Source organism: Kribbella steppae (assembly GCF_004342025.1).
Classification (GTDB): domain Bacteria; phylum Actinomycetota; class Actinomycetes; order Propionibacteriales; family Kribbellaceae; genus Kribbella; species Kribbella steppae.
Window position 1 is genome coordinate 169427 of record NZ_SLWN01000010.1, and the last position, 55661, is coordinate 225087.

Here is a 55661-nt window from a genome sequence, read left to right on the forward strand (position 1 = left end):
CGCTCCAGGTGGTCGACCTCGGCTGCGGCAACGCGTACCTCACCCTCGCCGCCTACCACCTCCTGACTGCGGCCGGGCACGACGTACGCATGACCGGTATCGACCAGAACCCCGGGGCACGCAAGCGCAACACGAGGGTGGTGACGGCGCTCGGCTGGCAGGACCACCTGCGGTTCGTCGACGCGACCATCCAGGCGGCGGAGCTCGACGTACGCCCGGACGTCGTACTCGCGCTGCACGCCTGCGACACCGCGACCGACGACGCGCTCGCCCGGGCGGTCGGCTGGGAGGCTCCGCTGGTCCTCGCCGCGCCGTGCTGTCATCACGACATCCAAAAGCAGCTCAAGAGCGTCACACCACCGGCGCCTTATGCGCTGATGACGAGATATGGCATCGTTCGTGAGCGATTCGCCGACGTCCTGACCGATACTCTCCGGGCGGCGGTACTGCGACAGGTCGGATACCGGGTGGAGGTTGTGCAGTTCGTGGACAGTCAGCACACTCCGCGTAACCTCCTCCTTCGTGCCGCCCGCACCGGCGCCCAGCCCACTCCCGACCTCCAGACCGAGTACCGAACCCTGATCAACGACTGGCACGTCACTCCACGCCTCGCCCAGCTGCTCCTGACGGACAGCCACGAGGTGGTGTCGTGATGCGTCTCCGGGCTGGTCTTGCCCTGGTGGCGGCCGGATTCTTCAGCTTGGCCGGTACGGCGCTCCCGGCCGGAGCGTCGGCCTCCGCGCCACAGTCCGCCGATGCCTCCTCGGCCGCTTTATCGCAGGCTTCTGCCGGGTCCGCGTCATCGCGAGCCGGCGTGCAGGTGCCGGTGGCCGATCCATCGCCGGCGGCGAAGAAGCTGTTCACGATCCGCGACGACCGGGTGACCGAGTCGTCGGGGCTCGCGAAGTCCCAGAAGTACGACGGCATCTACTGGACGGTGAACGACTCCGGCGACAGCGCGCGCGTGCTCGGCGTCGACACCACCGGCAAGGTCAAGATGGTGATCAGCTTCAAGGCGGAGGTCCGCGACGTCGAGGCGGTCGCCGTGGACCGCGATGGAACGATCTACATCGCCGACATCGGTGACAACAAGGCCAATCGGGACATGATCGAGATCTACACGATCCCGGAGCCCGAGCAACTCGGCGACGCCGAGAACGTGAGCTACCACCGGTACGACTTCACCTACCCCGACGGCGCCCACGATGCCGAGACCCTGCTGGTAGAGCCCGGTACCAACCAGCTGTACATCGTGACGAAGTCCGCGAAGGGCGGCGGGATCTACGCGGCACCACCGGCCCCGTCCCGCGCGGGCACGAACGAGCTGACCAAGCTCGCGCCGGCTCCGGCCGGCCTCTTCACCGACGGCACGTTCCTCCCCGACGGCCAGCGAGTGGTACTGCGGACGACCACCGGCGTCTCCACGGTCGCCTGGGGCGAGGCCCCGGCCCTGGTCGCGAGCGCCAAGGTGCCAGCCGCGCAATGCACCTCGGTCGCCCTGTGCGAATCGGTCGCCGTCGGCCAGGCGTCCGACACGGTCGTGATTGGCAGCGAGGGTGAGAACTCGGCCGTCTACCAGGTCCCGGTCCCGGCCAAGCAGGCCGCCGCCACCCCACCCGCCGCCTCCGCGACCCCCAAGCCGGCCAACGGCAACGAGTCGAGCACCGAACCCGCGAAGAGCCACAACCTCCGCTGGATCCTCATCGGCGCCGCCGCCTTCGCCTTCATCATCACCATCATCACCTTCCCCCCAGGCCGCCGCGAGCGCCTCGACCGCATGGCCGAAAACGCCCGCCTCACCGGCCAATCCCCACGGACCCCCCACCGCCGCACCCACTCCTAACCAGACACCGCCTCCACCCCAGCGCCCCACCCGCCCTGGCCACCACTCCCCAGCGCCTTGCCTGCTCCGGGCCACGGCTGCGGCAGCGGCCCCGGCGGCCGGTGCCAGGGGATGAACGCCGAGCAGCCGCCGGCCCGGGACTCGGATCGGCGGCTGTTCGGCGTACCAGCAGACTCTTGAAGACCTACTTCTGCTGCTCGACCACGTAGTCGATGGCGTGCGTGAGCTTCTCGACGTCGTCCGGGTCGACCGACGGGAACATGGCAACGCGCAGCTGGTTGCGACCCAGCTTGCGGTACGGCTCCGTGTCGACGATTCCATTGGCACGGAGCGTCTTCGCGACCGCGGCCGCGTCGATCGAGTCGTCCAGGTCGATGGTGCCGATGACGAGCGAGCGAGCATCCGGGTCCTCGACGTACGGCGTCGCGTACTCGGACTTCTCGGCCCACGTGTACAGCCGGCTGCTCGAGTCGGTCGTCCGCCCGACGCTCCACTCCAGCCCGCCCTGGTTGTTGATCCAGTCGGTCTGCTCCGCCATCAGGAACAGCGTGGCCAGCGACGGCGTGTTGTACGTCTGGTGCTTGGTCGAGTTGTCGACCGCGGTGGCCAGATCCAGGAACGCCGGGATCCACCGGCCGGACGCGGTGATCTCCTCGACCCGCGCCAGCGCGGCCGGGCTCATCACGGCGATCCACAGGCCACCGTCGGAGGCGAAGCACTTCTGCGGCGCGAAGTAGTAGACGTCGGCCTCGTTGATGTCGACCGGCAGGCCGCCGGCGCCCGAGGTGGCGTCGATCGCGACCAGCGCGCCCTCATCGGCTCCCTCGACCCGCTTGATCGGCGCCATCACACCGGTGGAGGTCTCGTTGTGCGGCCAGGCGTACAGGTCGACACCCGCCTCGACGACGGCAACCGGCCGCGTGCCCGGGTCGGACTTGACGACGCTCGGCTCAGCGAGGTGCGGCGCCAACTGCGCGGCCTTGGCGAACTTCGAGGAGAACTCACCGAAGCTCAGGTGCTGGCTCTTCTCGCGGATCAGCCCGAACGTCGCGACGTCCCAGAACGCGGTCGACCCACCGTTGCCGAGCACCACCTGGTACCCGTCGGGCAGCTGGAAGAGGTCGGACACGCCCTGCTGCACCCGCGCCACGAGGTTCTTGACCGGCGCCTGGCGGTGCGACGTGCCGAGCAGCTTGGCGCCTTCAGAGGCGAGCGCGGCGACGGCTTCCGGACGCACCTTGGACGGCCCAGCCCCGAAGCGGCCGTCAACGGGCTTGAGCTCTGCAGGAATCTGAATGTCGCTGGTCACCAGCGGTTTCCCTTCGTCGTCTGGCAATCCCTAGGCCGACGACGCTGTCAGCGCCACCCATCTTCCCACACCCCTCTCAACCCATCCCCACGGGTCTCACCCACCCACACAGGCCGCCCAACCGCCCCCGCCGCCCGCAGCCACCACCACGGCTCCACGCGCTCGATCCCGCTATCCGCACCGCTCCCAACCCACCTGCGGGTCTCATCCGCCCGCGTGCGCCGATCAACCGGACCCCGCGCCGGACCGTCGCCGCCCGCCACCGCAACCACGGCTGCTCGGGCTCGGTCCGGCTGGCAGCTCGTGCTTGCGCGTGGCGACCGCAGCCCGGCAGAGCGGCCTGATCGGCGTCGACACCACCGGTGTCGTACGGCCGCCAGCCGCCAGCCGCCAACCGCGACTATGGCTCTACGCGCGGGTCGGCTACTCGTGCTTGCGGGTGATGGTTTGGGTGCCGGTCATCAGGGCGACTGGGCCGTCTGGGGTGTCGGTCCATTCGCCGCAGGCACCGCCGCCCTCGGCGACCTCCAGTTCCAGCGGGTTGCCGTCCATCCGGAGTGCGGGGTGGTAGTACTGGGCGACTCGCTCCGCCTCGCCCTCGATGTAGTGACCGATCAGCGCCCGGCGGAACCGGTCGGTGGTCACGTTCGGCGCGCTGCCGTGGACGAGAGCACCGTGGAAGAACAGCACGTCCCCAGGCTCCATCTCGATCGGTACGGCGGCGTCCGGCTCCGGCAGCGGGACGGTGACGTCGGTGAAGCTGACCTTGGTATCCGCCTTCTCGGTGCACAGGATCGGCCAGCGGTGGCTACCGGGGACGACCTCCAAGCACCCGTTCGCCTGGTCGACGCGGTCGAGCGCCATCCACGCCGCCACACAGGTACCGGGCTCGGCCTTCAGGTAGAAGTTGTCCTGGTGCAGCGCCTGGCCGCGGGAGCCCGGCGGCTTGAAGTAGATCATCGTCTGGACCGCGTACGGCGACCTGCCGAGCAACGCCGTCATCACCTGGTCGAGGCGTGCGTCGATCATCCAGCGCAGCGAGGCGTCGTCCCAGCGGTGCATCTGGGCCATCCGCGGGTACCGGCGCAGGGGATCCCGGCTGTCCCCTTGCAGGCCGGCGAAATCGCCCGGGTGTGCTCCACGATGCCGCAGCTCCATGTAGTGGTCCCGCAGCCGATCGACCTCGTCCGCGCCGAACAGCCCGCGCACCAGTGTGTACCCGGCGCTGTCGAACTCTTCCTTGTACGCCGCGGCCGTCTGCTCCTCGACCTTGTACGAAACGCTCATCCACCACTCCCGCGGTAGTTCCGGCAACCACTCCCGGATAGCCCTACTCTGTCCCTGACACAGCAATTCTCCGATCCACTACCACCACCGGACCACAGACGATCGACGCAAGGACTTGAACTATTGACGCACGGACTGGTCACCAACGAGCCGCTGCAGCGTGGACCGGCTGCCGGTGAGCCAGTGGCGCACGGACTGGCGGCCGACGAGTCACCGAACGGGTGGAGTACCTGGCGGCGAGCCGGTGACGCCTTGTCGGGTGGGGTGCAGTCGGTCAGCTGGTGTCGGTGGGTGGCCGCCGCCGACGAGTCGCAGACGGGTGGACTGGCGGGTCGTGAGGCGGTGAGGCGGGGAGTGGCGGGCGGTGAGGCGGTGGGGCACGGAGTGGCGGGTGTCGAGGCGGGGAGTGGCGGGCGGTGAGGCGGTGGGGCACGGAGTGGCGGGTGTTGAGGAGTGGTGAGGCGGTGGGGCACGGAGTGGGTGTTGAGGTGGGGAGTGGCGGGTGGTGAGGCGGTGGGGCGGTGGGGCGCGGAGTGGGTGGGGGTGAGGTGTTGAGGTTGCGGTTGTTGTCGGGGCCGACGTTTTGGCGGTGTGAGCCGAGTTGGTCGTGGGTGTCCCGGCCGCTGCCGGACTATCTGCTGTGGTGCGTGCTGGATGGGCGCGGGCGGTTGGAGTTGGACGGGGCTGAGCGGGAGTTGCATCCGGGAGTCTGCGCAGTGTTTGCGCCGGGTGACGCGCCGACTGCGGGTCACGATCCGAAGCGCCGGCTGTTGGTGTTCGGTATGCATTTCGACGTCGAAGGTTCTGACGTCAAAGCATCCGAATCGTCAGGCGTCGAATTGTCAGGCGTCGAAGGTTCTGATGTTGAAAGAGCGGGTGGGGTGGTGTCGGAGCCTCGGTGGGGGGAGGTGCGGGATCGGGAGTTGTTGGGCGTGCTGGCGCGGACGAGTGATGCGGCGTACCGGCGGCGGGATCCGGTGGGGAGGCGTCAGGCTGAGCTGTGTCTGGAGCAGCTTCTCGGGATGATCTGGGACGCCGTACACAATCCCGGCCGCAGTGCGACCGACACTGCTGTCGACGAGGTGGCTCGGCAGCTTCGGCAGGATCCGGGGCATGACTGGACCGTCGCGGAGATGGCCGGGCGAGCCGCATTGTCCAGAGCGCAGTTCACCCGGCGCTTCGTCGCGCAGCTCGGCATGTCGCCGGCGCAGTACCTGATCCAGGCCAGGATCGACCGCGCGCACCAGTTGCTCACCGAGACCGGTATGACCGTCACCCAGGTCGCCGCCGCCCTCGGCTACACCGACGTGCCGTACTTCAGCCGCCAGTACAAACAACGCACCGGCAAGTCCCCCAGCACAGCCCGCCCCTGACCTGCAAACGCGCACGCCCAGGCGGCACTACTACAGCCGACTCGAGGGCGGGCGCGGGCAGCGGTGCGTTCAAGCGTGGGCGCCGCCTAGGCCCAGTTGGGGTTCCAGCCGTCGATGGAGGTGGCTGCGCGGGAGGACGGGCCTGAGTAGATGGCAGAGGGCCGGATCAGACGGCCGGTGCGTTTCTGCTCGAGGACGTGCGCGCTCCAGCCTGCTGTGCGGGCGCAGGTGAACATCGAGGTGAACATCGGCGGCGGTACCTCGGCGAAGTCCAGCACGATGGCCGCCCAGAACTCGACGTTCGTCTCCAGCACTCGGTCGGGTCGGCGTTCCCGGAGCTCGGTGAGTGCGGCCTTCTCCAGCGCCTCGGCTACTTCGTAACGCGGTGCGGCGAGCTCTTGCGCCGTACGACGGAGCACGCGGGCGCGGGGGTCCTCGGCCCGGTACACGCGGTGTCCGAAGCCCATCAGCCGTTCGCCCGCGTCCAGCAGGCCTTTGACGTAGGCACGGGCGTCGCCACTGCGCTCTACGCCCTCGATCATCGTCAGTACGCGTGCGGGCGCTCCGCCGTGCAGCGGGCCGGACATCGCGCCGACCGCACCGGACAACGCTGCTGCGACGTCGGCGCCGGTGGAGGCGATCACCCGCGCGGTGAAGGTGGATGCGTTCATGCCGTGCTCCGCTGCGGACGTCCAGTACGCGTCGACGGCCTTCACGTGCTTCGGGTCGGGTTCGCCGCGCCAGCGGATCATGAACCGCTCGGTGATCGTCTTCGCCTTGTCCACCTCGCGTTGCGGCACCATCGGTTGCCCGATGCCACGAGCGGCCTGGGCGACGTACGACAGCGCCATCACCGCGGCGCGGGAGAGGTCCTCACGGGCCTGTACGTCATCGATGTCGTAGAGCGGTCGCAGACCCCAGGCGGGTGCGAGCATCGCCAGCGCGGACTGTACGTCGACCCGCACGTCACCGGTGTGGACCGGCAGCGGGAACGGCTCGGCCGGCGGCAGACCGGGGGTGAAGGCACCGTCGACCAGAAGGCCCCAGACGTTCTCGAACGGCACCCGGCCGACCAGGTCCTCGATGTCCACGCCGCGATAGCGCAGCGCCGAACCTTCTTTGTCCGGCTCGGCGATCTGCGTGTCGAACGCGACCACGCCTTCCAGGCCGTGCTGCACCTCGGTCCTCGGATCTGACATGCGACTCCCTCGTCCTCGTAGTCAGCACCCCCGCCCACCAGTGGCCGGCGCACTGCTAGGCGCCCAGGCAGCATAGTTCTCGCCGGTGACCCCCGGACAGATCTGTGACGCGCTCGGCACGTCGTCACCCCGGCGTACGGAGGTCTAGCTCGGAACGGCGGAGTGTCTGCAGCTGCACGGGCGACCGGCTAGGTGTGGGCATGAGCTGCCGGCTGGGGAGTGAGCGGAGGGGCAGACCGCCTGGCAAGACAGCGGGATGGAAGCGCGGGCGGCTGACCGGTTAGAGGTCTAGGCTCGTCGGCATGCCCGCTAAGCCTGTTCCCGGCCTCGGACTAGTTCTTGGGGTCATTGTCGGATACGCCGCAATCGTCGGCGGCTCGTACGCGACCACGCGGCTCGCGATGGCACGGGCCGTCCGGTTCGAGAGCGACCTCGGTCGGAGTCTGCCGTGGCTGGCCCTGTTGATCGCTGTCGCGGTGGTGCTGGGTGTGCTGATGGCGATCCCGGCGATCGGGGCCGGCGCGATGGTCGGCGCGGGCGGTCTGATGACGCTGGTCGGCCTGGCGTTCCTGGTCATGCCGTTGCGGCAGGTGTTCGATCTGAGCAAGGCGTTCAAGGTCCCGGGGTCGCGGTTCCCCCCGTCGTACATGCTGTTCGACGGGTCGTTGCTGCTCCTCGGGCTCGTTCTGCTGCTGGTCGGCGTACGGCGTTGGGCCTCGGACGCGAAGGTCTATCGGTTGCTGACGGCCCAGGGGCAGGCGCACGACCGGGCCTACACCCCGACGTTCCCGGCGCAGCCCGGCCAGCAAGCACAGCAGGCACAGCAGTGGGGCGGCTACCCCGGCCAGCAGCCCCAGGCACCACAACACGGCCAGCACGTCCAGCCGCCGCAGCCCGGCCAGCAGCCCCAGTACGGCGGCTACCCGGGCCAGCAACAACAGAGTGGTCACCCCAGCCAGCAGCAAGGCGGATATCCGGGCCACCAGCAACCACAGGACTACGGCCAGCAACCACCCGGCGGGCAGCAGCCGCCGCGATAACTTTCCGCGCAGGGCCTGCATCTGGCTCTGCATGGAAACACTGGTCGCCTACACCTTCCACGCCGACAGCGTGGCCAGGGCCGCCGCGGGCACGGCACGAGTTGAGGCGTACTACAGCGGCCTGTGGGACCACAAGGCCAAACACAAAGGCTACGACGGCAGCACGATCGGCCTGCACGTGTGGGACCGAGACGACACCAGTTGCTTCTGGCCGTCGTGGCACGACAGCGGTGACCTGCGGGTGGCGAGTCTCCATACCCCACTCGGCTACCAGCGTGTCATCGGCGACGTGCCGCCGTACGACGCTCCTGGTCGGTTGGCACACGCAGTACGGCGTACTCCGGCCGACTTCCTGGAGTTGGCGCCACCCTTCACGATGGCGGTGCTCGAGCCACAACAGGAACGTCTAGACCTCTTCACCGACTCCATCGGTGTGGGCAGGCTCTTCCAACTGCGACTCGCCGATGGCTGGGTGTGGAGCAATCGTCCGGTCGCAGCGCTGCTGTTCGCGGGGGTAGCAGCCGCAGCCGCTCCACGCGGCTGGAGCTTTGCCGCGGCGTGCGGGTGGTTCATGGACGACAGCACGCCGTACGACGGTGTGCTCGCCGTACCGGGGGCGACGCACATCGTCTCTGATGGCCGGAGTCGGCGACTGACGGTGTCTCGCATCGAGACCACCAGCGTCTGGTCGACCGACAGTCTTGACACGGTCGAGGAGACTGCCGAAGCACTGCAGGATGTCGCGAAGTCGGTGGCCAGTTTGTGGCCTGGCAGGCCTACTGTCGACCTCAGCGGCGGCCGCGACTCCAGAGTGGTTGCGGCCGCGTTTCTCAAAGCCGGTGTGGACCTGAAGCTCAACAGCTACGACGCAGTGCCGGGCGAACTGCAGGTGGCCGAGTCACTCGTCCAGGCGCTGCCCTTCGAGGTCGAACACGCCACCACCAGCCGCAAGACGATCGGAATCAAACCTGCGACCAACCCCCAGCCGCCCAAGCCACCCGCACTGGCAGATCGTGCGCTCCGCTGGCACAGGTACGCCGAGGGACTCCGCCCGGCCAGCTATCTCTTCCACGCTCCGCCGGGGACGCTGGCGAACGTCGCCCACCTGGCCATCGGTGGGGCCGGCGGAGAAGTTGCCCACGGCCACTTCTATCCCGTCGACGTTCTGCAGCTCGACGCGCTTCCCCTGCACGACAAGCTGAATGCCTTCGGCAACCGCCTGCAGGCCAGGCTGACACCGACCGCGGGACCGGCGGCGCCGGCTCGCGCCGCGGTCGCCGAGCAGATCGAGCGCGTGCTGCGGACGGCGGTGCATGGCGGCATCGAGAACGCGACCATGATCGACTACTTCTACGTCGTCGAACGCCTCCGCCGGTGGGGTACGACGGGTGAGCGCAGCGGTGTCGTGTCGCCTCTGCTCGTCCCGTCCTTCGTCCGGTCCGCGTTCGCACTCAGCCCGGCGCAGCGCGTCGACAACACCCTCCACCGCGAACTTGTCCGCCGCCTGATCCCCGAGTGGGCCGACATCCCGTTCTTCAAACCGGACCGGCCCGCACCACGCACGACCCCCGCCAGACTTCGCTGCCTGGCCGACGCGCCGGACCGCGATCTCATTCAGGAACTGTTGCGCGACGTCGATGGCTTCGACCAGCAAGCACTCAACACCCTCTGGGCGGCCTCCACCGCCGGCGCCAGCTCAGCCGCCGCCGAAGCCACCCTCAACCAGGCTCTATGGCGCGCGACCTTCAACCAGCACTTGGACGAGATCAACCGCCACCTGCCGTCGAGCGCCACCGCAGCCCGCGCCGAGCAGCAAGCGACGCCGAGGCAGCCCGATAAGCCGAGCAGCGCAGGACCGCCAGCACTCAAAGTCACGCCGGTACGACGCCTCGTCCGAAACCCAGCCGTACGGCGCCTGGCAGCCAACCCCCTCTGGAAGACGTTCCGCCGTACCCGCCTCGGTCGCTCGTGGAGAAGCCTGAGTAAGTAGGCTCGGACCGTGGATCTTGCGGAGATGCGGCGTATCTATGGACTCGGCGAACTGCTCGAGAGCCAGGTCGACCCGGACCCGATCGTCCAGTTCGGCACCTGGCTCGAGCAGGCGACCGAAGCCGGCCTCGCGGAGCCGAACGCGATGGTGCTCGCCACCGCGGACAGCGACGGCCGCCCGTCCGCGCGGACCGTCCTCCTCAAAGGCCTGGACGCCCGCGGATTCGTGTTCTACACCAATCAGCAGTCCCGCAAGGCCGAAGACCTCGCCGCGAACCCACACTGCGCCCTCGTCTTCCCCTGGCACGCGATGGAGCGGCAGGTCCGGGTCGAAGGCACCGTGACCAAGCTCCCGACGGACGAGGTCGACGCGTACTTCGCCAGCCGTCCGCGCGAGTCACAACTCGGCGCCTGGGCCTCGCAGCAGAGCCAGCCAGTCGAGTCCCGGGAGGAACTCGACCTGCAGTACGGCTCGTACGAGCGGCAATGGCCGGAGGGCACCGAGATCGCCACGCCGTACTTCTGGGGTGGCTACCTGGTCCGCCCGGACACGATCGAGTTCTGGCAGGGCCGCACCGGCCGCCTGCACGACCGCCTGGCCTACCGCCGCACCAAGCCGTCGTCCGAAGCGTCCGAATGGGAGCTCTCCCGGCTCCAGCCTTGAGAGCCCTGGGGACCCTCAGCGCTCTCCCGGAAGCCGTTACGCTCCCACCACCGCACCAGCGGACCCGGCGCCCACCAGTTCGCCCGGCCGAGCAGTCGCATCGTGGCCGGCACCAGCAGCGCCCGCACGATCGTCGCGTCCAAGGCGATCGCGATCACCAGCCCGACGCCGATCATCTTCACGAACACGATGCCCGAGGTGGAGAACGCGGCCACCACGATGATCAGCAGCAACGCCGCGCTGGTGATGATCCCGCCGGTCCGTTGGAGCCCGAGCGCGACCGCCTGGGTGTTGTCGCCGGTCCGGTCGTACTCCTCCCGGATCCGGCTGAGCAGGAACACCTCGTAGTCCATCGACAGTCCGAACAGTACGGCGAACAGCAGTACCGGGTTGGTGGCGTCGAGGAACCCGGCCGGGGTGAAGTCGAGCAGCCCGGACAGGTTCCCGTCCTGGAAGATCCACACCATCGCGCCGAACGCAGCCGACAGTGACAGCACGTTCATCACGAGCGCCTTCGCCGGCAGCACGAAGGAGCCGAAGGCAACGAACAGCAGGACGAACGTCACCAGCACGATGAACCCGGCCATCCAAGGCGCCCGCTCGGCCAGTACGTCGAGCAGATCGATAACAGCAGCCGTCTCACCACCGACCTCGACCTGCGTCCCGGCCGGCGGCGACACCGCCCGTACGTCGTGCACGACGTCACGCGCGGGCAACTCCTGTCCGGTGAAGTGTGTGTGCACGACGACCGAGGCGACCCCGTCCGAGTAACCGCCGAGCCGCACGTTGTCGACATCCTTGATCTGCCCAAGCGTTCCCACGTACGACGCCAATGCGGTAGCAGGATCAGCAGGCGGTGAGGAGAACCGCACCGCCACGAAGATGTCCGACCCACCAGCCCCGGCGAAGTCCTGCTGCAGCGTCTCCGTCACCGTGCGAGACGTCGCACCCGCAGGCAGCGCCCGATGGTCCACCCCACCCAACTGCGCCTGCAGGAAAGGAATCCCGAGCACCAGCAGCAGTGGAATCAGCACCACCACATACCGCACCGGCCGCTTCATCACACTGTGCGCGAGCCGGTACCACGCGCCATGCTCCGCCACCCCAGACTTACGCCGCCGCAGGAAAGGCAGCCGCAGATTGTTCACCCGATGCCCCAGTACGGCGAGCAAGGCGGGCAGCGCCGTCAACGCCGCCACCATGGCGACCGCCACCGCAGCCGCACCGCCGTACGCCATCGAACGCAGGAACATCACCGGGAACAGCGCCAGACTGCTGATCGCGACGCCGACGGTGATTCCGGAGAACGCGACCGTCCGGCCGGCCGTCGACATCGTCACCGCCAGCGCCGTCTCCACGTCATTGCCCTTGGCAAGCTCCTCGCGGAACCGGGTGACGATGAACAGCGCGTAGTCGATCGCCAGGCCGAGCCCGATCATGGTGACGATGTTGATCGAGAAGATCGACACGTCGGTCACCGCGGACAAGCCTCTGAGCAGCACGAACGCGCCCAGGATCGCCAGCGCGCCGACGAACAGCGGCAGGCTGGCCGCGACCAGACCACCGAACACCACGACCAGCAGCACCAGCACGATCGGCATCGAGATGGTCTCCGCCCGCACGATGTCGTGCTCGGTCTGCGTGTTCACCTCGTCGAAGACCGCGACCTCACCGCCCACCTTCGCGTCCAGCCCGGCCGGCGAGGTTCGCAACTGATCGGCGATCTTGTGGAACGTCTCCAGCCGGGCCTCCGGATCCGCGCCGGCCAATGTCAGTACGGCGTACGTGCTGTGCTGATCCTTGGAGACGAAGGCGGGGGACCGGGTCGTCCAGTACGTCGCGGTGCTCGTCACCTCGGCGGACGGCAACTCGGCCAGGTGACGCTCCACCGATTGGCGGAAGGCGGGATCGGCCACCGTCTTCGACCCACCGTCGTACAGCACGATGACGTCGGTGCCGGTCCGGCCGACGGTCTGCTCGATGGTCGCGACCGCGTTGGCCGCCTCGGTGTCCGGTGCGTCGAAACCGCCGTTGGCCAGCGAGCCGAAGACGCCGGTGCCCCAGGCGAGGCCGACGGCTACGAAGATTCCGGTCAGGGCGAGCACCAGGCGGCGGCGCCGATAGCTGAAGCGGCCGAGCGTCTCGAACACGAAACTGTCCCCCCAAAAGGGCGTAGATTTGAGCGGCAGGTGCACAGTGAACAGCGTTAACTGTTAACGGTGTTAACTCTAAGACCAGGGTCGTCGTCGTTGTCAAGGGAGAAAACCGACAGATGGAACCGACTCCGAGCCGGCGCGATCGCCAGCGGGCCGCCACGGTCGCCGAGATCAAGGCGGCCGCCCGGAGGTTGCTGGTCGGCGGCGGCGTGGGCGCAGTCGGCCTGCGCGCCGTCGCGCGCGAGCTCGGTCTCACCCCGCCGGCGCTCTATCGATACTTCCCGAGCCACGAGGCCCTCATCACCGCGTTGATCGCGGATCTGTACGACGAACTGACCGCAGCGCTGATGGCGTTGCAGGACAACGACGCCGACCCGGATCTGGGGGCGCGGCTCTACCTGCTCGCGAACGGCCTCCGCGACTGGGCCCTGGCGCACCCGGCCGAGTTCGGGCTGCTGTTCGGCACCGCGATCCCGGATCCCGACGCCGAGGGACACGTGGACACCCCCGGCCATCAGGCGGCGATGCGGTTCGCGGCGGTTTTCAAGGCGCTGGTCGCCCAGGTCTGGCACCAGAAGCCGTTCCCGCATCCGTCCGACGAGGACCTCGGCCCGGTCCTGGTGGCGCAGCTGTCCCGGAAGGCCGAGCACTTCGACGGGATGCCGCCGGGTGCGATCTACCTGTCGCTGAACTACTGGACCAGGCTCTACGGCCTCATCTGCATGGAGGTGTTCGGCCAGTTGCACTGGGCGCTGGAGGACGCCGGCGCCTATTTCGAGGCCCAGCTCTTCGAGATCGGCCAGGCACTGGGGCTCGACTGCCCGCTGCCGGAATGAGGGCATGAAAAAAGCCCGCGGGCGCTTCCAGACACACGGCCGGGTGGCCGAACTCTGGGTCAGGCGGACTGACCTGACTGCCCGCGGGCCCGGTGGCTGGCGTTGAATTGGCCGACCACTGCCCACTAACTAGTGGTTGGCGGTTAACCCGCCGCCACCTCACGAGTCCGATAGCAATTCATGCGTTGGACCACCTCCCTTCGCGTGTACTGCGAACTTACTGGCCGACAGTCCCCTGTTCAACCGCTTTTCGCCCTCATCCCAGCCCGTAGACGTGATCCCATAAGGGACATGTTCAGAGTCGGACTGCCGCTGATCGTCATCCTGCTGGTCGGAACCGCCTGGTTCGCGTGGGCGTCGTACCGCCGGGCCGCCCAGGCTGAGCGGGCGCTGGCCGAGCTGCACGCCGAGAACCGGGCGTTGCTGCACGAGGCCAGGGCGCTGGAACGGGCGGTCGCGGCTGCCGAGCAGGGCTTGCGTACGCTCAGCTCGCATCCGTCGGTGCCGCGCGACGTAGCGCTCACCGCAGACCTGACGATCGCCGACGTACGGCGACTGGTAGAACGCAAGGAGCTCGACGACTGATGGCAAAGCTGGGGAACGCCGCGGCGGCGGTGAAGGCCACCGGGGGCGGCGGCGTCAAGGCGAAGGTGATCGGCGGGATCGTCCTGGCCGTGATCGCGCTGATCGTGCTGTTCAACATCTTCAACTTCGCCGACACCGACGCGAACAAGATCGGTCTGCACTACGGCGGAGGTGTGGTCGAGGACAAGAAGTTCAAGTCGATCATCCCGCCGGGTTCGACGAACAAGCTGATCGGCCCGGGCGACACCGTCTACGCCTACCCGACCGACCAGCGGTCCTACATCATCGGCGGCGCCGGCGCGGACACCGACGGCGGTGACGAGGTCACCGTCGTCAGCAAGGACAACGTCCGCCTCGGCGTCCGCGTACAGGTCTACTTCACCCTGAACCGCACCGAGGAGACGCTGAAGTCCTTCCACGAGCGGATCGGCCTGAAGACCGACGCCTACGAGGAGCGGGGCTGGAACGACATGCTGCAGTCCTACTTCCGGCCGCAGATCGACCGGGCGCTGGCCGCCGTCGCGACCAACTACACCTGGGCCGAGCTCTACAACAACGAGGCGAAGAAGTCCGCCTTCCAGACCGCCGCGTCCGCAGAGTTCACCCGGCTGCTGCCGGCCGCGGTCGGCGGTGACTACTTCTGCGGCCCGTCGTACACCGGTAACAACGCGTGCGGCGAGCTGTCCTTCACCATCCAGAAGCCGACGCCGCTGGACAAGGGCATCATCGACGGCCTGGAGGCCAAGCAGCGCGCCGAGCTGGCCAAGGCGACGCAGGAGCAGAAGAACCAGCAGGTCAACGTCGAGCTGCAGTCGGTCAAGCAGCAGGTGGCGATGCTGGGGGCGCAGGGCTACCTGCTGAAGACGGCGATCGAGTCGGGCAAGATCCAGTTCATGGTGATCCCGCAGAACGGCAACGTCAGCATCCCGGTGCCGACCACCGCCCAGACCACCCAGCCGAACCAGCAGGCTCAACCGACCCGCTGAACCGCTGAACCAGGAGCATCCGTGTCCGTGTTGAATGCCGCGCCTCCGGCGCGGGGGTCATGGGGCTTTGACTCTCGGCCTTCCCTCGTCACTCCGGTCGCTGCGCTCCCTACACTCCTCAGTCCAGGCCGAGAGGCCCCATGACCGGGCTGCCGTCGCACCTAGAGCTCGTGCAGGGCGTCGTCCTGCCCAAGCCGGTCGGCGCGGATCCGGTGCTCGACTTCGTCAACACCCGGTCCGACTGGACCACCCGTGGCCCGGCCCGGACCGAGTGGCTGACGTCGTACGAGGCATTCCTGATCTGGAACTCGTACGTCGGCCTGTTGCCGCCGGCGACGGTGTTCCGCCTGATCGAACAGGCCAGCGGCAAGCCGACCGAGGCGGCCCGCAGGTTGCACACGGCACTGGAGTTCAGAGCCGATCTGTACGACGTCCTGACCGGCCAGGCGACCGGTGGGTCGTTCGCTGATGGATCGTTCGATGGCGCGGCCCGGGTGATCGAGAAGGCATCCGGGCGACGGCAGCTCGTGCGTGCGGACGAGGGCGCGTCGTGGGAGCTGCCGGAGGACTTGGCTCAGCCGCTCGACCAGGTGGCACTGCTCGCGGCTGAGCTGCTGACCGGGCCGTCCCGGGCGCATGTCCGGGTCTGCCCGGGGGAGTCGTGCGGCTGGCTGTTCCTCGATCAGCGCGGGCGCCGACGCTGGTGCTCGATGGCGACCTGCGGCAACCGCGCCAAGGTCCGGGCTCACGCGGCCCGATTGCGTTAGTTGAACAGGGCCGGGTCGACGGTGATCCACGTGTGGCGGGCGCGGGCGAGCACTCGACCGTCGGCGTCGTACAGGGTGCTGGCGGTGAACGTCTTCCTGCCGTCCTCACCGAGGTAGCGGCCGAGCACTACGCAGGGCTCCCCGACCTGCGGTCGCGCATCGATGCACGCCGTGAGCTGACCGAGCACCGACGGCCGGCCCTCCAGATCGATCGCCCACCCGCCCGGGCAGTCGAGGGCCGCCCAGAGGTACACCGCGTCGACCAGCCCGTCGTCGCCGGTCGCGAGGTCGGCGGCCGGTTTCCAGGTGCACGCCGTACGCCCGTCACCCAACGGTCCGGGCTTGAGGTGCAGCCCGCCCGCGTTGGCCGGCCCGCACGCGAAGCACGTCGGGAACGGGTGGTTCTTCAGCCCTCGGTACGACGCCTCGGCGACGCGAGCCTCCTCGGGCAACACCGGATCGACAGCCGCGCTGGCCAGGAAGTCAGACGCCACCGGTACGGCGCTCGCAACCAAGGACTCACCGTCGAACAGCTGGGCGCCGTCGGAGTTGGCGACGAGCTCCAGATCCCGCTCCAACGGCGGCGGCATCCGCAAAGTCACCTGCGGCACCAGCCCGCCGCCGATCACTCCGGCCAGGGCGGTCCCCAGCCGGCCGGCGACGTACCCACCGTTCCCAGATCTCTCCGGTCCCTGGAACCGCCTGGCGATCCACACCGCTTCCCGGTCACTCATGGATCTCGACCCTAGTCGTTCACGGTCGGTGCCTCGCATTGCCACACACAGTGATCAAATCTGGGTGCTCGGACCATCCCGGAGTACCTGATCCTTGGACTGGGCCATGAAGCGAACTACAAAGGTGTGAGTTGCGATCCTGGTGGGAAAGAAGGAGTTTCAGAGAAATCTGAGGAATTCTCGGAGATAACTGAGCTGAGTACTCCTGTTCAAACGACCGTTTGAACTATGCTGACTGCAGGCTACGGCGAGTGAGCAGGTGGGGTGCCTGAGCAAGCAGTGGCCGGGGGGAAGGAGAACTCTGTGGAAACGCCGGTCGAATCGACCCGGGAGAGATTGCTCAACGTCGCGGAGCAACGGTTTGGCGAAGGGGGTTACGAGGGAACATCGCTGCGGGCCATCACGGTCGCGGCAGCCGCGAACATCGCGGCGGTCAACTATCACTTCGGCTCGAAGGAAGCGTTGCTGCGGGCGGCGGTGGCGCGTGCCATGGCGCCGGTCAACACCGAGCGCAGGCGTCGGCTGGACCAGTTGGAGGCCAATGGTCAGCCGGAGGCGGATCAGCTGATCCGCGCCTTCATCGAGCCTGGACTGGACCTGGTCACGCGCCGCGGTGAACGCGGTGCCGTGGTCGCACGGTTCATCGGCCGGATCGCCTTCGATCCGAGTCAGCGGATCCGCGATCTGTATGCGGCCGAGTCCGATCCGATCGAGGCGCGGTACCTGACCGCGCTGAAGGCCGCACTGCCGCACGCGACGCCGGATGCGGTCGCGTTCGGGTATGTGAACATGCTCGGTCTGCTCGCCCTGCATCAGTCGCAGGCGCTGTCCCGCACACCAGGTCTGGAGGACGCAGAGGACCCCGGCAAACTGGCCGAGAACCTGATCGCGTTCCTGGTGGCGGCGTTCGACCGGGGCCTGCGGGCCTGATCCGGTGGCGGCCGAATACCCGTGGCGCCCTGCCCGCGGATCTTCGGACGCAACTGGACCAGCATCGCAGGTGGTCTGATGGGGGATGTCCAAAGACTGCTCACGGATGTTCGGACTGCCGGGTAACGCTGCATAATGGCGCTCCGTGGACCCCTGTGAAGTCGTGGTTGCCGTCGATCTCGGTGGAACCCGGATGAAGTGCGGCCTGGTCGCCGCCGACGGTGCCGTGCTGCACCGCGAGACCAGGCCGACTCCCCGGGCTGTGTCTGGTTCACGGGGCGGGGGCCGCGCCGTGCTCGACGCCCTGCTGGAAACCGTCGTCGAACTCGGCCAGAAGGCGACCGCGGACGGCCACCGGGTGCGCGCCATCGGCGTCGTCGTCCCCGGCGTCATCGACGCCGCGACCGGCACCGTCAGCGCCGAGAACCTGGACTGGGTCGGTACACCGGTCCTCGCCGAGCTGACCGCCGCGGTCGGCGAGGACGTACCGGTCGTGCTCGCCCACGACGTCCGGGCCGGCGGGTACGCCGAGCTCCGCCAGGGCGCTCTGGCCGGCACCACGAACTCGATGTTCCTTCCGCTCGGCACCGGGATCGCCGCCGCGATGGTGGTCGACGGCTCGCTGGTCAGCGGCGACGGGTACGCCGGTGAACTCGGTCACACCCGCTTCGTCCACGGCGACGCCGCCGAGCTGTGCGCCTGCGGTCAGTGGGGCTGCCTCGAGACCGTCGCCTCCGCCGCGGCCCTGGCCCGGAGGTACGGCGCTCGCACCGGACGGACCGTGGACGGCGCCCGCGAGGTGCTCGAGCTGCTCGCTGCCGGTGACCCGGATGCCGCACAGGTCTGGGACGACGCGCTGACCGTCCTGGTCGACGCGCTCGTCCTCTACACGACCCTGGTCGCGCCCACGCGGATCGCGATCGGTGGTGGACTGGTGGGAGCGGGCGAGACGCTGCTGCAGCCGCTCCGTGACGGTCTGCACGCGCGGCTGACGTTCCAGCGCGAGCCGGAGATCGTCGCCGCCGTCCTGGGCGAGGAGGCCGGCTGTCTGGGCGCCGCCCGGATGGCCTGGGACCGGGTAGCTGCAGACGAGGGTGAAGGGACGGCATGACGACTTATCGCGTGGGCCGGATTGTCACGCCGGACGACGTCCTGGAGAACGCCTGGATCCAGGTGGTCGACGAGGACATCCTCGCCTTCGGCCGCCGGTCCGAGGGGATGCCGGCCGACGGCAAGCGGCCGGAGGAGCTCGGCAACGTCACGGTCGTCCCGGGCTTCGTCGACATCCACACCCACGGTGGCGGCGGGTCGACGTACTCGACGACCGATCCGGAGGAGGCGCGCAAGGTCGCGGCCTTCCATGCCAAGCACGGTACGACGACCACGCTGGCCAGCCTGGTCACGTCGCCGCTCGACGACCTGGTCTCGCAGACCGCGTGCCTCGCGGATCTCGTCGCTGACGGTGTGATCGCGGGCGTCCACCTCGAAGGACCGTTCCTGTCCGAGGCACGGTGTGGTGCGCACGAGCCGACGCAGCTGCGTGACCCGGTCTCGGACGATGTGTCCAAGGTGCTGAGTGACGTCGTGCGGATGGTGACGATCGCGCCGGAGCTCGAGCACGGGCTGGACGCGATCCGGCAGGTGGTCGACGCCGGCGCTGTCGCCGCGCTCGGGCACACCGACGCGACGTACGAGCAGATGATCGCCGGTGCCGACGCCGGGGCGACCGTGGCGACGCACCTGTTCAACGGGATGCGGCCGTTCCACCACCGCGACCCCGGTCCGGTCGGTGCCGCGATCAACGACGAGCGGTTGCTGCTCGAAGTGATCAACGACGGCCTGCACGTGGATCCGCAGGTCGTCCGGGTCGCACTGGCCGCCGCGGGGGTGAACCGGATCGCGCTGATCACCGACGCGATGGAGGCGACCGGGATGCCGGAGGGACGGTACAAGCTCGGCAACCTCGAGGTGGACGTGAAGGACGGGCTGGTGACGCTCGCGCACGGCACACACTCGATCGCCGGCAGCACCCTGACGATGGACGTCGCCTACGCCAACGCGGTCAAGGCCGGGGTGTCCCTGGTCGACGCGTCCCGGATGGCGTCGACCACGCCGGCCCAGACCTTCGGCTGGTACGACGTCGGCGCGATCGAGACCGGTAAGCGGGCCGACCTGGTGCTTCTGGACGAGGAGTACGCCGTCCAGAAGGTGATGCGGGCCGGGTCGTGGCTGGACTGATCGGCCCATGATCGGCACCGTCACTCTCAACCTCGCGCTGGACGTCACCTACGAGGTGGACCAGGTCGTCCTCGGCGGCAGTCATCGGGTCGACGCGATCCGGCAACGGGCCGGCGGCAAGGGTGTGAACGTCGCGCGGGTGGCGTCGACGCTCGGCCACCAGGTGCTCGTGCTCGGGTTCGTCGGCGGTGTCACCGGTGAGCTGGTCGCCGAGGAGCTCTTCGACGCCGGGCTGACCGCGCTGCTCACCCCGATCGCCGGGGAGACCCGCCGTACCGTTGCCATCGTCAACGGCGCCGACGGGGACGCGACGATCTTCAACGAGGCCGGCCCGTCGGTCACCAGCGACGAGTGGCGAGCGTTCCTCGACCGGATGCCGTGGGGTCGGCTGGGTGTCCTGGCATGCTCCGGCAGCCTTCCGCCGGGTCTGCCGGCCGATGCGTACGCCGAACTCGCGGTCCGGGCCCGGCATCACGACGTACTGACGGTGATCGACACCGGTGGCGACGCGCTGACCGCGGCGGCGAAGGCCGGTGCGGTCGTGCGCTCCAACGCGGCCGAGTTGCGCGACGCGCTCGGCGACACCACGGTCGAAGAGGGCGCTCGGCAACTGGTTCAGCTCGGCGCGACCGCGGCCGTGATCACCGACGGGTCGCGCGGAATGGTTGCCGCCAGCCACAAAGGTGTCTGGCGGGCGTTGCCGGTCGAGAAGGTGTCCGGGAATCCGACCGGGGCGGGAGATGCCTGTACGGCGGTGGTCGCCGCGGCCGTCGCGGAGGCGCCCGAGCCGGACTGGACCGTCGTACTGAAGTCTGCCGTCGCAGCATCCGCCGCCGCTGTCCTGACACCGGTTGCCGGGGACATCGATCTGGGCGCGTACCGGCGTTGGCAACCTCAGGTTGCCGTCAACTAGAAGGAGTTCTCATGCCGTTGGTTTCCGGGGCCGAGGTCGTGCTGGCCGCTGCCAAGGCCGGTCGCGGGGTCGGCGCGTTCAACGTCATCCAGCTGGAGCACGCGATCGCGCTGATCGCCGGTGCCGAGCAGGCCGGCGCGCCGGTCATCCTGCAGATCAGTGAGAACGCGGTGAAGTACCACGGCGCGCTCAAACCGATCGGTGTCGCCACCTTGGCTGCTGCGGCCGCCGCATCGGTCCCGGTCGTCGTACACCTCGATCACGCGATGGACCGCGACCTGGTCACCGAGGCGGTCTCACTCGGCTTCACCTCGGTCATGTACGACGCGTCGAAGCTCGAGTACGCCGACAACGTCGCCGCCACCAGCGAGGTGACGACGTTCTGCCACGACCACGGTGTCTTCGTCGAGGCCGAGATCGGTGAGGTCGGCGGTAAGGACGGCGTCCACGCGCCCGGCGCCCGCACCCGCCCCGACGAAGCCGTCGCCTTCGCCGAAGCCACCGGCGTCGACGCCCTCGCAGTAGCTGTCGGCTCGTCCCACGCGATGACCGAGCGCACCGCGACCCTCGACTTCGATCTGATCACCGAGCTTCACGCCGCGGTCGCCGTACCGCTCGTCCTGCACGGCTCCTCCGGTGTGGCCGACCCCGATCTCACCCGCGCCGTCGAGGCCGGCATGACAAAGGTCAACATCGCCACCCACCTCAACAACGTCTTCACCGAGTCGGTTCGCCAGACGCTCGCCGACAACCCGACGCTGGTGGACACCCGCAAGTACCTGGGCCCGGCCCGCGATGCGGTCGCCGCCGAGGTGGCTCGGCTGCTCGGAGTTCTGAAAGCGGTCTAGAGCGAGCTGAAAGCGGTCTAGAGCGAGGCGCTGCCGCGGACCCAGTGAGCGCGCAACTCGTCACGCGCGAACTGCACCTGCTCGCGCGCCTTCGGATCGGGTACTTCGAAGTCCTCGATCAACCGGGTCAGTGCCAACTCCAGCGCCGCGACCACGGCGTCCTCCTCGGACAGGTCGGACTCGGCCACCTCGCGGAGTCCGGCGGCGAGTGCGGTCAGTCCCGCCCGCTCGTGGTCGGTGAGCCGGACCGTGAGCTCGGTTCTGCTGTCCACGTCTGTCCTCCTGCGCTTGGTACAGTCATGGTGCCGTGCAACGACCGTGTTGCACAATACTCAAGGATGAGGCTCCGATCAGGATGACCGTGACGGTGGACGAGACGCTGCGTGAGGCGACCATCGCGGTGCTCGCCGAGCACGGCTGGTCCGGTGTGACGCTGGAACGGGTGGCCGAGCAGGTCGGCCGCTCGCGGGTCACCCTGTGGCGCCAGGGTCTGACCGTCGAGATGCTGCTGAACTCATTGCTCGACGCGCTCGCCGAGGACTACCGGAACACGATGTGGCCGGTCCTGGCCGGCTCCGGCACCGGCCGGGAGGGCCTGATCAGAACGCTGGAAGCGCTGTTCGACGTGATCGACCGGCATCTGCCGCTGATGCTGTCGTCGGATCTGGTCTTCCACCAGGAGCAGGCGCGCAACGGTCCGGTCTCGTTCATCGATCCGTTCGAGCGGTTCCTGCGCGAGGGGGAGGCGGACGGCACGCTGCATCCGCACGGCCGGATCAGCGACGTGGCCGAGGTGCTGATGGTCTCCGCGGCCTTCACCTACGTGCACATGCGCGGCCGCCACCACTGGTCCCGCGCCCGCGTCCGCCGGCTGACGCTCGACCTGGTGCTACGCGGCGTCGCCTTCTGATGAAACATGACTGTTGCAATTTCCGCAACGGCCATGTTTCACTGGCGGAAACCACGTTCCTGGAGGACCGCCATGACTCTTCCCTATGCCGAACCGCTGACCCGGCTGGCGCCACAGCCCCGGGTGATCCCCGAGCCGCCGCGCGTCGGTGAGCCCGGTGGTGACCCGTGCGGCCTGTGCGACTGGCTGGCCGATTACGAGCACTCCGAGCATCAGCCGCCGCTCTGGGTGAACGAGGACTGGGCGCTGATCCGGGCGACCGGTGTCACCATCCCCGGGGTGGTCTGGCTGGCCAGCCGGGGCCATCACGACACGTTCGCCGATCTGCCGGACCGGGTCGCCGCGAGCTACGGGCCCGTCGTCGCTCGGGTCGAGCGCGCGATTCTCGGACTGGGCGACATCGCGCGGGTGCATGTCTATCGTTGGGGCGACGGTTCGGCCCACTTCCACGTGTGGTTCTTCCCCCGGCCGCTCGGCATGCTCGAGGCACGGCGGGAGATGCTGCCGTTGTGGGCGGACCTACTGCCCGAAGCACCCAAGGAGGTCGTGGCCGATGCCGAGCGGAAGATCGCTGCGGCGATGGCGGCGGGCGACTGACGTGACCCCGACCGGCTCACACCCCGGACAGGCGCCTCTCCCCGGACCTCAGCCGGCGTTGGCGCGCAGGCTGGGAGTCGCGGACGCGGTGGTGATCGGCCTGGGGTCGATGGTGGGTGCTGGTGTGTTCGCGGTGTGGACCCCGGCCGCGCAGGCGGCCGGTGCAGGTCTCCTGATCGGGTTGGTGATTGCGGCGGTTGTTGCCTACTGCAATGCGGCGTCGTCGGCTCAGCTGGCGGCTGTCTATCCGGTGTCGGGCGGGACGTACGTGTACGGCCGGGAGCGGCTGGGGGAGTGGTGGGGTTTCGCCGCGGGCTGGTGCTTCGTCATCGGCAAGACCGCGTCGTGTGCGGCAATGGCGCTGACGTTCGCCACCTATGCGGTGCCCGGTGCCGAATGGCTCCAGCGACTGATCGCACTGCTCGCAGTTGCCGGGCTGGCGGCCGTCAACTACCGCGGGGTGACCAGGACCGCCCGGCTGACCAGAATCCTGGTCACGTGCACCTTGGTGGTCCTTGCTCTCGTGCTGGTTCTGCTCTTCACCGGTGAGCCACATCGCGAACTGCCGGCCCTCACCGGCACCTCACCGTACGGAGTCCTGCAGGCGGCGGGGCTGTTGTTCTTCGCCTTCGCCGGCTACGCGCGGATCGCCACGATGGGCGAGGAGGTGCGGGACCCCGCGAAGACCATCCCCCGCGCCATCAGCATCGCCGTGATACTTGCCATCGGCATCTACTTCGTGGTCGGCCTCGCGCTGTTGCGGGTGCTCGACCCCGCGACGACCGCCGCGCCGCTGGCCGCCGCGGTCGACGCGGTCGGTGCGGCCTGGGCGGTGCCGGTGGTGAGGATCGGAGCTGCGCTCGCCAGCCTCGGTGCGCTTCTCGCCCTGATCGCCGGCATCGGGCGGACCTCCCTGGCGATGGCGCGCAACCACGACCTCCCCGCGTGGTTGGCCGCCGTACATCCGCGCTACCAAGTGCCCCACCACGCCGAGATCGCGCTCGCCGTGGTCGTCGGCATCCTCGTCCTCACCACCGACCTCAGAGGCGTGATCGGCTTCTCGTCCTTCGGTGTCCTGCTGTACTACGCGATCGCCCACGCCTCCGCGTTCACGCAACCGGCCGATCAACGTCGTTGGCCTCGCGCCGTCAACGTGATCGGCCTGGTCGGTTGCGTTGTCCTCGCCGTCACCCTGCCGTGGACCTCAGCAGTGGTCGCTGCCGCACTACTTGGTCTTGCCCTGCTTGTACGGCGGTTGCGAGCACCTAGGACAGGTCCCGGCGAATCCGCCAGAAGCTGAACCCGGTCAGCCCCAGCGCGAGCAGCATGAACAACCCGAACTCACGCCACTGCAGAGCCCAGAAGGTGTCGGCCGTGAAGTACCGAACGTGCTGCCGATAGCCCTCGTCGGCCAGCCGCTGGAAGCACGCGTCCCGCTTCGGGTTGGGGCTCGTCTCCCTGGCCTGGCCCGGCGGCCCACCTGGTTCGCAGTCGATGGTCCACGAGGGCAGCACGCTCAGCGCCTTACCGGACTTGTCGACGGTCTCGTCGGTCAGCTTCCACGCGCCGACGACCCCGGTCGCGACTTCGATCTGCTTCACCTCCGGATTGGGCCCTGGCCCGGAGAGCATGAAGCCACGGATGTTCTCCGCGGAAGCGACGATGGTCAGGTCGGTCGGCGCCATCAGGTGCGGCCGGATGAACGTCGGCGTCAGGATCTGCACCAGGATCACCACGGCCAGGGTGACCGCGAGTGCGACGAGAGTACGTCGTACGACGAGTCCGACCGCGACACCCAGCGCGAACGCGAAGGCGGCGTACCCGACCGGGACCAGACCGCGGGCGGAGAAGACCGGAGGGAACATTCTGGGCAGGTAGGTGTTCGACTCCTGTCCGGCGTTGATCGCGTCGTCGATCGGGTCGGCCCACCAGGTGACGGCGAGGCTGAGCAGTCCGGTGATCGCGATCGCGCTCAGGCCGGTCATCCCGACCTTGGTCGCGAGCCAGCGCCGCCGGCCGATGCTCTGGCTCCACACCAGCCGGTGTGTCCCGGTCTCCAGTTCACGCGCGATCAGCGGTGCGCCCCAGAACGCCCCGATCACCGGCGGTACGGCGTACAGGAGCGCCTGTCCGATGTAGTACAGCTGCGGATTGAGCCGTTGGAATCCGAGGTTCCTGATGAACTCGGTGGTCAGCCGCTGATAGTCGTCCGCGAGGCCCGGCCCGGTGACGGCAAGGGTGATGATCGCCGCGGCGATCACCGAGCCGACCACCAGGAACTGGACGCGGAACTGCCGCCAGGTCAGCCAGATCATCGGTGTACCTCCAGCAGCGGGCGTTCGGGTTGGGCGGGGGCGGTGCGGCCCATGTAGGCCAGCACCAGGTCTTCGAGAGTGAGCTGACTGACGTTCCAGGCCGGGTCGAGGATCGGCTTGTCGGTCCGGATCAGGAACGTCGACTGCCGGTCCGTGTGGCTCTCGGTCACCACGTGCTGGTCCCGGGGCAGGTCCTTGGCGGCGCGCCGCGGCCCGGTCAGCCGGAAGTGCGTCGCGAGCAGGCTGTCGATCTCTCCATTCACCTGGACCCGCGAGTCCACCAGCACGATCAGGTAGTCACAGGCGCGCTCCACGTCGGAGACGAGGTGCGAGGACAGGACGACGCTCAACTCCTGCTCGGCGACCGCCTGCATCAGATCCTGCAGGAACTCGCGCCGGGCCAGCGGATCGAGCGCGGCGACCGGTTCGTCGAGGATCAGCAGGTCGGGACGCTTGGCCAGGCCGAGGGTCAGCGCGAGTTGCGCCCGCTGGCCGCCGGACAGCTTGCCGGCGCGCTGCTTCGGATCGAGGCCGAGGTGCTGGATCCGTTGCTGGGCCAGAGAATCGTCCCACCCGGGGTTGAGCCGGGCACCGAGTTTCAGATGATCGGTGATGCTCAGGCGGCTGTAGGTGGGCGTGTCCTGAGCGACGTACCCGACCTTCGCCTGCTGTGCTCCGGCCGCCGCACCGAGCACCTCGACGGTCCCGGTGGTCGGGCTGAGCATCCCGACCGCCAGGTTCAGCAGCGTGCTCTTACCCGCCCCGTTCGGCCCGACCAGCCCGACCACGTGCCCGGCCGGAACCTCCAGGTCGCAGTCGGTCAGCGCCCAGCGCCGCCCGTATCTCTTGCCCAATCCATGGGCCTGCAGAACCGCGGTCATGCTAAGTCCTCCAGAGCGGCGGTCCGAAAGGTTGTCAGGAACAACGCCTCGATGCTCTCGTCGTCGAGGCCGGCCTTGCGCGCCTTCGCCAGCCAGCGGCGCAGGTCCTGCCGGAGCGGGCCGTGGGCGGCGAGCGTGTTGTCGGTGAGCGTCCGGGTCACGAACGTGCCGCGCCCGGGCCGGGCCTGGACCAGGCCTTCGTGCTCGAGTTCGCGGTAGGCCTTGAGCACCGTGTTCGGGTTGATCGCCAGCGCCGCGACCACGTCCTTGACGGTCGGCAGCTGGTCCCCCTCCCGCAGCAGTCCGAGCCGCAGCGCGTTGCGGACCTGCTGAACGATCTGCTGGTACGGCGAGACCCCCGACCGGCCGTCCAGATGGAACTCGATCATCTTCAACCCCATTCAACTAGGTAACTAGCACTATAGGGGCATGACTCAAATAGCCGTCAAGACACAGTGGTGTCAGCGGATCGCGTCGTACCTTCTGAGCGCCTCGCGGCGGGCCTCGGCGTGGTCGACGATCGGGGCCGGGTAGCCGTCGGCGCCGCCGTGTTTCAACGGCTCGTGGGCGGCCTTGCCGTCGAGGTGGCGCAGCTCAGGGATCCAGCGCCGTACGTACTCGCCGTCGGGGTCGAACTTGAGCCCTTGCCCGATCGGGTTGAAGATCCGGAAGTACGGCGCCGCGTCCGCACCGCAGCCGGCGACCCACTGCCAGTTCAGCGAGTTCGACGCGAGATCGCCGTCGCGCAACGACCGCATGAACCAGCGGGCACCCAACCTCCAGTGCACGTGAAGATCCTTGACCAGGAACGACGCGACGACCATCCGCACCCGGTTGTGCAGGAAGCCGGACTCCGCGAGTTGCCGCATCCCGGCGTCGACGAACGGGAACCCGGTCCGGCCCTCGCACCAAGCCTCGAATGCGTCCCCGGGCTCGTCGTACTCCATCCGCTCGAACTCCGGCCGCAACGGTTTCCAGGCCGCCTCGGGATGCCGTGCCAGCAGGTCCGCGCAGAACTCCCGCCAGGCGAGCTGGCGCCGGTACGCCTCCGCGCCGGCGCTGCGCTTGCGGGCGAGGTCGGCGAGCATCGTGCGCGGGTGGATCTCGCCGTACTTCAGCGGGATCGACATCCGCGAGATGCTGTCGAGATCGGGCCGATCGCGCTCGTCGTCGTACCGTCCGACGTCGTCCAAGTAGTCGCGCCAATGGTCGAGAGCAGCTTGCTCGCCGGCACCCTCAGCTGTGCTGTCCGGGAGATTGTCGCCGTCGGCCGCGATCCAGTCGACCTTCGCCGGCGGGTCGACCGGATGTCGCCAGCCGTGCTCGAGCCAGCGGCGGAAGTACGGCGTGAACACCTGATAGGGGCGGTTCTGCTGGTTCAGGATGCGGCCGGGTGCGATCGCGTACGGCGATCCGGTCGCGACCAGCGGACAGTTCAATGAGGCTTCAACTTCTGTGTCCCGGTCCTGTCCGTACGGCGCGTGATCCGCGCTGATGTGGACGCTGGTCGCCCCGACCTCGCCCGCCAGTGCCGGGACCACCTCGACCGGATCTCCCCGTCGTACGACGAGCTGGCCGTCGACCGACTCCGACAGGCTCCGCAACGATGCGGCCAGGTGCTCACGCCGTGGATCGCCGGCCCGATCCCAGAGCCTGGGGTCGAGGACGAACAGGGCCACCACCCGCCCGTCACCCGCGGAGACGGCATCCAGCAAGGCCGGATTGTCCGCCAGGCGTAGATCCCGGCGGAACCACATCACTGCTGCCACATCCCGCATCCTCCGGTAGTACCCACCACCATCCGCGGTGCCGTGCCGACCTGCTACCACAAGAACCGAACAGGCGATTGGGTAAGGCTTGCCTCCATAGGCGAGAATGGCTTTCGTGAGCGAGCTGATCGATACCACCGAGATGTACCTGCGGACCGTCTACGAGCTGGAAGAAGAAGGCATCCTGCCGCTGCGCGCGCGGATCGCCGAGCGACTGCACCAGTCCGGCCCGACGGTCAGTCAGACGGTGGCGCGGATGGAGCGCGACGGGCTCGTCACGGTCGAGGGCGATCGCCATCTCGAGCTCACCGAGGTCGGCCGGAAGCAGGCGGTCCGGGTGATGCGCAAGCACCGCTTGGCCGAGCGGCTGCTGGTCGACGTGATCGGGCTGGAGTGGGAGGACGTGCACGCCGAGGCCTGCCGCTGGGAGCACGTGATGAGCGACGCGGTCGAGCTGCGGCTGCTGAAGATCCTGAACCACCCGACCGAGTCGCCGTACGGCAACCCGATCCCGGGCCTCGAGGAGCTGCTGACCGACGGCCAGGCGAGCGGCACCGAGCAGTTCCGGATCGGCGTCGAGCCGCTGGACAAGGTGCTCGACCAGGCCACCGGTAACAGCGTCCGGGTGCTGGTCCGCCGGATCGCCGAGCCGGTCCAGACCGACGACGGTGCGATGGCGGTGCTGCGCAAGGCCGGCGCGCTGCCGGGCCGCGAGGTCGACTCCACCCTCGACGCCGAGGGCGTCCTGGTCGGCAGCCGCGAGGCCGGCGGCGTGATCAGCGACGAGACGGCCGGGCATATCTTCGTCAGCCGGGTCTGAGGTTTCCGTACTTCAAAGCTGTATTAAGACCTCCAACGCTGAGCGCTCGATGCTGTACAGCGTGTGGTCACGAGGTAGCGTCTGTCCGCAATGTCTGAGAACGAGATCGACTGGCCGGAGTATCTGCGGGAGTTCCACACCGCGACTCCGGGCAGCACCGAAGCCCTGCTGTCCCGAGCGGTAGCAGGCGACCACACGCCGTACCGCTGGCTGGTTCGTGCTGTCTCCGGCGAGGCCCGGCGGGTTCTGGACCTCGCGTGTGGGAACGGTCCGGTCGCGCGTGAGCTGTACGGGCGGTGGGTCGTCGGTGTCGACAACAACCCGGCCCAGCTCGCCGCCGCACCGGGTCCGAAGGTCCAGGCCGACGCTTTGCACCTCCCGTTCGCGAACGAGGTCTTCGACGTCGTCACCTGCTCGATGGGCCTGATGGTGCTGCAGCCGCTGCCCGGCGTACTGGCCGAGGCGGCTCGGGTACTGCGGCGTGGCGGCGTACTGGCCGCGATCGTGCCGGCTGTGCGACCGCTGCGGCGTGGTGACATCCGCACGCTGAGCGGGCTGACCACGCGGCTGCGGTCGACCCCGCAGTTCCCGGCCGGTGGTGAGATCACCGAGCTCAAGGACAAGTTGCATCACGCCGGTTTCGATGTGATGGAGAGCCAGCGCGAGCGGTACGTGTACATGATCCGCACCCGCGACGACGCCCAGCGCCTGGTCAACGCGCTCTACCTTCCCGGTACGCCGGACCTCCGCCGCGACACCGCGGCCGGCTGGCTCGCCGACCGGGCCGAGTCGAAGGACGGCCTCGAGGTCGCGATCCCGATCCGCCGTATCACCGCGATGCGCACCAAGCTGGCCCTGACCGGGTCCTGATCGCCCGCACCCGGCAGGGCCTGCGGTAGGTAACGTGTGCACGTGAGTGCGCTGCGCTGGTCCGTTCGGACGGTCGACCGGGCGCTCGACGGTGAGACGGTCTACCGCGAGCTGCTGGCCGGTGAACCCGTCGCGTTCTGGCTCGACGGCAGTCTGACCGACCGGGCGGTCCGACGGGTCTCGATCCTCGGTACGACGCTCGGCGCCGGCGCGGAGGTCGTCGTACGAGATGTTGCTTCAGGCGACGTGTTCGCCGAGTTGCAGGAGCTGATCGCGGCCAAGGGTGCGCGGCTGGACGGCGTACCGGATGAGCTGACCGGGCTGTTCAACGGCGGGTACGTCGGGTACTTCGGGTACGAGTTGAAGGCGCTGACCGGGGGAGCCGCGGCCCACGAGTCGCCGACGCCGGACGCGCTGTGGATCTGGGCGAACCGGTTCGTGGTGATCGACCACGACCGGGATGTGAGCTACCTGGTCCATGTGGACGAGTTCGACGACGGCTGGCTGGATCGGGCCTCGCGCAGTACGTCCCACTGGTCGATGTCCGGGGTCGACACGCAGGCGATCGCTCGGCTCGACCTCGAGACGCATCTGGAGCAGGACCGGGCGACGTACCTGGCCGGGATCGGCAAGTGCATGGCCGCGCTCGAGGCCGGGGAGACGTACGAGGTGTGCCTGACGAACCGCGTCCGGCTGCCGGCCGTACCCGATCCGTTCGAGTTCTTCCTCTGGCAGCGGGCGCACAACCCGGCGCCGTACGCCGCCTTCCTCCGGTACGGCGATCTCGCGGTGGCCAGCTCGTCGCCGGAACGGTTCCTGACCGTGGACGCGGACGGCTGGGCGGAGTGCCGGCCGATCAAGGGGACCTCCCCGCGCGACCCGGACCCGGCGCAGGACGAGCTGGCCGCGAAGGCGCTCGCCGAGGACGAGAAGACGCGGGCCGAGAACCTGATGATCGTCGACCTGATCCGCAACGACCTCGGCCGGGTGAGCGAACCGGGTACGGTGCATGTCCCGCAGCTGATGGAGGTCGAGAGCTACCGGACCGTCCACCAGCTCGTCACCACCGTGCGTGGCCGGCTGCGGTCCGGGGTGTCCGCACTCGACGCCGTCCGGGCGTGCTTCCCGCCGGGGTCGATGACCGGGGCGCCGAAGATCCGGACGATGGAGATCCTCGACGAGCTCGAATGGAGTGCGCGCGGGGTGTACTCGGGTGTGCTGGGTTATCTGACCGTGGACGGGCGGGCGGATCTGAGTGTGGTGATCCGGACCGCGGTGCTGACGCCGTCCGAGACGGTCATCGGTACGGGGGGTGCGATCGTGCTCGACTCGGACCCGGTCGCGGAGTACGACGAAATGGTGCTGAAGGCAACGGCAGCCGTCGGCGGGAACGCCGCGGCCGAAGGGTGGGGGAGATGAGTGACATGCAGGTGGCGGATTCGTTCCTGGTGGCCAATGGCAAGGTTCGGGGGATCGAGCTGCACCGGGAACGGTTCGTCGGGTCGTGTGCGGCGGCCGGCGTCGAGGCCGCGGGCTTCTGGACCGACCAGGTCCGCCGGTTGCCGGGGTTCGGTCGCTGGTTCCCGCGGTTCGAGCTCCGTACCTCGGGGGAGTTGGCGGTTCAGCTCCGCCCGGCCCCACCTGTCGGCGGTCGGGTGCGGGTCGTCGTACACGAAGGTCCCGATCCGCGCACCGCGCCGCGCGTGAAGGGGCCCGATCTGGAACTCCTGGGCAAGTTGAAGGAGGCCGCGTCCCACCGAGCCGACGAGATCCTCCTGCTGGACCAGGACGGCACGGTCCTCGAAGCGGCGTACTCCGCCATCGCCTGGTGGGAGGACGACACCCTCTGCTTCCCGCCCTCCGACCGCCCACTCCTCCCGTCGGTCACCGCCGCCCTGCTCCGCCAGGTCGCCACGACCCAAGGCATCGAGGTCGCCGAACGAGCTTGTACACCGACCGACCTGCAGTCCCACGAGGTCTGGCTCCTCAACGCCCTCCACGGCATCCGCCCCGTCCACGCCTGGTCCGACTCCGCCATCGACCCGCTGCCGAACTCGCAAGCCACCAGTTGGCAGAACCATCTGACCGCCCTCGCCCAACCGCTGTAAAACCCTGACCGGGTGAGCTGACGCTCGGTCGTGGAGATCTGCGCGGGATCGGGCGGTTGAGGAGCAGAAATCCACGACTCGGCGCCTCGGGGCGATTGGTGTGTGTTGAAAAAGTGATATCACAATGCTACCTTTTGGATATTCGAGAGGAGCTGTGATGGCTGAGGTGGATGTCGCGGTGGAGATGCCGGCGCCGAAGGTGACGGAGAGGGTGGCCCGGGAGATCAACGGGTGGCCGATGGCCGGGCTGGCGTTCGTGCTGGTGGTGCTCGGGGTCGTGGTGTTCATCCTCGGCATCGCGAACGGACAGGGCACGCTGGTCGTCATCTCGATCCTGGTGTTCCTGGCCGGGCTGTTCGTCGCCGGCGGGTTGACGCCGGTGGCGCCGGGCCGGGCGCGGGTCCTGCAGATCCTGGGGCGGTACAGCGGGACGATTCGCATCGACGGGCTGCGCTGGGTCAACCCGATCTCCACCCGCAAAGTGGTGTCCACCCGGATCCGCAACCACGAGACAGCTGTTGCCAAGGTCAACGATGCCGACGGCAACCCGATCGAGATCGCCGCGGTGGTGGTCTGGCAGGTCGAGGACACCGCGCAGGCGACGTTCGAGGTGGACGACTTCGTCGAGTTCGTCGCGATCCAGACCGAGACCGCGGTCCGCCACATCGCGAACAGCTACCCGTACGACGTCCACACCGAGGACGGCGGCCTGTCGCTGCGGGACAGCACCGACGAGATCACCGAGACGCTGTCGACCGAGATCGGCGCCCGGGTGCAGGCTGCCGGGGTCCGGGTGATCGAGTCCCGCATCACCCATCTCGCGTACGCGCCGGAGATCGCCCAGGCGATGCTGCGCCGCCAGCAGGCCGGTGCCATCGTGGCCGCCCGGCAGCGGATAGTCGAAGGTGCGGTCGGCATGGTCGAGCTGGCCCTGGACCGGCTGTCCGAGCACGACGTCGTCGAGTTGGACGAGGAGCGCAAGGCCACCATGGTCAGCAACCTGTTGGTGGTGCTGTGCGGTGACAAGGACGCCCAGCCTGTGGTCAACACCGGCACGCTCTACCAGTGAGCCGGCGCCGTGGCCGTCGAACGTAAGAAGATCCTGCTCCGGCTGGATCCCGTGGTGCATGATGCGCTGGCCCGCTGGGCAGCCGACGACCTGCGCAGCACCAACGCCCAGATCGAGTACCTGCTCCGCCGGGCGCTCGCCGACGCCGGCCGGCTCCCGTCCGGGGTCGGCAAGATGCGCCGTCCGGGCCGCCCGTCCAAGGAGGAAGACGATGAGTAGAAGTGTCAGTACCGTCGCCTCAGGCAACCACCTCAGCTTGGTGCGTGCCCCGGGCGGCCGCGGGACGCTGCCGCGGCGACCGCCACTGCGGCGCCCTCGAGTTGTTGCCCTCGGCAGAGTCAAGGCCCCGGACGCCTTGGCTGCCAGGCTTTTCCTGCTCGCGTACGACCCGGAGAGCGGGCGTATGGTGGGCCGGTGGACGAAGCTCGGCCGGATCCTCCGGGCCGCGGCCCTCGTGGACCTCCAGCTCAGCGGAAACCTTGCCGACGACAACGGCCGGGCCCGGCTGACCAAAGCGGCCGATCCGGCCGACCCGGTGCTGGCCGGTGTGCTCAAGGACGTCAGTCGGGTCGGCCCGCGGAAGTGGCGAACCTGGATCGACCGGCGCCACGGCGCGATCGTTCGGGACGTCCGCGACGGGCTCGAACGCGCCCGCCTGATCAAGGTCGAGCGCTACCGCATCCTCGGCCTGTTCCCGGCCGACCGCATCACCCTGCGGCATCCGCTGGTACGACGCCAGCTGCTGCGGAACGCCACCGACGCGCTCCGGCCGGCCCGGCTCGTCACGCGCATCGACCTCCGGGACGCGGCGATCGTCGTCCTGGCTGCGACCGGTGATCTGCGCACTGTCGTGCCCAAGGACCAGCGCGCCCGGCACAAGGATCGCCTGGCGCAACTCGCCGTACGAGTCGGTCCGGTGGTGCCGGCGTTGAAGAAGGCGCTCCAGCAGAGCAACTCGTCGGCCGGCGGATGACCTGGCTTGACCGGTGAACCCGGCCCGGTGCTATGGTTCCTTACTCAAGTAATGAACCTAAGAACCTGATCATCACCTGATCCGGCCGGAGTCGATCGCGAGAGGAGGCCGTGATGTTCGATGATCGCAGCCCGATCTACCTGCAGATCGCCGAGCAGATCAAGAACGACATCGTCACCGGCGCCCTCGCCGAGGATGAGCAGGTGATGTCCACGAACCAGTACTCCGCGTTCTACCGGATCAATCCGGCCACCGCGGCCAAGGGGTTCGCCCAGCTGGTCGACGAGGGTGTGCTCTACAAGAAGCGCGGGATCGGGATGTTCGTCAGCCCGAACGCGCGAGAGCTGCTCCGCACCGGCCGCCGCGACTCGTTCTTCGCCGAGGTGGTCGACCCGATGATCCGGGAGGCCAAGGCGATCGGCGTACCGCTGAAGGACGTCGTCCAGCACATCCGCACCTACGGAGACGCGTGATGACCAACCGCACCCTGGAAACCACTTCGGCAGCCGCCGACTTCGTCTCCGCCGAGGAGACCGAGCCCGCGCTGGCGGCGCGGACGGAGAACCTGTCGGTCCGGTTCGCCGGTGTGCCGGCGCTGGACCGGCTCGACCTGCGGCTGGCGCCGCGCAAGATCCACGGCCTGCTCGGCCGCAACGGCTCCGGCAAGAGCACGCTCGCCGCGACACTGGCCGGCTTCCGGCGGCCGGACGAGGGCCGGGTGCTGATCGAGGGCGGCGACCTCGGTACGGCGGTCGAGCCGTACGAGAACGCGGTCGCCACCAGCCGGATCTGCCTGATCCGCGAGTCGGGCGACCTGATCGCCGCGGCGCCGGTCAAGCACGCGCTCGGTCTGGCCGCGAGCCTGCGTCCTAACTGGGACGAAGACCTCGCCGGTGAGCTGCTCGACCGGTTCGAGGTGCCGACGAACAAGAAGGTGCAGAAGCTGTCCCGCGGTAAGAAGTCCGCGCTCGGGGTCGTCCTCGGGCTGGCCAGCCGCGCGCCGCTGACCATCTTCGACGAGACCTACCTTGGCATGGACGTGCCGTCCCGCAACTTGTTCTACGACGCTCTGCTCGCCGACTACGCCGAGGTGCCGCGCACGATCGTGCTGTCGACCCACCTGGTCAGCGAGGTCAGCACGGTGCTCGAGGAGGTCGTCATCCTCGACAACGGCCGGCTCGTCACCCAGGCGCCGGTGGACGCGCTCCGCGGCCGTGGCGCCTCGATCGTCGGACCGGCCGCGGTGGTGGACGACTTCACCGCCGGGTTCACCGTGCTCGCCGAGGAGAAGCTCGGCGGCACCAAGTCCACCACCGTGCTGGGCGACCTCGATCCCGCGCTCCTCGCGCAGGCAACTGCGGCCGGTCTCGAGATCGGCCCGGTCGGACTGCAGGACCTCTTCGTCCACCTGACCGCTACCAGCAGCAAGGGAGATCGCCGGTGAGCGCGACAGTCGAGCACGCCTTGCCGCGGGGTGTCACCTCGACCAACCGGTTGCGGCAGGTGTTGCTGGCGATGCTCGTCGGCACCCGGCCGATGCTGGTCGGCTACTGGCTGGTGATGCTGTTCCTGTTCCTCACAATCGGCGTCTGGTACCTGATCGCCACTGGCGGGCTCGATCGCAGCATGTGGGACTGGGGCACTCAGTCGCCGAAGTACTTCTCGATGGCGATCGGCATCACCATCACTCCGGCGTACCTCAGCCTGCTGATCGCGCAAGGCGTCACCCGGCGGATGCTTTCCATTGCCTCAGGCATCTATCTCACCGGTGCCGCGGTCGCGACCGCGGCGTTGTGGGTGCTGATGTACCAGGGCGAGCGCGTGCTCTACAGCGCACAGGGCTGGTCGCAGACGATGCAGAACCCGCACCTGTTCCACGACACCTCGCAGGCCGGTCTGATCTTCACCGAGTTCTTCCTGCTGATCCTGTCGCACGAGGCGGCCGGGTGGTTGCTCGGCATCACGTTCTGCCGGTTCGGCTTCTGGCGCGGTCTGCTGATGCTGCCGCTCTCGCTGATCCCGGCAGCGGTCACCGAGTTCCTGTTGATCGCTCAGTGGCTCGCCGACGTGTTGACGAGCATCGGCTACCAGCGTCCGCCACTCGCTGTCGCCGTGCCGTCCATCCTGGTGGTGAGTGCTCTCGGGTGGTACGTCGGCTACCTTCTGCTGCGGCCGATGGCACTGAAGCCGGCGAAGAGTTGAGACCCTGGTTATGCACAGGGGGTGTGTATAACCAGGACGATTTCTGTGGATGGTCGCGGGATCACTGTGGATGACACGCGGTAGGTGGCGAATTCACGAAATCTCTTGGCACAAAGGGTTGTGCGGCCCTGGGCGACGGCGGTAGAAATGTCGACACGCCGCTTCTGATCTGAGCGGTGGGTCGAACGGAAACCGAGGACCCTAGCGGTGGGGATCCCCACCGAGGTAGACCGGTGACGGGGTCTGCCGGCCTCTACGGACCCGTTCGGGAGGCTGGAGACGTCACCTTCCTTCAGCTATTGCGGGGCCCCTCCGACTCATACTCGGAGGGGCCCCGCTTCATGCATAGCGGCACAGCATGCCCGGCATATCGGCACCCCGCCGTGCCGTTTCAAACAAACGCACGGGCCGTCGACAACCAGCATGGCCGTCGACGACAAGTAGGGCCGTCGACAGCACAGCGCCGGCCGGCGCACAGAACGGTTGTGCGCCGGCCGGCGGTTTCGGGGTGAGTCAGTGAAGTGCGATCTTCAGCGCCGAGGACGAGCCGCGGGCTGCTACCTGCACCTCCACTCCGCGCGTCGTGGTCACCAGTTGGTACGACGCCGAGCGACCGTCCAGCGAAACACTCTTCACCGTCGCGCCGGTCGGCAGTACGGCGCCGATCGTGAACTTCGCGCCGACACCCTTCACCTTGACATCGGTCCGCAATTCCTTACCTGTAAGGCGTGCGGACACATCGACCGAGCCGCGACCGAGCCGGATGTTGCTACCGGCCACCTTCTGCTGGCCTTCCGGAAGCTGCGGGATCACCGCGACCTTGCCGTGTCCGAGGTCCGGGTCCACGCCGAGCTGCTGGTGCACGACCGGCCACAGGATGCCGTACGCGCCCCAGGCCTGGAGCGCCATCGAGCGGTCGTAGAACGGCCGGCCGATGTTCGCCGGTGAGTCGGGCGACGGTGCGATCTCCGGCATCGCGCCCGGTGTCTCCCAGACCGTCGGGTCGAGCTGGATGCGGGCGTTGCCGGTCGTGTAGACCTGTTGCTGGTCCTTGCCCAGCCGACCGTAGTTGCCCTCAGCAACCGCCATGATCGAGGTGTTCAATCCGAACATGGCCCGCTCGCTCTTCACCTGCGAGACGACCGGGTCACAGGACGGCCCAGGGTTGCCGGCCGGGTCGGAGGTCGGCCCGGTGCCGGTGTGATAGAGGCCGAATTCCCCTGTGTAGCAAGGCTTCTCGCGCTGGTCGAGCGCGGTCGTCGCATTCGCCGTCGAGGACAGCGGAGAATCCGGCTGACCCGGACGAACCAGGACCGCCTCCATCGGTGTCACGCCGGTCCAGTGCCGCTGGAAGATCGGCGTGTTGTCGTTCGCGGGATTGGCCGGGTCGTCGATCGAGTCGGCGTACCCCAGGGCCTGCGGAACCCACCACTGCGCCTCGAAGCGGGACTCGAGGTCCGTGGCGCGGGCGGTTGCCCATTGCTGGACCGCCGTGTCGTGCTTGGACGCGGCCATGTCCGCGACGTCGCGCAGACCGCGGGCGAGGTAGACGGTGCTGTCGAGCTTCTCGACACCCATGCCGCTGCGCTCGACGTTCGCCAGGCCCTCTGGCCAGCCATCGCTGTCCTTGTCCAGTTCACGGTAGATGTACTGCAGGTTGCGGACGCTGAAGTCGTACATCTCGTTGCGGAACCTGTCGTCACCGGTCCACCGCCACAGCGTCGCGACCGCACTCGGGAACTTCGCCGTCTCGTCGGTGTTGCCCGCGCTCTGGTTGGAGCCGAAGTACACGTCGCCGGTCGGGACCACCTCGTGGGCAACCTTGCCGCTGCGGTTGTTGAGGAGGTCGCTGATGTCACGCAGCGCGCGGAGGTGCTCCTTGGTCGTGTCGAACTGACCGGCCGCGACCGCGGCGTACGCGGTGTACTCTCCGTCGGTCCCGAACAGCCACGGGTAGTCCGGGAAGCCCGCCCCGAACCAGCGGGCGGTGTCGATCGTGCCGACCGGTGCCGGGTAGGCCTTGCCCTCGTTCACGTCGCGGATGCGCAGGTTGCGTGCCTCCTGGACGGAGTCCGCGAGGTTCTGCTTGCTCCACTCGACGCTCTGCTGCAGTAGCCGGTCACCAGGCAGGTCCACTGCGGACATACTGTCGATCTCTTGCCGGTCCCGCGTCTTTGCCTTCAGCAATGATTCCGGGCTGCTCAGGGCGCGACGGTACTCGCGCTGTGTGGCAGACACGCCTCCGTCAGAGCCGGCGACTGCGAACCAGATCGTCTTCGACTTGCCGGCCGCGAGACTCACGTCGTACGTGAGCCGCCCGCCAGTGCCCTTGCCGACGAGGGAGTCGTCGCAGCGTGCGGGCGTCGTGCCGTCGGCCGGGCAGATCACTGCGGGATCTTGCGGACCGCGGTTGTTCGGGCTGAGGGCGTGGCCCGTCGGACGCAGGGACGATCCGACGAACGCGGCGTAGTCGTGCTCGGTCGCGTTCGGGTACGACGGTGTGCCCTGCTCGCGGAAGCGCAGCGAGCCGTCAGCGTACGCGCCGGTGTCCGGCAGGTTCGCGGCGGCCGCACTCGGTGTCGTCCAGCCCCACGGGTACGACGCCATCAGTTCGGAGTGCGCGTCCACGTCGAGCTTGACCGTCTTCGCCGTACTGGATTCGAGCGTCAGCCCGACGAGCGTCGCGCGGATGCCGTCCGGGACGAAGTCGGTACGGCCTACGCGCACATCACCGGAGTAGTCGATCCGGCTGTAACCGTGGCCGCTGGTGTACTTCTGCGCAGCCACGTCCTTACCGAGCCAGGCGCCGTCGAGCCCGAACCACAGGCCGTCGAGGAGCTTGATCGGCTGCGTCCAGAAGCCGCCCATCTCACCGCGGATGTGCCACCCGGCCGCGGGGTAGAGGCCGGTCTCGTCGCCCATCGCGTAGGCGCGATCGCCGACGACGAGCGACCGGCGGTCGGCCAGCCGGGTTGTCTCCGAGAGCTCTGACGGTGCGACGGTTGGCCCGCCGGCCGCCTGGGGCGGGGTCGAGCCGGCGGTCGCCGAGGCGGTGCCGGCCAGGATGGTCGCTGTGGCGAGCAGCGTGACGCCGGCCGTACGTCGGGCCCGACGTGGTGGGGCGGTGCTGCGTCTGACGGATGGGCGGAGAGTCATGGCGGTGTCCTCCTTTTTCGCGGCGCGCATGCACCGCATCAGCCAGGGGCTGAACTACCCCTGATCACCAGTTCGGGTTGCAGCAGGCGTTCGGTCGGTACGCCGGACGTCGTACCAGTCAAGCTCTGTGTTTCAGTGAGAATGGCGATGAGCTCGCAGGCGATCTCGTCCATCGGCTGCCGGAGACTCGTCAGGCCGGGGGAGACCACCGAGGCGAGCGGTGAGTCGTCGAAGCCGGTGACGCCGACGTCGACGCCGGGAGTGAGGCCGCGCCGGCCGAGCTCGCGGAGCGCACCGAGGGCGAGAATGTCGCTCAGGGCAACGATCCCGACCGGCGGCTGGTCGCTGTCGAGCAGCTCGGCGGTGGCCCGGGCGCCTTCGTCGATCGCGTCCTCGCCGCACCGCACGGCCAGCCCGCCGGTGGGAAGGCCGAGCTGCTTGCACCGGCCACGCCAGCCGGCCAGCCGGTCCTCGGCCAGGCCGGACGACCTCGGCCAGCTGAGGAAGGCGATCCGCCGGCGGCCGGTCTCGTACAGGTGCTGCACTGCCATCGCGGACCCGGCCGCGCCGTCGACGTCGACCCATGGGCCAGGCTGGGTGGTCTCCTTCCACACCCGGCCGAAGGACACGAACGGGATCTGCGTGTCCTTCAGCCAGCCGTGCCGCGGGTCGTGCGTCTCCGTCTGCGAGAGCACGAACCCGTCGACCAGGCGGCGTGCGTGCAGGTCGTCGTACGTCGGCATGCCCTCGACGCCGGGCGGCGCGGTGAACAGGAGGATGTGCCGGCCGGTCTTCTCCGCGGCGGCGCACAGTTCGTGCAGGAACTGGTCCATCACCAGGTGGGCCTGGTCCGGCCAGCTGGGAACGCAGTAGCCGATCAGTTCGACGGCGCTGGTGCGCAGGCTGCGGGCGTTACGATTGGGCCGGTAGTTGAGCAGTTCGATCGACCGGTTCACCCGTTCGAGCGTGTCCGGCCGGAGGCGATGCGGTGCGTTCAGGGCGTTCGACACCGTCTGGACCGACACCTCGGCGTGGGCGGCAACCTGCTTCAACGTAGCCACGGCGACCTCCCACGGATACTTTGAACGTTAAAAACATCCGCAGTCTGCCGCCCCGCCCCGGCCGTGTCAACGCCTCGGCGGCCCCTTCCGGATGATCGAAAGGGTGTGCTCCGGCGAGGCGGGGGCGATCCAGCGACCCCACCAGCTGGCACCCGCGGCGGCGAAGTCAGCGGGGTCGCCACCGCTCACCTTGATGTCGAACGGTTCTCCGCGCTCGGCCAGCAACGCCCGTACGTCGTCCGGCGTGATCTGTTGTGGTGCGTCGGTCGAGCCCTTGTAGGCGCAACTGCCATCCCATCGAAGGATGCGGCGCCGTACGGCGGGAACCAGCATGTTTCCGCCGATCCAGATCGGGATCCGCGGCGTCTGCACAGGTCGTGCCGTCAACTGCACGCGGTCGAGCTGATAGTGCTTGCCTTCGAAGCTGAACTGTTCGCCGGTCCACAGGCGGTCGATCACCTCGAGCCCCTCGTCCAGCATCTCCGCCAGCACCTTCGGATCTGGAGCCCGGCCCAAGAACGGGTCGCCGGGGTCGCCGATGCCGACACCCAGCACGAACCGTCCGCCCGACAGGTGATCCAGCGCCACCGCCTCGGCCGCGACCTTCCATGGCCGCCGCCGAGGCAGCGGTGTCACCGTCGTACCGATCCTGATCCGGGACGTGGCCGCCGCCATCGCGGCCAGGCAGATCCACGGGTCGTACGTCGGCTGCGTCGCGTCGCCCTGATAGACGAGATAGTCCTCCAGGAACATCGCAGCCCAGCCGGAGTCCTCGGCGGCCCGCGCGAGCTCGGCGAGCCCGCGCGGATCCCGTCCTGGTCCTACCGCCCCGACCGTGACCGAGAATCGCATGCCGATGACGGTAACCACCGGCACCGACAGATCAGGCGGTGTGGCCGCCGTCGATGGTGAGTTCGGTGCCGGTGAGGTAGGCGGCGTTCGGACCGGCCAGGTAGGTGATGGCCGCGGCCACCTCGCTGGTGGTGCCGAAGCGGTCCAGGGCCAGGTCGGCGATCTGGGCCGCCGCGAACGGGCCGTCCGCCGGGTTCATGTCGGTGTCGATCGGACCGGGCTGGACGACGTTCGACGTGATGCCGCGGGACCCGAGTTCGCGGGCCAGGCCCTTGCTGAGACCGATCAGTGCCGACTTGCTCATCGCGTACAGCGTCATGCCCGGGCTGGTGACCCGGCCCGCGGCGCAACTGCCGAGATGAATCAGCCGGCCGCCGTCGGACATTCTTGGTACGGCGGCCTGCGCGGCGGCATAGACGCCACGGATGTTCACCGCGAGCACCCGGTCCACATCGTCCAGGGTGAAGTCGGTGATCGGGCCGATCGCGCCGACACCCGCGTTGTTGACCAGGATGTCGAGCCCGCCGAGCCGGTCCGCGGCCCGGGCGACGCCGTCGGCCACCGCGACCGCGTCGGCCGCATCGATCTCGAGTGCGTACGCCGTACGTCCGAGCGCCTCGATCTCCTTCACCACCCTCGCCGCGGCGTCCGGAGAACTGTTGTAGGTCAGCGCGACATCCGCGCCGCGCTCGGCCAGTGCGATCGCGGTCGCCGCGCCGATGCCGCGGCTGCCACCGGTCACCACTACCTTCTTGCCAAGTAGTTCGTTCATGCCTTCAGTTCACCGGGGTACGTCCGCTCGTTCTGGCGGAAATCGGACCCGAGATCCTGGTGTCGCATTCTCGCGACACCTCCATGGCGCAAAACCGCTAGAGACTGTCGGTGCGGCCAGGGATGCTGGAGGACGTGTACGAATGCAGAGAGCGGTGTGTCCGCGCGGTCCAGTCGAAGGACGCGCGGTTCGACGGGTGGTTCTTCACCGCGGTGCTGACGACGAAGATCTACTGCCGGCCGAGTTGCCCGGTGGCGCCGCCGAAGGTCGAGAACATGCGGTTCTACCCGAGCGCCGCCGCCGCTCAGCAGGCCGGCTTCCGCGCCTGCAAGCGTTGCCGTCCGGACGCCAGCCCGGGGTCGCCGGAATGGAACCACCGGGCTGACCTCGTCGCCCGCGCGATGCGACTGATCGCGGACGGCGTCGTCGACCGCGACGGCGTACCAGGCCTTGCCACCCAGCTCGGGTACAGCGTCCGTCAGGTGCAGCGCCAACTGCAGGCCGAGCTCGGCGCCGGTCCGCTTGCGCTCGCTCGGGCCCAGCGCGCCCAGACCGCCCGGCTGTTGATCGAGACCAGCGAGCTACAGATGGCCGACGTGGCGTTCGCGGCCGGGTTCTCCAGCGTGCGAACGTTCAACGAGACGGTGCAGGAGGTGTTCGCCCTCGCGCCGACCGAGCTGCGCACCCGGGCCAGGAAGGGTACGACGACCGCCGCGCCCGGCACGATCTCACTACGGCTGCCGTTCCGCGCACCGCTGACTCCTGACAACCTGTTCGGCCATCTGATCGCGACCGGCGTGCCGGGTGTCGAGGAGTGGCGCGACGGTCACTATCGACGCACACTCCGGCTTCCGCACGGCCACGGTGTCGTCGCGTTGAAGCCGATGCCGGACCACATCGCCTGCCAACTGTCACTCACCGACCAGCGTGATCTGGCGATCGCGATCAGCCGTTGCCGCCGGATGCTCGACCTCGATGCCGACCCGGTCGCGGTCGATGATCTGCTGAGCACTGACCCGGTGCTCGCACCGCTGATCGCGAAGGCGCCTGGTCGCCGGGTGCCGCACACGGTCGACGGCGAGGAGTTCGCCGTACGGGCTGTGCTTGGGCAGCAGGTGTCGACCGCCGCCGCGCGGACTCATGCGCATCGGCTCGTCCGGCAGCATGGTGAGCCGATCGAGGACGCGGCCGGTGGGCTCACGCATCTGTTCCCGACCATGCAGGCGCTGGCCGGGCTCGATCCGGAAACCCTCGCGTTCCCGAAGTCCCGTCGTACGACGCTCACCACGCTGATCGCCACGCTCGCCGCCGGGGAGATCGAGCTGGGTGCGGGCGCGGACTGGGAGCGCGCGCGAGAGCAGTTGACCGCGCTGCCGGGGATCGGGCCGTGGACGGTGGAGTCGATCGCGATGCGGGCGCTCGGCGACCCGGACGCCTTCGTGGCCAGCGATTTGGGTGTCCGGTACGCCGCGCGTGACCTAGGATTGCCTGAAGCCCCTAAACCGTTGACCGACCACGCCCGTGCGTGGCGGCCTTGGCGTGCGTACGCGGTGCAGTACCTCTGGGCCACGGGTGACCACGCCATCAACAAGATCCCGGAGTGAGTATGACCGAGCTGACCACCGACCGCCTGCTGATGCGCCAGTGGCGCGACTCCGACCGCGAGCCGTTCGCGGCGATGAACGCCGACCCGGCGGTGATGGCGCACTTCCTGGCACCGCAGACGCGCGAGCAGAGCGACGCGCTCATCGACCGGAACATCCCCGAGATCGAGGGACGCGGCTGGGGTCTGTGGGCGTTGGAGGTGAAGGACACGGGCCGGTTCATCGGCTTCACCGGCTTGTCGGTGCCGAGCTTCGAGGCGCACTTCATGCCCGCGATCGAGATCGGCTGGCGGCTTGCGAAAGAGGCCTGGGGCAACGGTTATGCGACCGAGGCGGCCCGGGCGACGCTGGCCCACGGGTTCGGTCCGGCCGGGCTGACGGAGATCGTCTCGTTCACCACGACCACCAACCTGCCGTCCCAGCGGGTGATGCAACGGATCGGCATGACCCACGACGAGGCCGGCGACTTCGACCACGTCCGCCTGCCGGACGGTCACCCGCTGCAGCGTCACGTCCTCTACCGGATCGACCGAGCCCAGTGGGAGGCGACGCGGTGACATTCGCCGTGATGGACAGCCCGCTCGGTCCGCTCATGCTGGTCGAGAAGGACGACAGGCTCGCCGGCGTCTACATGGAGCAGCACCGTCACCGCCCGCCGATGGAGACATTCGGCGATCGCGACGACTCGGTGCTGCCCGCGGCGGCCGAGCAACTGACCGAGTACTTCGAGCAGGGCCGGACGACGTTCGACATACCGCTGCACCTGGGCGGGACGCCGTTCCAGCAGCGGGTGTGGACCGCCCTGCAGGACATCCCGTACGGCGAGACGACGACGTACGGCGAACTCGCCCGAACCCTCGGCCTCGTGCCGGGCGCATCGCGGGCGGTCGGCCTCGCCAACGGCAAGAACCCGATCAGCATCATCGTGCCGTGCCACCGCGTCGTCGGGTCGACCGGCAGCCTGACCGGGTACGGCGGCGGCCTCGACCGCAAGCAGGCACTGCTGGACCACGAGCGCGGCGACGCACTGTTCTAGATAAGTGCTCATTTGGTGAGCACTTATCGGGTGCATGCTCTACGTATGAGCACATTGACCGATGAGGACGCGCTGGCCTGTTCGACGGTGGCGGAGTGGCGGACGTGGCTGGCGGCGAACGGGCGGACGGAGCGGTCGGTCTGGCTGATCGTTCACCGGGACGCAGAGGGTGTCGATCTCATGAGCGCGGTCGAGCAGGCGTTGTGCTTCGGCTGGATCGACAGCAAGACCGTGAAGCGGGACGACAAGACGACGTACCAGTGCTTCACCCCGCGAAACCCGCGCAGCACCTGGAGCAAGATCAACCGCGACCGGGTCGAGCAGCTGATCTCGGCGGGTCTGATGGACCCGGCCGGTCAGGAGCTCATCGACCTGGCCAAGCACACCGGCACGTGGGATCTCCTCGCCGACGCCCAAAACCTGATCGTCCCCGCCGACCTGGCAGCCGCCCTCGCCGCGAATCCGCCGGCAGACAAGCACTTCCAGGCGTTCCCGCCGTCCTCGCGCCGGGCGATCCTCGAGTGGATCACCCTTGCCAAACGCCCGGAGACCCGAGCGGGCCGGATCGAGCAAACCGTCGAGCAAGCAGCCCAGAACGTGCGCGCCCGCTGAGAGGCCAGCGGGCGCACGGGATCAGTTGGGGGTGTTGGCGGGGTTGTCCAAGCGTTCGGCGGCGGGCGGGGTGGCGGGGGTCTGGTTGCGGTTCGTCAGGCGGCGGGCGAGAGGTTCGGTGTAGCGGGCGGCGATCGGGCCGAGGATGACCAGGATCAGCACGTACGCCGTCGCCAGCGGGCCGAGCCTGGGTTCGACGCCGACCGCGAGACCCGCGATGACGATGGAGAACTCACCTCGGGCGACCAGCGTGCCGCCGGCTCGCCAGCGTCCGGCCGTTCCCACGCCGGCCCGGCGGGCGGCGTACCAACCCGTGGCGACCTTCGTCAGCGCGGTGACGATCGCGAGCCCGAGCGCGATCGCGAGCACCGGCGGGATCTCGGCCGGATCCGTGCTCAACCCGAAGAACACGAAGAACACCGCGGCGAACAGGTCCCGCAACGGACTCAGCAGGTTCCGCGCGCCGTGCGCGACCTCACCCGACAACGCGATCCCGACCAGGAACGCACCGACCGCCGCCGACACCTGCAGTTGTTGTGCGATGCCTGCGACCAGCAACGTCAGCCCGAGTACGACGAGCAGCAGCATCTCCGGGTTGTCGGAGGACACCGCCCGGCTGATCACCCGTCCGTAGCGCACGGCAACGAACAGGACGACGCTCACGGTGCCGAGCGAGATCAGCAGCGTGATGCTGCCGCCCGCGAGCCCGACACCGGCGAGCAGTGCGGTCAGGATCGGCAGGTAGACCGCCATCGACAGATCCTCGAGCACCAGAATCCCCAGCACCACAGGGGTTTCCCGGTTACCGAGCCGGCCGAGATCGCCGACCACCTTGGCGATCACACCCGACGAGGAGATCCAAGTGACACCGGCCAACGCGACCGCGGCGACCGGGCCCCAGCCGAGCAGCAACGCGACGGCCGCGCCGGGCAACGCGTTGAGCAGGAAGTCCACGACACCCGAGACGTACTGCGTCTTCAACGTGCTGACCAGATCGCTGGCCGTGTACTCCAGGCCGAGCAGCAAGAGCAGCAGGATGACGCCGATCTCGGCGCCGGTGGCCACGAATTCCTCACTGGCCGCCAACGGCAACAGTCCGCCGTGGCCGAAGGCCAGCCCGGCGAGCAGGTAGAGCGGAATCGGCGAGAAGCCGAACCGGGACGCGATCCGGCCGAGGATGCCGAGGGCCAGGATGACCGCCCCCAACTCGATCAGCAGGGCGGTGATGTTCTCGTGCACGTCACCCTCCCGCGATCAGGTCGTAGACCGCGTCGACGCCCTCGCGGGTGCCCACGACGACCAGCGTGTCCCCGGTGGCGAACCGGAAGTCCGGGGCCGGGGACGGGGTCGCACCGGTCCGGCGCAGCACGGCGACGATGGACGCACCGGTCCGGCTGCGGGCCTGGGTGTCACCCAGCGTGCGACCCGAGTACGGCGACTTGGCCGTGATCGGGATGTGCTCGGTGATCAGGTCGATCTCGATCTCGTTGCGCACCGGGTCGATCGGCGCGGGGATCAGCAACTGGGCGAGCGCGGCCGCTTCGCCGGGATCCAGCGGGACGGAGTCCTTGCAGTTGTCGTCGTCCTCGGGATCGTGGAAGCCGAGGAACCGCCGTCCGTCGTTGTGCACCACCACCGAGACGTGCTGACCGCCTTCGGTGGTCAGGTCGTACCGGGTACCAATCCCGGGCAACGTCGTCCTGGTCGGGTGGGCCTGCTGGTCCATGATTCCTCGATCCCGCGATAGCTGGCGTCTGCAACCATTGTCCCGCATCCTGAGCGGGCTGTCCGGTGCTCAGCTGTGATCCATGCTGCAATCAGGTGCACTGCAACCAGTTGCATAGGTACGCTGCCGGACATGGCCCTGGAACACGCGATTCTCGTCTCGCTGACCGAGCGGGCCGGGTCCGGTTACGAGCTGGCCCGGCGGTTCGACCGGTCGATCGGGTACTTCTGGCCGGCCACGCACCAGCAGATCTACCGGGTGCTGCGCCGGATGGACGAGGCCGGCTGGGTCCGGCACACCGAGATCGCCCAGGACGGGCGGCCGGACAAGAAGCTGTACCGGGTGTCCGCGGCGGGGAAGGCGGAGCTGAGCCGGTGGCTGGCCGAGCCGGAGGATCCCGCCGTACTGCGGGACGGCCTCGGCGTGAAGTTGCGTGGCGCGTCACTCGGCGATCCGGGCGTCGTACTCAAGGAGATCGAGCGGCATCGGGCCGAGCACGCCAACCGGCTCGAGGTGTACCGCGGGATCCAGAGCAGAGACTTCCCGAAGCCGGCCACGCTGCACGGCCGGGACCTGCACCAGTACCTCGTCCTCCGCGGCGGCATCCGCGCGGAGGAGTCGTTCGTGGCCTGGTGCGACGAAGTGATCGACGCCCTGCGAAAGGACACGCGATGAGCGCCTATCCGCACCTGTTGGAGCCGCTTGATCTCGGTCATGTCGTGCTGCCCAACCGGGTGATCATGGGCTCGATGCACACCGGTCTGGAGGACCGGGCGAAGGACCTGCCGAAGCTGGCCGCGTACTTCGCCGAGCGCGCCCGCGGCGGCGTCGGCCTGATGGTCACCGGCGGCTACGCACCGAACCGGACCGGCTGGCTTACCCCTTTCGGCTCCAGGCTGACCAGTCGCCGGCAGGCCCGTAGACACCGGCTCCTCACCGATGCCGTGCACGCCGAGGGCGGCCTGATCGCCCTGCAGATCCTGCATGCCGGTCGCTACGCCTATCACCCGTTCAGCGTCTCCGCCTCGGCACTCAAGGCCCCGATCAACCCGTTCAAGCCACGGGCCCTGACCGATCGCGGCGTACGCAAGCAGATCAAGGCGTACGTCGATTGCGCCGCGCTGGCCCGGGAGGCCGGGTACGACGGCATCGAGATCATGGGGTCCGAGGGCTACTTCATCAACCAGTTCCTGTCCGAGCGCACCAACCAGCGGACCGACCGCTGGGGCGGCAGCCCGGAGAACCGGCGCCGGCTCGCGGTCGAGATCGTCCGGCGGACCCGGGAACGCGTCGGCGACGACTTCGTGATCATCTACCGGCTGTCGATGGCCGACCTGGTCGAGGGCGGTCAGAGCTGGGAGGAAGTCGTTGCGCTGGGCAAAGAGATCGAGGCGGCCGGCGCGTCGATCATCAACACCGGCATCGGCTGGCACGAGGCGCGCGTACCCACGATCGTGACCTCGGTACCGCGCGCGGCCTTCACTTCGGTGACCGCGGCGTTCAAACCACACGTCAACATTCCGGTCGTCACCTCGAACCGGATCAACCTCCCGCAGGTCGCCGAGGAGGTGCTGGCCCGCGGTGACGCCGACCTGGTCAGCATGGCCCGGCCGTTCCTGGCCGATCCGGACTGGGTGCTCAAGGCAACCACCGATCGAGCCGACGAGATCAACGTCTGTATCGCGTGTAACCAGGCCTGTCTGGACCATGTCTTCGCCAAGCGGAAGGCGAGCTGCCTGGTCAACCCCAGGGCGGCCCGGGAGACCGAGCTCCAGCTGCTGCCGACCCGTCGGACCAAGAACATCGCGGTTGTCGGGGCCGGACCGGCCGGGCTGGCCGCGGCGGTGACGGCGGCCGAGCGCGGCCACTCGGTGGAGCTGTTCGAAGCCGATGACGAGATCGGCGGCCAGTTCGGGATCGCGCAGCGGATCCCCGGCAAGGAGGAGTTCGCCGAGACGATCCGGTACTACCGGCGCCGACTCGACCTGACCGGCGTCAAGCTGCACCTCGGCCGCCGCGCGACCGTCGAGGACCTGGCCGGGTTCGACGAGATCGTGCTGGCCACCGGGGTCGTCCCGCGCATCCCGGCCATCCCCGGCATCGACCACCCGAAGGTTCTCTCGTACGTCGAGGTCGTCCGCGATCGTCAGCCGGTCGGCAGCACCGTCGCCGTAATCGGCGCGGGCGGGATCGGCGTGGATATCAGCGAGTTCCTGACCACCGAGTCGTCGCCCACACTGGACCTGGAGGCCTGGAAGGCGGAGTGGGGTGTGACCGATCCGACAGTCACACCCGGCGGACTCACCAAGCCGCGCCCGGAGCCGTCGCCGCGGCAGGTCTACCTCCTGCAGCGCAAGGCCGGGAAGATCGGTGCCGGCCTCGGAAAGACGACCGGCTGGGTCCACCGCGCGGCCTTGAAGAACAAGCAGGTCGAGCAGCTTCGCGGCGTCAACTACGAACGCATCGACGACAACGGCCTGCATCTGAGCTTCGGCCCGCAGCGTGAGAATCCGCGCGTCCTGGACGTCGAGACCATCGTCGTCTGCGCCGGCCAGGAACCGGTCCGCGACCTCGCCGACGCGCTGCGTGACACCGGTCGCCCGGTCCACGTGATCGGCGGCGCCGACGTCGCCGCCGAGCTCGACGCCAAACGAGCCATCGATCAGGCGACGCGCCTCGCTCTCACTCTCTGACCTCCCAAGGTTCTTCTGCCCGAACGGGCGGGAGGATTCCGGGTTGGCACGGTGGACGAGTCGGCCGGGTGGCCGTCATCCTCGGGGAAGGCCGACTTCGAGGGGAATCGCAATGGACCTGGGCTTCGAGCGGATCTTGCAGGTGAAGATCCCGGTGACGGATCTTCAGCGCAGTGTCAACTGGTACCGGCGGGTGTTCGGGCTGCGGCTGGCCTGGGAGTTCGGCGAGCCCGGCGTCGTCACCGGCGCGGTCCTGACCGATGACGCCGAGCGGTTTCTCATCGGCCTGCGTCGGCTCGACACCGTGTCCGGCGAGCCGTCACTGGCCGGCTTCGACGTCGTCAGCCTCGGCGTACCGTCTGTCGACGTCTTGAAGGCGCTGGCCGAGCGTTTCGACGAACTCGGCGTTGAGCACGGCCCGCTGTTCGACCGTGGTCCGGGCGGTGGCGTGCAACTCGACGTACCGGACCCCGACGGCACGGTGATCCGGATCCTGTCGCCGTTCGGGGAGCACGCGCCGTTCAACGGTGTCGAGTTCGGGCCCGACGGGGCGCCCACCTTCTACATGACCCCGCGCCTGCATTTGGACTGAAGCTGACATGTCAGCTTAGGTAAGGCTATCCTCTGCTCCATGCGGGAACAGGTGGGGCTGGCCGGAGACGACCTGCGCCTCGGGTATCACGGCAAGCTGGTGGTCGACGGCGCCTCGTTACAGATCGAGGCGGCCGGTGTCACCGCGCTGGTCGGCCCGAACGGCAGCGGGAAGTCGACGCTGTTGCGCGCCCTGGCGCGGCTCCATCATCCCGACGGCGGCCGGATCACCTTCCCGGACGGCGTGAACGCACTCGACCTGTCCGCGAAGGAGTTCGCCCGCAAGGTCACCCTGCTGTCCCAATCGCGGCCGACTCCCAACGGTGTGAGTGTGCGCGACGTCGTCGGCTACGGCCGGCATCCGCATCGCGGGCGCTGGCGGGCCGACGACCCGGACGGCAAGCGAGCGATCGACCACGCGATGGCTGTCACCGGTGTGACCGCGATGGCCGAGCGCGCGGTCGACGAACTGTCCGGCGGTGAGCTGCAACGCGTCTGGCTCGCGACCTGTCTGGCCCAGGACACCGGCGTCCTGTTGCTGGACGAACCGACCACGTTCCTCGACCTGCGCTACCAGATCGAGATCCTCGACCTGATGCGTGAGCTCGCCGACAGCCACGGGGTCGCGGTCGGCGTCGTACTGCACGACCTGAACCAGGCCGCCGCCGTCGCGGACCGGATCGCACTGCTCGATCAGGGACGGGTTCGTGCGACCGGTACGCCGGAAGAGGTGCTCGAGGCGGAGGCGCTGACCGAGACCTACGGCATCCGGATCGAGGTCGGGACCGACCCGGCCACGGGGTTCGTCACCACTCGCCCGATCGGCACACATCTAAGCCGCGTCACAACGATCTGAAGGTCAACTGATGAAGAGAATCACCGCCCTGCTCGCCGCTGCCGCGTTCGTGCTGACGGCCTGCGGGACGAGCGAGCCCGCCACCACCGACGCCGCTGCGCAGACCACCGCCGAGCCGGTCTCGGTGACCGACGCGCGGGGCAAGAAGATCGACCTCAAGGCACCCGCCACCAAGGTGGTCGGCCTGGAGTGGGGTGCGGTCGAGAACCTGGTCACCCTCGGCGTGATGCCGGTCGGGGTGGCCGACGTCAAGGGCTACACGAACTGGGTCACCGCGGCCAAGCTGGACGCCTCGGTCAAGGACGTCGGTACCCGCGGCGAGTCCAGCGTCGACGCGATCGCGGCGCTCAGCCCCGACCTGGTGATCACCACCACCGACGAGTCGGCGAACTCGATCGCCCAGTTCGAGAAGATCGCACCGGTGCTGGTGATCCGCGGCGCCGACGCGGCCAATGCGATCCCGCAGATGAAGACCAACCTGGAGCTGATCGGCAGCGCGATCGGCAAGACCGACCAGGCCAAGCAGATCAACGCCGACTTCGACAAGAAGGTGGCCGAGGGCAAGCAGAAGATCGCGGACGCGGGTAAGACCGGCGAGAACTTCACCATGTCCGACGGCTACAAGCAGGGCAGCACGATCTCGATCCGGATGTACACCACCGGTTCGCTGCTCGGCGCCGTACTGACCGAGATGGGCCTGAAGAACGGCTGGACCGGCGCGGGTGACAAGGACTACGGCCTGGCCCAGACCGACCTCGAAGGTCTGACCAAGGTGCGAGGAGGCAACTTCCTCTACATCGCCAACGACGCCGACGGCGGCGATGTGTTCGGCGGCGACCTGGCCGGCAACGCGATCTGGAAGAACCTGCCGTTCGTGAAGAGCGACGACGTGCACCGGCTGCCGGACGGCATCTGGATGTTCGGCGGCCCGAAGTCCACTGAGCAGTTCATCGACGCGGCCGTCCAGGCAGTCACCTCTTGACCCAGGTAACCGCCCCGGGGCCTGACGTTCAGGTCTCCGAGGCTCTGCAGCCGGTACGACGGCTCCGGGTGGCGAGCGTGTTCGTCATCGCCACCGTGGCCGTCGTACTGCTGGCTGCTGTACACCTCACCCAGGGCACGTCGTCGGTGAACGCCGGTGACCTGCTCCGGCTGCTGGTCGGGCAGGGCACGGACAACTCGGCCAACGTGTTGATCGCGTCCCGGCTGCCGCGGCTGCTGGCCGGCGTACTGGTCGGGGTGGCGCTCGGTTTCGCGGGCGCGGGGTTGCAGTCGCTGGCGCGGAACCCACTCGCCTCACCGGACACGTTGGGGGTCAACGCCGGGGCGTATCTCGCGGTCGTCGTCGTGGCCGCGTTCGGGGTTTCGTTGCCGGTGTTGCCCGCCGGAGGAGTCGCCTTCCTCGGCGGGCTGGCGGCCGCCGTCCTGGTGCTCGCCTTGTCCGCCGGCGGCTCGTCCGGGCCGACCCGGCTGATCCTGGCCGGCTCGGCCGTCGCGATGGCGCTGGCCGGTGTGACGACGTTGCTGCTGCTCCTCTATCGAGAGGAGACGGTCGGCACGTTCGCGTGGGGCGCGGGCACGCTGGTCCAGACGGACCTCAGGGCGGTCACCCAGATGACAGCGGTCGTTGCCGTCGGCATCATCGGATCGATGCTGCTGGCGCCGAAGCTCGACCTCCTCGGCCTGGGTGACGACACGGCGTCGGTGCTGGGAGTTCACGTACGACGAGTGCGCGTACTGATCACCCTGTTGACGGTGCTGTTGTCCGCCGCAGCGGTCACTGTTGCCGGACCGGTCGGCTTCGTCGGCCTGGTAGCGCCGGTGCTGGTGCGGCTGATCGCTCCGCTGGTGCCGGGGTTGTTGCGGCATCGCGTACTGCTTCCGATGAGCGGGCTGGCCGGCGTACTGGTCGTTCTCAGTGCGGACGTCGTACTCCGGGCTGTGCTTGGCGGTCAGGCCGGGGTGGAGATCCCGACCGGTGTGATGACGATGATGGTCGGTGCGGTCGTGCTGGTGTGGCTGGCGCGGCGGTATCGGGATTCAGGGCCGAGCCGGACACCGGGTGGTGCGAGTTCGGGTCTGCGCAGCGTGCGGACGTTCTGGATCGTCACGGGTGTGCTCGTCGTACTGCTGGTCGTCGCCGGCGTACTGGCGATGCTGGCCGGCGATGCGTTCCTGCGCACGGGCGATGTCGTCAACTGGGTCAACGGGCAGTCCGGCCGGGCGATCACCTACGTGCTCGATCAGCGGTTCCCGCGGGTCCTGTCCGCTGTGCTGTGCGGCGCGGCCCTCGCGATCGCGGGTACGACGGTCCAAGCGGTGTGCCGGAATCCGTTGGCCGAGCCGGGGATCCTCGGTATCACCGGCGGGGCCGGCGTCGGTGCCGTGGTCACGCTCGTACTGTTGCCGTCAGCAAGCATCTGGCTACTGTCGGGTGTCGCCGCGCTGGCCGCGCTCGGCACGTTCGCGCTGGTCTATCTGGTGTCGTGGCGGGGCGGACTGAGCTCTGACCGGCTGGTCCTGATCGGTGTCGGTGTGTCGTCGGGGGCGACCGCGATCATCACGTTGCTGATCGTCGCCACCGATCCGTGGAACCTCAGCATGGCAATGACGTGGCTGTCCGGCAGCACCTACGGTCGGACGTTGCCGCAGGTCGCGCCGGTTGCGATTGCGCTGTTGGTGTTCACCCCGGTGGTCGTCCACGCCCGGCGCGAGCTCGATCTGCTGGCGCTGGACGACGACGTACCGCGGATTCTCGGCGTACGACTCGAGCGCACCCGACTGACCGCGCTGCTGTGCGCGGCGTTGCTGACCGCGGCGGCTGTGTCCGCGATCGGGGTGGTCGGGTTCGTCGGGCTGGTGGCGCCACATGCCGCCCGGGCACTGGTCGGTGGGCGGCACACCCGGATCCTGCCGGTCGCCGCGCTGCTCGGCGCGATTCTGGTCAGCGTCGCGGACAGTCTCGGCCGCACGCTGCTGGCTCCGGCGCAGATCCCGGCAGGTCTGCTCACCGCGCTGATCGGAGCGCCGTACTTCGTTTACCTGCTGTGGCGGACCCGGGTCCCGAACCGCTGATCAGCCGGCGGCCTTTGCGGCGGCCTTCTTCTGCTGCTTGAACTCGCGGACCTTCAGCAGCGAGTCCGCGTCCACGACGTCCGCGACCGACCGGTACCCGTCGAGCGCGTAGTCTCCCGCGACCGCCTCCCAGCCCTCGGGCCGGACGCCGAGCTGCTTGGCCAGCAACGCCACGAAGATCTGAGCCTTCTGCTTGCCGAAGCCGGGGAGCTCTTGCACGCGCTTGAACAGCTCCTTACCGGTCGTCGGCTCCGTCCACAGTCGCGTTACGTCACCGTCGTACCTGGACTCGACCAACGCGGCCAGCTCCTGCAGGCGGGCAGCCATCGAACCGGGGAACCGATGGATCGCCGGGGGCTGGGTGCACAGTTCCTTGAACGCCTCCGGGTCAGCGGCAGCGATCGCCGCCGGATCCAGGGTGCCGAACCGGCTGAGCACCTTCCAGCCACCTCGGAAGGCGTGCTCCATCCCGTACTGCTGATCCAGCATCATCCCGAGCACGACAGCGAACGGGTACTCGTCGAGGACCTTGTCGGCATCAGGCAGGTTGGTCATCTGGAAGCCCATCACCGCATCATCTCACGGGGCGTGGTGCGGGATGTCCCTTGTGCTGGGACGAGGTCTCTGCCGAAACAGCTCCGGGCGGCCTATGCTCAGCCGGGGGCAGCCGACGGGAGGAGCACGGATGGACATCCGGGATCTGGATCGTAGGGCCGGTGCGGTACTCGGGGAAGTGATCATGCAGGTGCGCCCCGAGCACCTGTGGTTCCCGACCCCCTGCCCGGACTGGACTGTCCGTGGTCTGCTCCGCCACATCGTCAGCGAGAACGAGGGGTTCGCCGCCGCGGCCCTGAACGGTTCGGCTCAGGTCCAGGCGTGGAACGGCGGCCGGCTCGGGGACAACCCGGCCGGTGCCTACCGGCGGTCCAACGTGGGCGTCTCGGAGGCGTTCGCCGACGGCGGGGCGCTGGACCGGCTGATGGAGGTCCGCGAGTACGGCTCGTTCCCGCGCCGGATCGCGCTGACCTTCCACCTACTCGACTGCGTCATCCACGCCTGGGACCTGGCCCGGGCCATCGACGTCCCGTACGACCCGCCGCCGGACCTGGTCGAGCAAGCGTTCGCGTTGGCCCGCAAGATCCCGGACACCGACACGGCCCGGGGTCCTGGCGCCGCGTTCGAGCGCAGCGTCAAGGTCCCCGGCGACGCGTCCGACTTCGACCAGCTACTCGGCCTCCTCGGCCGCAACCCCGACTGGGTTTCCCCGTTCGACTAGCGGGGTGTACGCCTTCAGTTCGATCTTGTCCGGTACGGCGGCGGCCAGTTTCGCGAGGAGGCCGGTGAACGGACGCGACATCATCAAGCGGATCTGGGCGTTGCGTAACGAGATCCCGACGGCCGTCATCGGCATCGCCA

The 55661-nt window shown here is 68.7% G+C and carries 58 protein-coding genes (2 of these 58 running past the window's edge); 40 read left to right on the top strand and 18 right to left on the bottom strand.

The window, feature by feature from the left end; genetic code table 11:
• Together EV652_RS28265 and EV652_RS28270 are read left to right on the top strand one after the other, a co-directional pair.
• On the top strand, window positions 1-653 hold the 3' end of the coding sequence (locus tag EV652_RS28265; RefSeq protein ID WP_132212294.1) for a class I SAM-dependent methyltransferase. Its footprint begins 667 nt before the window's first position; 653 of the gene's 1320 nt are visible here — the last part of the coding sequence; its start codon lies beyond the left edge, outside the window; it ends in the stop codon at window positions 651-653.
• A complete protein-coding gene (locus EV652_RS28270; protein ID WP_132212475.1) occupies window positions 653-1843 on the top strand; it encodes an SdiA-regulated/phytase-like domain-containing protein in 1191 nt (396 codons plus the stop codon). The genes EV652_RS28265 and EV652_RS28270 overlap by 1 nt, the downstream gene beginning before the upstream one ends.
• A 184-nt stretch (window positions 1844-2027) precedes the next feature.
• Here the strand turns inward: EV652_RS28270 and serC are convergent, their stop codons facing one another.
• Window positions 2028-3152 (bottom strand): phosphoserine transaminase, encoded by a 1125-nt coding sequence (serC, locus tag EV652_RS28275; protein ID WP_132212295.1) that lies wholly within the window; start codon window positions 3150-3152, stop codon window positions 2028-2030.
• Between the two features lie 423 nt (window positions 3153-3575).
• Complete coding sequence (locus EV652_RS28280; protein ID WP_132212296.1) at window positions 3576-4439, bottom strand: phytanoyl-CoA dioxygenase family protein; 864 nt, start codon at window positions 4437-4439, stop codon at window positions 3576-3578.
• A 123-nt stretch (window positions 4440-4562) separates the two neighbouring features.
• Between EV652_RS28280 and EV652_RS28285 the strand changes: the two genes are divergently transcribed.
• Both EV652_RS28285 and EV652_RS45450 read left to right on the top strand, forming a co-directional pair.
• Window positions 4563-4859: a hypothetical protein gene (locus EV652_RS28285; RefSeq protein ID WP_132212297.1), complete on the top strand. Its 297-nt coding sequence runs from the start codon at window positions 4563-4565 to the stop codon at window positions 4857-4859.
• Window positions 4860-5323: 464 nt separating this feature from the next.
• Window positions 5324-5812: a helix-turn-helix domain-containing protein gene (locus EV652_RS45450; protein ID WP_242002063.1), complete on the top strand. Its 489-nt coding sequence runs from the start codon at window positions 5324-5326 to the stop codon at window positions 5810-5812.
• 86 nt (window positions 5813-5898) lie between these two features.
• Here the strand turns inward: EV652_RS45450 and EV652_RS28295 are convergent, their stop codons facing one another.
• On the bottom strand, window positions 5899-7011 hold the full coding sequence (locus EV652_RS28295; RefSeq protein ID WP_132212299.1) for a citrate synthase 2: 1113 nt from the start codon (window positions 7009-7011) through the stop codon (window positions 5899-5901).
• Between the two features lie 302 nt (window positions 7012-7313).
• Between EV652_RS28295 and EV652_RS28300 the strand changes: the two genes are divergently transcribed.
• The 3 genes from EV652_RS28300 to pdxH are packed head-to-tail and all read left to right on the top strand — an operon-like array spanning window position 7314 to window position 10704.
• On the top strand, window positions 7314-8051 hold the full coding sequence (locus tag EV652_RS28300; RefSeq protein WP_132212300.1) for a hypothetical protein: 738 nt from the start codon (window positions 7314-7316) through the stop codon (window positions 8049-8051).
• A gap of 31 nt (window positions 8052-8082) precedes the next feature.
• A complete protein-coding gene (locus tag EV652_RS28305; RefSeq protein WP_132212301.1) occupies window positions 8083-10041 on the top strand; it encodes a hypothetical protein in 1959 nt (652 codons plus the stop codon).
• A gap of 9 nt (window positions 10042-10050) precedes the next feature.
• Window positions 10051-10704, top strand: a complete 654-nt coding sequence (pdxH, locus tag EV652_RS28310) for a pyridoxamine 5'-phosphate oxidase (protein ID WP_242002064.1) — start codon at window positions 10051-10053, stop codon at window positions 10702-10704.
• Here pdxH and EV652_RS28315 read toward each other — a convergent pair.
• Window positions 10641-12854, bottom strand: coding sequence for an MMPL family transporter (locus tag EV652_RS28315; protein WP_132212302.1), 2214 nt, complete (start codon window positions 12852-12854; stop codon window positions 10641-10643). The genes pdxH and EV652_RS28315 overlap by 64 nt on opposite strands.
• 122 nt (window positions 12855-12976) lie before the next feature.
• Between EV652_RS28315 and EV652_RS28320 the strand changes: the two genes are divergently transcribed.
• The 4 genes from EV652_RS28320 (at window position 12977) to EV652_RS28335 (ending at window position 16034) form a co-directional block, all read left to right on the top strand.
• Window positions 12977-13696, top strand: a complete 720-nt coding sequence (locus tag EV652_RS28320) for a TetR/AcrR family transcriptional regulator (RefSeq protein ID WP_132212303.1) — start codon at window positions 12977-12979, stop codon at window positions 13694-13696.
• A gap of 291 nt (window positions 13697-13987) precedes the next feature.
• A complete protein-coding gene (locus tag EV652_RS28325; RefSeq protein ID WP_132212304.1) occupies window positions 13988-14281 on the top strand; it encodes a hypothetical protein in 294 nt (97 codons plus the stop codon).
• On the top strand, window positions 14281-15267 hold the full coding sequence (locus EV652_RS28330; RefSeq protein ID WP_132212305.1) for an SPFH domain-containing protein: 987 nt from the start codon (window positions 14281-14283) through the stop codon (window positions 15265-15267). The genes EV652_RS28325 and EV652_RS28330 overlap by 1 nt, the downstream gene beginning before the upstream one ends.
• A gap of 140 nt (window positions 15268-15407) precedes the next feature.
• A complete protein-coding gene (locus tag EV652_RS28335) occupies window positions 15408-16034 on the top strand; it encodes a CGNR zinc finger domain-containing protein (protein WP_132212306.1) in 627 nt (208 codons plus the stop codon).
• Here EV652_RS28335 and EV652_RS28340 read toward each other — a convergent pair.
• The gene (locus EV652_RS28340; protein ID WP_132212307.1) at window positions 16031-16768 is read right to left on the bottom strand and encodes a hypothetical protein; all 738 of its coding nucleotides are present in this window, start codon (window positions 16766-16768) and stop codon (window positions 16031-16033) included. The genes EV652_RS28335 and EV652_RS28340 overlap by 4 nt on opposite strands.
• A 303-nt stretch (window positions 16769-17071) precedes the next feature.
• On the opposite strand from EV652_RS28340, the gene EV652_RS28345 reads away from it, so the two are divergent.
• From EV652_RS28345 to EV652_RS28365, 5 genes are all read left to right on the top strand, one after another.
• Window positions 17072-17698 carry a TetR family transcriptional regulator gene (locus EV652_RS28345; protein WP_132212308.1) on the top strand — a complete coding sequence of 209 codons (627 nt, stop codon included), beginning with the start codon at window positions 17072-17074 and terminating at the stop codon, window positions 17696-17698.
• A 145-nt stretch (window positions 17699-17843) separates the two neighbouring features.
• Window positions 17844-18809 (top strand): ROK family protein, encoded by a 966-nt coding sequence (locus tag EV652_RS28350; RefSeq protein WP_242002065.1) that lies wholly within the window; start codon window positions 17844-17846, stop codon window positions 18807-18809.
• Window positions 18806-19936 carry an N-acetylglucosamine-6-phosphate deacetylase gene (nagA, locus tag EV652_RS28355; RefSeq protein ID WP_132212309.1) on the top strand — a complete coding sequence of 377 codons (1131 nt, stop codon included), beginning with the start codon at window positions 18806-18808 and terminating at the stop codon, window positions 19934-19936. Before EV652_RS28350 ends, nagA begins: the two co-directional genes overlap by 4 nt.
• A 7-nt stretch (window positions 19937-19943) precedes the next feature.
• A complete protein-coding gene (locus EV652_RS28360; RefSeq protein WP_132212310.1) occupies window positions 19944-20849 on the top strand; it encodes a 1-phosphofructokinase family hexose kinase in 906 nt (301 codons plus the stop codon).
• 11 nt (window positions 20850-20860) lie between these two features.
• Window positions 20861-21697 carry a class II fructose-bisphosphate aldolase gene (locus tag EV652_RS28365; protein WP_132212311.1) on the top strand — a complete coding sequence of 279 codons (837 nt, stop codon included), beginning with the start codon at window positions 20861-20863 and terminating at the stop codon, window positions 21695-21697.
• A 17-nt stretch (window positions 21698-21714) separates the two neighbouring features.
• Here the strand turns inward: EV652_RS28365 and EV652_RS28370 are convergent, their stop codons facing one another.
• Window positions 21715-21969 (bottom strand): hypothetical protein, encoded by a 255-nt coding sequence (locus tag EV652_RS28370; protein ID WP_132212312.1) that lies wholly within the window; start codon window positions 21967-21969, stop codon window positions 21715-21717.
• Between the two features lie 83 nt (window positions 21970-22052).
• Here EV652_RS28370 and EV652_RS28375 point away from each other — a divergent pair, with 83 nt between their 5' ends.
• From EV652_RS28375 to EV652_RS28385, 3 genes are all read left to right on the top strand, one after another.
• A complete protein-coding gene (locus tag EV652_RS28375; RefSeq protein ID WP_132212313.1) occupies window positions 22053-22607 on the top strand; it encodes a TetR/AcrR family transcriptional regulator in 555 nt (184 codons plus the stop codon).
• A 72-nt stretch (window positions 22608-22679) separates the two neighbouring features.
• Complete coding sequence (locus EV652_RS28380) at window positions 22680-23204, top strand: HIT family protein (RefSeq protein ID WP_132212314.1); 525 nt, start codon at window positions 22680-22682, stop codon at window positions 23202-23204.
• Complete coding sequence (locus EV652_RS28385) at window positions 23161-24504, top strand: APC family permease (protein WP_132212315.1); 1344 nt, start codon at window positions 23161-23163, stop codon at window positions 24502-24504. The genes EV652_RS28380 and EV652_RS28385 overlap by 44 nt, the downstream gene beginning before the upstream one ends.
• Here the strand turns inward: EV652_RS28385 and EV652_RS28390 are convergent.
• From EV652_RS28390 to EV652_RS28405, 4 genes are read right to left on the bottom strand one after another with little or no spacing between them, the layout of a single operon-like run.
• Entirely contained in the window at window positions 24470-25519 is a 1050-nt protein-coding gene (locus tag EV652_RS28390) for an ABC-2 membrane transporter-related protein (protein WP_132212316.1), read from the bottom strand. The two genes, EV652_RS28385 and EV652_RS28390, sit on opposite strands and share 35 nt — an antisense overlap.
• The gene (locus EV652_RS28395; RefSeq protein WP_132212317.1) at window positions 25516-26400 is read right to left on the bottom strand and encodes an ABC transporter ATP-binding protein; all 885 of its coding nucleotides are present in this window, start codon (window positions 26398-26400) and stop codon (window positions 25516-25518) included. Before EV652_RS28395 ends, EV652_RS28390 begins: the two co-directional genes overlap by 4 nt.
• Window positions 26397-26801 carry a GntR family transcriptional regulator gene (locus tag EV652_RS28400; RefSeq protein ID WP_132212318.1) on the bottom strand — a complete coding sequence of 135 codons (405 nt, stop codon included), beginning with the start codon at window positions 26799-26801 and terminating at the stop codon, window positions 26397-26399. The genes EV652_RS28395 and EV652_RS28400 overlap by 4 nt, the downstream gene beginning before the upstream one ends.
• A gap of 60 nt (window positions 26802-26861) precedes the next feature.
• On the bottom strand, window positions 26862-28178 hold the full coding sequence (locus EV652_RS28405; protein WP_132212319.1) for a cryptochrome/photolyase family protein: 1317 nt from the start codon (window positions 28176-28178) through the stop codon (window positions 26862-26864).
• Between the two features lie 97 nt (window positions 28179-28275).
• On the opposite strand from EV652_RS28405, the gene EV652_RS28410 reads away from it, so the two are divergent.
• The 10 genes from EV652_RS28410 (at window position 28276) to EV652_RS28455 (ending at window position 36211) form a co-directional block, all read left to right on the top strand.
• A complete protein-coding gene (locus tag EV652_RS28410; protein WP_132212320.1) occupies window positions 28276-28989 on the top strand; it encodes an iron-dependent transcriptional repressor DtxR in 714 nt (237 codons plus the stop codon).
• A 90-nt stretch (window positions 28990-29079) separates the two neighbouring features.
• The gene (locus tag EV652_RS28415) at window positions 29080-29859 is read left to right on the top strand and encodes a class I SAM-dependent methyltransferase (protein ID WP_132212321.1); all 780 of its coding nucleotides are present in this window, start codon (window positions 29080-29082) and stop codon (window positions 29857-29859) included.
• Between the two features lie 42 nt (window positions 29860-29901).
• The gene (gene pabB / locus EV652_RS28420) at window positions 29902-31278 is read left to right on the top strand and encodes an aminodeoxychorismate synthase component I (protein ID WP_132212322.1); all 1377 of its coding nucleotides are present in this window, start codon (window positions 29902-29904) and stop codon (window positions 31276-31278) included.
• Entirely contained in the window at window positions 31275-31967 is a 693-nt protein-coding gene (locus EV652_RS28425) for an aminotransferase class IV (protein WP_132212323.1), read from the top strand. Before pabB ends, EV652_RS28425 begins: the two co-directional genes overlap by 4 nt.
• Window positions 31968-32124: 157 nt before the next feature.
• Complete coding sequence (locus EV652_RS28430) at window positions 32125-33036, top strand: SPFH domain-containing protein (RefSeq protein ID WP_132212324.1); 912 nt, start codon at window positions 32125-32127, stop codon at window positions 33034-33036.
• 9 nt (window positions 33037-33045) lie between these two features.
• Entirely contained in the window at window positions 33046-33255 is a 210-nt protein-coding gene (locus tag EV652_RS28435; protein ID WP_132212325.1) for a type II toxin-antitoxin system antitoxin, read from the top strand.
• Complete coding sequence (locus EV652_RS28440) at window positions 33248-34009, top strand: GOLPH3/VPS74 family protein (protein WP_132212326.1); 762 nt, start codon at window positions 33248-33250, stop codon at window positions 34007-34009. Before EV652_RS28435 ends, EV652_RS28440 begins: the two co-directional genes overlap by 8 nt.
• Window positions 34010-34122: 113 nt before the next feature.
• Entirely contained in the window at window positions 34123-34482 is a 360-nt protein-coding gene (locus EV652_RS28445; RefSeq protein WP_132212327.1) for a GntR family transcriptional regulator, read from the top strand.
• Window positions 34482-35453, top strand: a complete 972-nt coding sequence (locus EV652_RS28450) for an ATP-binding cassette domain-containing protein (protein WP_132212328.1) — start codon at window positions 34482-34484, stop codon at window positions 35451-35453. Before EV652_RS28445 ends, EV652_RS28450 begins: the two co-directional genes overlap by 1 nt.
• On the top strand, window positions 35450-36211 hold the full coding sequence (locus tag EV652_RS28455) for a hypothetical protein (protein WP_132212329.1): 762 nt from the start codon (window positions 35450-35452) through the stop codon (window positions 36209-36211). The genes EV652_RS28450 and EV652_RS28455 overlap by 4 nt, the downstream gene beginning before the upstream one ends.
• A gap of 513 nt (window positions 36212-36724) precedes the next feature.
• Here the strand turns inward: EV652_RS28455 and EV652_RS28460 are convergent.
• The 4 genes from EV652_RS28460 to EV652_RS28475 form a co-directional block, all read right to left on the bottom strand.
• Window positions 36725-39367 (bottom strand): glucosidase family protein, encoded by a 2643-nt coding sequence (locus tag EV652_RS28460; RefSeq protein ID WP_242002068.1) that lies wholly within the window; start codon window positions 39365-39367, stop codon window positions 36725-36727.
• Between the two features lie 38 nt (window positions 39368-39405).
• Window positions 39406-40428, bottom strand: coding sequence for a LacI family DNA-binding transcriptional regulator (locus EV652_RS28465; RefSeq protein WP_132212330.1), 1023 nt, complete (start codon window positions 40426-40428; stop codon window positions 39406-39408).
• 66 nt (window positions 40429-40494) lie between these two features.
• Window positions 40495-41280 (bottom strand): LLM class flavin-dependent oxidoreductase, encoded by a 786-nt coding sequence (locus EV652_RS28470; protein WP_132212331.1) that lies wholly within the window; start codon window positions 41278-41280, stop codon window positions 40495-40497.
• A 31-nt stretch (window positions 41281-41311) separates the two neighbouring features.
• Complete coding sequence (locus EV652_RS28475; RefSeq protein WP_132212332.1) at window positions 41312-42052, bottom strand: SDR family NAD(P)-dependent oxidoreductase; 741 nt, start codon at window positions 42050-42052, stop codon at window positions 41312-41314.
• A gap of 134 nt (window positions 42053-42186) precedes the next feature.
• Between EV652_RS28475 and EV652_RS28480 the strand changes: the two genes are divergently transcribed.
• The 4 genes from EV652_RS28480 to EV652_RS28495 are packed head-to-tail and all read left to right on the top strand — an operon-like array spanning window position 42187 to window position 45304.
• Window positions 42187-43656: an AlkA N-terminal domain-containing protein gene (locus tag EV652_RS28480; protein ID WP_132212333.1), complete on the top strand. Its 1470-nt coding sequence runs from the start codon at window positions 42187-42189 to the stop codon at window positions 43654-43656.
• Window positions 43657-43658: 2 nt separating this feature from the next.
• Window positions 43659-44213: a GNAT family N-acetyltransferase gene (locus EV652_RS28485; protein ID WP_132212334.1), complete on the top strand. Its 555-nt coding sequence runs from the start codon at window positions 43659-43661 to the stop codon at window positions 44211-44213.
• Window positions 44210-44692 carry a methylated-DNA--[protein]-cysteine S-methyltransferase gene (locus tag EV652_RS28490; RefSeq protein WP_242002069.1) on the top strand — a complete coding sequence of 161 codons (483 nt, stop codon included), beginning with the start codon at window positions 44210-44212 and terminating at the stop codon, window positions 44690-44692. Before EV652_RS28485 ends, EV652_RS28490 begins: the two co-directional genes overlap by 4 nt.
• A 45-nt stretch (window positions 44693-44737) precedes the next feature.
• Window positions 44738-45304 carry a YdeI/OmpD-associated family protein gene (locus EV652_RS28495; RefSeq protein ID WP_132212335.1) on the top strand — a complete coding sequence of 189 codons (567 nt, stop codon included), beginning with the start codon at window positions 44738-44740 and terminating at the stop codon, window positions 45302-45304.
• A 21-nt stretch (window positions 45305-45325) separates the two neighbouring features.
• Here EV652_RS28495 and EV652_RS28500 read toward each other — a convergent pair whose 3' ends face one another.
• Together EV652_RS28500 and EV652_RS28505 are read right to left on the bottom strand one after the other, a co-directional pair.
• The gene (locus EV652_RS28500; protein WP_132212336.1) at window positions 45326-46543 is read right to left on the bottom strand and encodes a cation:proton antiporter; all 1218 of its coding nucleotides are present in this window, start codon (window positions 46541-46543) and stop codon (window positions 45326-45328) included.
• A 1-nt stretch (window position 46544) separates the two neighbouring features.
• Window positions 46545-47030, bottom strand: coding sequence for a cation:proton antiporter regulatory subunit (locus EV652_RS28505; RefSeq protein WP_132212337.1), 486 nt, complete (start codon window positions 47028-47030; stop codon window positions 46545-46547).
• Window positions 47031-47162: 132 nt separating this feature from the next.
• Here EV652_RS28505 and EV652_RS28510 point away from each other — a divergent pair, with 132 nt between their 5' ends.
• From EV652_RS28510 to EV652_RS28535, 6 genes are all read left to right on the top strand, one after another.
• The gene (locus EV652_RS28510; protein WP_132212338.1) at window positions 47163-47705 is read left to right on the top strand and encodes a PadR family transcriptional regulator; all 543 of its coding nucleotides are present in this window, start codon (window positions 47163-47165) and stop codon (window positions 47703-47705) included.
• On the top strand, window positions 47702-49723 hold the full coding sequence (locus EV652_RS28515) for an NADPH-dependent 2,4-dienoyl-CoA reductase (RefSeq protein ID WP_132212339.1): 2022 nt from the start codon (window positions 47702-47704) through the stop codon (window positions 49721-49723). The genes EV652_RS28510 and EV652_RS28515 overlap by 4 nt, the downstream gene beginning before the upstream one ends.
• Window positions 49724-49835: 112 nt before the next feature.
• Window positions 49836-50315: a VOC family protein gene (locus EV652_RS28520; RefSeq protein ID WP_132212340.1), complete on the top strand. Its 480-nt coding sequence runs from the start codon at window positions 49836-49838 to the stop codon at window positions 50313-50315.
• Window positions 50316-50354: 39 nt separating this feature from the next.
• Window positions 50355-51170: an ABC transporter ATP-binding protein gene (locus tag EV652_RS28525; protein WP_132212341.1), complete on the top strand. Its 816-nt coding sequence runs from the start codon at window positions 50355-50357 to the stop codon at window positions 51168-51170.
• Between the two features lie 10 nt (window positions 51171-51180).
• Entirely contained in the window at window positions 51181-52152 is a 972-nt protein-coding gene (locus EV652_RS28530; protein WP_132212342.1) for an ABC transporter substrate-binding protein, read from the top strand.
• Window positions 52149-54245 (top strand): iron ABC transporter permease, encoded by a 2097-nt coding sequence (locus EV652_RS28535; RefSeq protein WP_132212343.1) that lies wholly within the window; start codon window positions 52149-52151, stop codon window positions 54243-54245. Before EV652_RS28530 ends, EV652_RS28535 begins: the two co-directional genes overlap by 4 nt.
• Here the strand turns inward: EV652_RS28535 and EV652_RS28540 are convergent, their stop codons facing one another.
• Entirely contained in the window at window positions 54246-54812 is a 567-nt protein-coding gene (locus tag EV652_RS28540; protein WP_132212344.1) for an HhH-GPD-type base excision DNA repair protein, read from the bottom strand.
• A 118-nt stretch (window positions 54813-54930) separates the two neighbouring features.
• Between EV652_RS28540 and EV652_RS28545 the strand changes: the two genes are divergently transcribed.
• Window positions 54931-55521, top strand: coding sequence for a TIGR03086 family metal-binding protein (locus EV652_RS28545; protein ID WP_132212345.1), 591 nt, complete (start codon window positions 54931-54933; stop codon window positions 55519-55521).
• On the opposite strand, the gene EV652_RS28550 is transcribed toward EV652_RS28545, so the two are convergent.
• A protein-coding gene (locus EV652_RS28550) for an FAD-dependent monooxygenase (RefSeq protein ID WP_132212346.1) crosses the window boundary here: on the bottom strand, window positions 55471-55661 show its 3' end. It continues 1054 nt past the right edge of the window; only the last 191 of its 1245 coding nucleotides appear in the window; the start codon falls outside the window, past its right edge; its stop codon occupies window positions 55471-55473. The genes EV652_RS28545 and EV652_RS28550 overlap by 51 nt on opposite strands.

What these genes read in the sequence shown, in the direction of transcription:
- EV652_RS28340 (WP_132212307.1), bottom strand. Translation starts at nt 16,768, where the DNA reads ATGAGTGACCGGGAAGCGGTGTGGATCGCCAGGCGGTTCCAGGGACCG.
- EV652_RS28430 (WP_132212324.1), top strand. Translation starts at nt 32,125, where the DNA reads ATGGCTGAGGTGGATGTCGCGGTGGAGATGCCGGCGCCGAAGGTGACG.
- EV652_RS28545 (WP_132212345.1), top strand. Translation starts at nt 54,931, where the DNA reads ATGGACATCCGGGATCTGGATCGTAGGGCCGGTGCGGTACTCGGGGAA.
- EV652_RS28305 (WP_132212301.1), top strand. Translation starts at nt 8,083, where the DNA reads ATGGAAACACTGGTCGCCTACACCTTCCACGCCGACAGCGTGGCCAGG.
- EV652_RS28540 (WP_132212344.1), bottom strand. Translation starts at nt 54,812, where the DNA reads ATGGGCTTCCAGATGACCAACCTGCCTGATGCCGACAAGGTCCTCGAC.
- EV652_RS28300 (WP_132212300.1), top strand. Translation starts at nt 7,314, where the DNA reads ATGCCCGCTAAGCCTGTTCCCGGCCTCGGACTAGTTCTTGGGGTCATT.
- EV652_RS28390 (WP_132212316.1), bottom strand. Translation starts at nt 25,519, where the DNA reads ATGATCTGGCTGACCTGGCGGCAGTTCCGCGTCCAGTTCCTGGTGGTC.
- EV652_RS28380 (WP_132212314.1), top strand. Translation starts at nt 22,680, where the DNA reads ATGACTCTTCCCTATGCCGAACCGCTGACCCGGCTGGCGCCACAGCCC.
- EV652_RS28520 (WP_132212340.1), top strand. Translation starts at nt 49,836, where the DNA reads ATGGACCTGGGCTTCGAGCGGATCTTGCAGGTGAAGATCCCGGTGACG.
- EV652_RS28445 (WP_132212327.1), top strand. Translation starts at nt 34,123, where the DNA reads ATGTTCGATGATCGCAGCCCGATCTACCTGCAGATCGCCGAGCAGATC.
- EV652_RS28495 (WP_132212335.1), top strand. Translation starts at nt 44,738, where the DNA reads ATGAGCACATTGACCGATGAGGACGCGCTGGCCTGTTCGACGGTGGCG.
- EV652_RS28295 (WP_132212299.1), bottom strand. Translation starts at nt 7,011, where the DNA reads ATGTCAGATCCGAGGACCGAGGTGCAGCACGGCCTGGAAGGCGTGGTC.
- EV652_RS28375 (WP_132212313.1), top strand. Translation starts at nt 22,053, where the DNA reads ATGACCGTGACGGTGGACGAGACGCTGCGTGAGGCGACCATCGCGGTG.
- EV652_RS28475 (WP_132212332.1), bottom strand. Translation starts at nt 42,052, where the DNA reads ATGAACGAACTACTTGGCAAGAAGGTAGTGGTGACCGGTGGCAGCCGC.
- EV652_RS28325 (WP_132212304.1), top strand. Translation starts at nt 13,988, where the DNA reads ATGTTCAGAGTCGGACTGCCGCTGATCGTCATCCTGCTGGTCGGAACC.
- EV652_RS28510 (WP_132212338.1), top strand. Translation starts at nt 47,163, where the DNA reads ATGGCCCTGGAACACGCGATTCTCGTCTCGCTGACCGAGCGGGCCGGG.
- EV652_RS28395 (WP_132212317.1), bottom strand. Translation starts at nt 26,400, where the DNA reads ATGACCGCGGTTCTGCAGGCCCATGGATTGGGCAAGAGATACGGGCGG.
- EV652_RS28440 (WP_132212326.1), top strand. Translation starts at nt 33,248, where the DNA reads ATGAGTAGAAGTGTCAGTACCGTCGCCTCAGGCAACCACCTCAGCTTG.
- EV652_RS28525 (WP_132212341.1), top strand. Translation starts at nt 50,355, where the DNA reads ATGCGGGAACAGGTGGGGCTGGCCGGAGACGACCTGCGCCTCGGGTAT.
- EV652_RS28335 (WP_132212306.1), top strand. Translation starts at nt 15,408, where the DNA reads ATGACCGGGCTGCCGTCGCACCTAGAGCTCGTGCAGGGCGTCGTCCTG.
- EV652_RS28460 (WP_242002068.1), bottom strand. Translation starts at nt 39,367, where the DNA reads ATGACTCTCCGCCCATCCGTCAGACGCAGCACCGCCCCACCACGTCGG.
- EV652_RS28470 (WP_132212331.1), bottom strand. Translation starts at nt 41,280, where the DNA reads ATGCGATTCTCGGTCACGGTCGGGGCGGTAGGACCAGGACGGGATCCG.
- EV652_RS28485 (WP_132212334.1), top strand. Translation starts at nt 43,659, where the DNA reads ATGACCGAGCTGACCACCGACCGCCTGCTGATGCGCCAGTGGCGCGAC.
- EV652_RS28385 (WP_132212315.1), top strand. Translation starts at nt 23,161, where the DNA reads ATGCCGAGCGGAAGATCGCTGCGGCGATGGCGGCGGGCGACTGACGTG.
- EV652_RS28365 (WP_132212311.1), top strand. Translation starts at nt 20,861, where the DNA reads ATGCCGTTGGTTTCCGGGGCCGAGGTCGTGCTGGCCGCTGCCAAGGCC.
- EV652_RS28450 (WP_132212328.1), top strand. Translation starts at nt 34,482, where the DNA reads ATGACCAACCGCACCCTGGAAACCACTTCGGCAGCCGCCGACTTCGTC.
- EV652_RS28405 (WP_132212319.1), bottom strand. Translation starts at nt 28,178, where the DNA reads ATGCGGGATGTGGCAGCAGTGATGTGGTTCCGCCGGGATCTACGCCTG.
- EV652_RS28425 (WP_132212323.1), top strand. Translation starts at nt 31,275, where the DNA reads ATGAGTGACATGCAGGTGGCGGATTCGTTCCTGGTGGCCAATGGCAAG.
- EV652_RS28530 (WP_132212342.1), top strand. Translation starts at nt 51,181, where the DNA reads ATGAAGAGAATCACCGCCCTGCTCGCCGCTGCCGCGTTCGTGCTGACG.
- EV652_RS28400 (WP_132212318.1), bottom strand. Translation starts at nt 26,801, where the DNA reads ATGGGGTTGAAGATGATCGAGTTCCATCTGGACGGCCGGTCGGGGGTC.
- EV652_RS28330 (WP_132212305.1), top strand. Translation starts at nt 14,281, where the DNA reads ATGGCAAAGCTGGGGAACGCCGCGGCGGCGGTGAAGGCCACCGGGGGC.
- EV652_RS28270 (WP_132212475.1), top strand. Translation starts at nt 653, where the DNA reads ATGCGTCTCCGGGCTGGTCTTGCCCTGGTGGCGGCCGGATTCTTCAGC.
- EV652_RS28505 (WP_132212337.1), bottom strand. Translation starts at nt 47,030, where the DNA reads ATGGACCAGCAGGCCCACCCGACCAGGACGACGTTGCCCGGGATTGGT.
- nagA (WP_132212309.1), top strand. Translation starts at nt 18,806, where the DNA reads ATGACGACTTATCGCGTGGGCCGGATTGTCACGCCGGACGACGTCCTG.
- EV652_RS28415 (WP_132212321.1), top strand. Translation starts at nt 29,080, where the DNA reads ATGTCTGAGAACGAGATCGACTGGCCGGAGTATCTGCGGGAGTTCCAC.
- EV652_RS28280 (WP_132212296.1), bottom strand. Translation starts at nt 4,439, where the DNA reads ATGAGCGTTTCGTACAAGGTCGAGGAGCAGACGGCCGCGGCGTACAAG.
- EV652_RS28515 (WP_132212339.1), top strand. Translation starts at nt 47,702, where the DNA reads ATGAGCGCCTATCCGCACCTGTTGGAGCCGCTTGATCTCGGTCATGTC.
- EV652_RS28320 (WP_132212303.1), top strand. Translation starts at nt 12,977, where the DNA reads ATGGAACCGACTCCGAGCCGGCGCGATCGCCAGCGGGCCGCCACGGTC.
- EV652_RS28360 (WP_132212310.1), top strand. Translation starts at nt 19,944, where the DNA reads ATGATCGGCACCGTCACTCTCAACCTCGCGCTGGACGTCACCTACGAG.
- EV652_RS28410 (WP_132212320.1), top strand. Translation starts at nt 28,276, where the DNA reads ATGGCTTTCGTGAGCGAGCTGATCGATACCACCGAGATGTACCTGCGG.